The sequence below is a fragment of the Brevibacillus schisleri genome (genome assembly GCF_055685845.1).
In genome coordinates this window covers 4,601,804-4,658,216 of the sequence record NZ_JBVNDM010000001.1, presented here as the reverse complement: position 1 = coordinate 4,658,216, position 56,413 = coordinate 4,601,804, and the positions used below count along the sequence as shown (strand labels likewise).

General features: G+C 48.0%; 59 protein-coding genes and 2 pseudogenes (1 of these 61 only partly in view). 45 read left to right on the top strand and 16 right to left on the bottom strand.

The window, feature by feature from the left end:
* The first annotated feature begins 7 nt into the window (after positions 1-7).
* From ACUUHJ_RS22105 to ACUUHJ_RS22080, 6 genes are all read left to right on the top strand, one after another.
* Positions 8-928 (top strand): RluA family pseudouridine synthase, encoded by a 921-nt coding sequence (locus ACUUHJ_RS22105; RefSeq protein WP_289673842.1) that lies wholly within the window; start codon positions 8-10, stop codon positions 926-928.
* 389 nt (positions 929-1,317) lie between these two features.
* Positions 1,318-2,235 carry a fumarylacetoacetate hydrolase family protein gene (locus ACUUHJ_RS22100; protein WP_472299954.1) on the top strand — a complete coding sequence of 306 codons (918 nt, stop codon included), beginning with the start codon at positions 1,318-1,320 and terminating at the stop codon, positions 2,233-2,235.
* Positions 2,236-2,260: 25 nt separating this feature from the next.
* Positions 2,261-3,421 (top strand): homogentisate 1,2-dioxygenase, encoded by a 1,161-nt coding sequence (locus ACUUHJ_RS22095; protein WP_289673839.1) that lies wholly within the window; start codon positions 2,261-2,263, stop codon positions 3,419-3,421.
* 19 nt (positions 3,422-3,440) lie between these two features.
* Positions 3,441-4,061 carry a flavin reductase family protein gene (locus ACUUHJ_RS22090; RefSeq protein WP_289673838.1) on the top strand — a complete coding sequence of 207 codons (621 nt, stop codon included), beginning with the start codon at positions 3,441-3,443 and terminating at the stop codon, positions 4,059-4,061.
* A 116-nt stretch (positions 4,062-4,177) separates the two neighbouring features.
* Positions 4,178-4,528 carry a PspC domain-containing protein gene (locus ACUUHJ_RS22085; RefSeq protein WP_472299953.1) on the top strand — a complete coding sequence of 117 codons (351 nt, stop codon included), beginning with the start codon at positions 4,178-4,180 and terminating at the stop codon, positions 4,526-4,528.
* A gap of 149 nt (positions 4,529-4,677) precedes the next feature.
* A complete protein-coding gene (locus ACUUHJ_RS22080) occupies positions 4,678-4,857 on the top strand; it encodes a hypothetical protein (protein WP_015892331.1) in 180 nt (59 codons plus the stop codon).
* 65 nt (positions 4,858-4,922) lie between these two features.
* Here ACUUHJ_RS22080 and ACUUHJ_RS22075 read toward each other — a convergent pair whose 3' ends face one another.
* The 3 genes from ACUUHJ_RS22075 to map form a co-directional block, all read right to left on the bottom strand.
* Positions 4,923-5,519: a TetR/AcrR family transcriptional regulator gene (locus ACUUHJ_RS22075; protein ID WP_472299952.1), complete on the bottom strand. Its 597-nt coding sequence runs from the start codon at positions 5,517-5,519 to the stop codon at positions 4,923-4,925.
* A 14-nt stretch (positions 5,520-5,533) separates the two neighbouring features.
* Positions 5,534-6,559 (bottom strand): LLM class flavin-dependent oxidoreductase, encoded by a 1,026-nt coding sequence (locus ACUUHJ_RS22070; protein WP_472299951.1) that lies wholly within the window; start codon positions 6,557-6,559, stop codon positions 5,534-5,536.
* Between the two features lie 179 nt (positions 6,560-6,738).
* Complete coding sequence (gene map, locus ACUUHJ_RS22065; RefSeq protein WP_472299950.1) at positions 6,739-7,485, bottom strand: type I methionyl aminopeptidase; 747 nt, start codon at positions 7,483-7,485, stop codon at positions 6,739-6,741.
* 132 nt (positions 7,486-7,617) lie between these two features.
* On the opposite strand from map, the gene nadE reads away from it, so the two are divergent.
* From nadE to ACUUHJ_RS22050, 3 genes are all read left to right on the top strand, one after another.
* Positions 7,618-8,370, top strand: coding sequence for an NAD(+) synthase (nadE, locus tag ACUUHJ_RS22060; RefSeq protein WP_472299949.1), 753 nt, complete (start codon positions 7,618-7,620; stop codon positions 8,368-8,370).
* A gap of 3 nt (positions 8,371-8,373) precedes the next feature.
* A complete protein-coding gene (locus ACUUHJ_RS22055; protein WP_472299948.1) occupies positions 8,374-9,198 on the top strand; it encodes an MBL fold metallo-hydrolase in 825 nt (274 codons plus the stop codon).
* 64 nt (positions 9,199-9,262) lie between these two features.
* Entirely contained in the window at positions 9,263-9,484 is a 222-nt protein-coding gene (locus ACUUHJ_RS22050; RefSeq protein ID WP_016742422.1) for a hypothetical protein, read from the top strand.
* 63 nt (positions 9,485-9,547) lie between these two features.
* On the opposite strand, the gene ACUUHJ_RS22045 is transcribed toward ACUUHJ_RS22050, so the two are convergent.
* Positions 9,548-10,063 carry a DUF2062 domain-containing protein gene (locus tag ACUUHJ_RS22045; RefSeq protein ID WP_472299947.1) on the bottom strand — a complete coding sequence of 172 codons (516 nt, stop codon included), beginning with the start codon at positions 10,061-10,063 and terminating at the stop codon, positions 9,548-9,550.
* Positions 10,064-10,246: 183 nt separating this feature from the next.
* Here ACUUHJ_RS22045 and ACUUHJ_RS22040 point away from each other — a divergent pair, with 183 nt between their 5' ends.
* From ACUUHJ_RS22040 to ACUUHJ_RS22010, 7 genes are all read left to right on the top strand, one after another.
* Positions 10,247-10,876: a DedA family protein gene (locus ACUUHJ_RS22040; RefSeq protein ID WP_289673831.1), complete on the top strand. Its 630-nt coding sequence runs from the start codon at positions 10,247-10,249 to the stop codon at positions 10,874-10,876.
* Positions 10,869-11,387 (top strand): YkvA family protein, encoded by a 519-nt coding sequence (locus ACUUHJ_RS22035; RefSeq protein WP_015892322.1) that lies wholly within the window; start codon positions 10,869-10,871, stop codon positions 11,385-11,387. Before ACUUHJ_RS22040 ends, ACUUHJ_RS22035 begins: the two co-directional genes overlap by 8 nt.
* Before the next feature lie 19 nt (positions 11,388-11,406).
* A complete protein-coding gene (locus tag ACUUHJ_RS22030; RefSeq protein ID WP_015892321.1) occupies positions 11,407-12,354 on the top strand; it encodes a 3'-5' exoribonuclease YhaM family protein in 948 nt (315 codons plus the stop codon).
* Between the two features lie 123 nt (positions 12,355-12,477).
* Positions 12,478-14,040, top strand: coding sequence for a YcdB/YcdC domain-containing protein (locus tag ACUUHJ_RS22025; protein ID WP_472299946.1), 1,563 nt, complete (start codon positions 12,478-12,480; stop codon positions 14,038-14,040).
* 166 nt (positions 14,041-14,206) lie between these two features.
* Positions 14,207-15,202 carry a hypothetical protein gene (locus ACUUHJ_RS22020; protein WP_472299945.1) on the top strand — a complete coding sequence of 332 codons (996 nt, stop codon included), beginning with the start codon at positions 14,207-14,209 and terminating at the stop codon, positions 15,200-15,202.
* Complete coding sequence (locus ACUUHJ_RS22015) at positions 15,199-15,474, top strand: hypothetical protein (RefSeq protein WP_087349144.1); 276 nt, start codon at positions 15,199-15,201, stop codon at positions 15,472-15,474. Before ACUUHJ_RS22020 ends, ACUUHJ_RS22015 begins: the two co-directional genes overlap by 4 nt.
* Positions 15,475-15,555: 81 nt before the next feature.
* Positions 15,556-17,625 carry a YecA family protein gene (locus ACUUHJ_RS22010; RefSeq protein ID WP_289673828.1) on the top strand — a complete coding sequence of 690 codons (2,070 nt, stop codon included), beginning with the start codon at positions 15,556-15,558 and terminating at the stop codon, positions 17,623-17,625.
* Between the two features lie 72 nt (positions 17,626-17,697).
* Here ACUUHJ_RS22010 and ACUUHJ_RS22005 read toward each other — a convergent pair whose 3' ends face one another.
* A complete protein-coding gene (locus ACUUHJ_RS22005; protein ID WP_289673827.1) occupies positions 17,698-18,915 on the bottom strand; it encodes an MFS transporter in 1,218 nt (405 codons plus the stop codon).
* 228 nt (positions 18,916-19,143) lie between these two features.
* Between ACUUHJ_RS22005 and ACUUHJ_RS22000 the strand changes: the two genes are divergently transcribed.
* From ACUUHJ_RS22000 to ACUUHJ_RS21980, 5 genes are all read left to right on the top strand, one after another.
* Entirely contained in the window at positions 19,144-20,097 is a 954-nt protein-coding gene (locus tag ACUUHJ_RS22000; RefSeq protein WP_472299944.1) for a carbohydrate kinase family protein, read from the top strand.
* 54 nt (positions 20,098-20,151) lie between these two features.
* On the top strand, positions 20,152-20,289 hold the full coding sequence (locus tag ACUUHJ_RS21995) for a hypothetical protein (protein ID WP_007717021.1): 138 nt from the start codon (positions 20,152-20,154) through the stop codon (positions 20,287-20,289).
* 231 nt (positions 20,290-20,520) lie between these two features.
* Positions 20,521-21,957: an LCP family protein gene (locus ACUUHJ_RS21990; RefSeq protein WP_289673825.1), complete on the top strand. Its 1,437-nt coding sequence runs from the start codon at positions 20,521-20,523 to the stop codon at positions 21,955-21,957.
* A 176-nt stretch (positions 21,958-22,133) separates the two neighbouring features.
* Positions 22,134-22,448: a hypothetical protein gene (locus tag ACUUHJ_RS21985; RefSeq protein ID WP_015892313.1), complete on the top strand. Its 315-nt coding sequence runs from the start codon at positions 22,134-22,136 to the stop codon at positions 22,446-22,448.
* Between the two features lie 74 nt (positions 22,449-22,522).
* Positions 22,523-22,993, top strand: coding sequence for a hypothetical protein (locus ACUUHJ_RS21980; protein ID WP_472299943.1), 471 nt, complete (start codon positions 22,523-22,525; stop codon positions 22,991-22,993).
* A gap of 164 nt (positions 22,994-23,157) precedes the next feature.
* Here ACUUHJ_RS21980 and ACUUHJ_RS21975 read toward each other — a convergent pair.
* Positions 23,158-23,433 (bottom strand): annotated as a pseudogene (locus ACUUHJ_RS21975) (MarR family winged helix-turn-helix transcriptional regulator); the annotation flags it as partial.
* Between ACUUHJ_RS21975 and ACUUHJ_RS21970 the strand changes: the two are divergent.
* From ACUUHJ_RS21970 to ACUUHJ_RS21945, 6 genes and pseudogenes are all read left to right on the top strand, one after another.
* A pseudogene (locus ACUUHJ_RS21970) lies at positions 23,418-24,247 on the top strand (amidohydrolase family protein); the annotation flags it as partial. The pseudogenes ACUUHJ_RS21975 and ACUUHJ_RS21970 sit on opposite strands and share 16 nt — an antisense overlap.
* Positions 24,248-24,341: 94 nt before the next feature.
* On the top strand, positions 24,342-24,758 hold the full coding sequence (locus tag ACUUHJ_RS21965; RefSeq protein WP_472299942.1) for a VOC family protein: 417 nt from the start codon (positions 24,342-24,344) through the stop codon (positions 24,756-24,758).
* 517 nt (positions 24,759-25,275) lie between these two features.
* Entirely contained in the window at positions 25,276-27,279 is a 2,004-nt protein-coding gene (locus tag ACUUHJ_RS21960) for an oxidoreductase (protein WP_472299941.1), read from the top strand.
* A gap of 165 nt (positions 27,280-27,444) precedes the next feature.
* Positions 27,445-27,741, top strand: a complete 297-nt coding sequence (locus ACUUHJ_RS21955) for a hypothetical protein (RefSeq protein WP_016742437.1) — start codon at positions 27,445-27,447, stop codon at positions 27,739-27,741.
* Between the two features lie 73 nt (positions 27,742-27,814).
* Entirely contained in the window at positions 27,815-28,663 is an 849-nt protein-coding gene (locus tag ACUUHJ_RS21950; RefSeq protein ID WP_289673820.1) for a YtnP family quorum-quenching lactonase, read from the top strand.
* A 228-nt stretch (positions 28,664-28,891) separates the two neighbouring features.
* A complete protein-coding gene (locus tag ACUUHJ_RS21945) occupies positions 28,892-30,127 on the top strand; it encodes an MDR family MFS transporter (RefSeq protein ID WP_289673819.1) in 1,236 nt (411 codons plus the stop codon).
* Here the strand turns inward: ACUUHJ_RS21945 and ACUUHJ_RS21940 are convergent.
* A complete protein-coding gene (locus ACUUHJ_RS21940) occupies positions 30,119-30,907 on the bottom strand; it encodes a GDSL-type esterase/lipase family protein (RefSeq protein ID WP_087349157.1) in 789 nt (262 codons plus the stop codon). The two genes, ACUUHJ_RS21945 and ACUUHJ_RS21940, sit on opposite strands and share 9 nt — an antisense overlap.
* Before the next feature lie 129 nt (positions 30,908-31,036).
* On the opposite strand from ACUUHJ_RS21940, the gene ACUUHJ_RS21935 reads away from it, so the two are divergent.
* The 4 genes from ACUUHJ_RS21935 to ACUUHJ_RS21920 all read left to right on the top strand — a co-directional run bounded on the left by ACUUHJ_RS21935 (position 31,037) and on the right by ACUUHJ_RS21920 (position 34,984).
* Entirely contained in the window at positions 31,037-31,993 is a 957-nt protein-coding gene (locus ACUUHJ_RS21935) for an ABC transporter ATP-binding protein (RefSeq protein ID WP_472299940.1), read from the top strand.
* Positions 31,959-32,954, top strand: coding sequence for an ABC transporter permease (locus ACUUHJ_RS21930; RefSeq protein WP_472299939.1), 996 nt, complete (start codon positions 31,959-31,961; stop codon positions 32,952-32,954). Before ACUUHJ_RS21935 ends, ACUUHJ_RS21930 begins: the two co-directional genes overlap by 35 nt.
* An 88-nt stretch (positions 32,955-33,042) precedes the next feature.
* Entirely contained in the window at positions 33,043-33,483 is a 441-nt protein-coding gene (locus ACUUHJ_RS21925) for a small multi-drug export protein (protein WP_016742443.1), read from the top strand.
* A gap of 170 nt (positions 33,484-33,653) precedes the next feature.
* A protein-coding gene (locus ACUUHJ_RS21920; protein WP_472301132.1) for an IS1182 family transposase occupies positions 33,654-34,984 on the top strand; the annotation gives its coding sequence in 2 pieces (ribosomal slippage) (positions 33,654-34,194 and positions 34,194-34,984; 1,332 coding nt in all).
* 107 nt (positions 34,985-35,091) lie between these two features.
* Here the strand turns inward: ACUUHJ_RS21920 and ACUUHJ_RS21915 are convergent.
* Entirely contained in the window at positions 35,092-35,550 is a 459-nt protein-coding gene (locus ACUUHJ_RS21915) for a GNAT family N-acetyltransferase (RefSeq protein ID WP_472299938.1), read from the bottom strand.
* Between the two features lie 147 nt (positions 35,551-35,697).
* Here ACUUHJ_RS21915 and ACUUHJ_RS21910 point away from each other — a divergent pair, with 147 nt between their 5' ends.
* Positions 35,698-35,958: a DUF2573 family protein gene (locus ACUUHJ_RS21910; RefSeq protein ID WP_007716985.1), complete on the top strand. Its 261-nt coding sequence runs from the start codon at positions 35,698-35,700 to the stop codon at positions 35,956-35,958.
* A 101-nt stretch (positions 35,959-36,059) separates the two neighbouring features.
* Here the strand turns inward: ACUUHJ_RS21910 and ACUUHJ_RS21905 are convergent, their stop codons facing one another.
* The 3 genes from ACUUHJ_RS21905 to ACUUHJ_RS21895 are packed head-to-tail and all read right to left on the bottom strand — an operon-like array spanning position 36,060 to position 39,715.
* On the bottom strand, positions 36,060-37,448 hold the full coding sequence (locus ACUUHJ_RS21905; protein ID WP_472299937.1) for a hypothetical protein: 1,389 nt from the start codon (positions 37,446-37,448) through the stop codon (positions 36,060-36,062).
* The gene (locus ACUUHJ_RS21900; protein WP_007716978.1) at positions 37,429-37,998 is read right to left on the bottom strand and encodes an RNA polymerase sigma factor; all 570 of its coding nucleotides are present in this window, start codon (positions 37,996-37,998) and stop codon (positions 37,429-37,431) included. The genes ACUUHJ_RS21905 and ACUUHJ_RS21900 overlap by 20 nt, the downstream gene beginning before the upstream one ends.
* Before the next feature lie 52 nt (positions 37,999-38,050).
* A complete protein-coding gene (locus ACUUHJ_RS21895; RefSeq protein WP_472299936.1) occupies positions 38,051-39,715 on the bottom strand; it encodes a DNA repair helicase XPB in 1,665 nt (554 codons plus the stop codon).
* A 141-nt stretch (positions 39,716-39,856) separates the two neighbouring features.
* Here ACUUHJ_RS21895 and ACUUHJ_RS21890 point away from each other — a divergent pair, with 141 nt between their 5' ends.
* The 5 genes from ACUUHJ_RS21890 to ACUUHJ_RS21870 all read left to right on the top strand — a co-directional run bounded on the left by ACUUHJ_RS21890 (position 39,857) and on the right by ACUUHJ_RS21870 (position 45,212).
* Positions 39,857-41,176 carry a hemolysin family protein gene (locus ACUUHJ_RS21890; RefSeq protein WP_173625064.1) on the top strand — a complete coding sequence of 440 codons (1,320 nt, stop codon included), beginning with the start codon at positions 39,857-39,859 and terminating at the stop codon, positions 41,174-41,176.
* Positions 41,177-41,307: 131 nt separating this feature from the next.
* Complete coding sequence (locus tag ACUUHJ_RS21885; protein WP_472299935.1) at positions 41,308-42,312, top strand: ABC transporter substrate binding protein; 1,005 nt, start codon at positions 41,308-41,310, stop codon at positions 42,310-42,312.
* A gap of 90 nt (positions 42,313-42,402) precedes the next feature.
* Positions 42,403-43,458: an ABC transporter substrate-binding protein gene (locus tag ACUUHJ_RS21880; RefSeq protein WP_472299934.1), complete on the top strand. Its 1,056-nt coding sequence runs from the start codon at positions 42,403-42,405 to the stop codon at positions 43,456-43,458.
* A 28-nt stretch (positions 43,459-43,486) separates the two neighbouring features.
* Positions 43,487-44,422 (top strand): ABC transporter permease, encoded by a 936-nt coding sequence (locus ACUUHJ_RS21875; RefSeq protein ID WP_472299933.1) that lies wholly within the window; start codon positions 43,487-43,489, stop codon positions 44,420-44,422.
* A complete protein-coding gene (locus tag ACUUHJ_RS21870) occupies positions 44,415-45,212 on the top strand; it encodes an ABC transporter ATP-binding protein (protein WP_015892291.1) in 798 nt (265 codons plus the stop codon). The genes ACUUHJ_RS21875 and ACUUHJ_RS21870 overlap by 8 nt, the downstream gene beginning before the upstream one ends.
* Positions 45,213-45,222: 10 nt before the next feature.
* Here ACUUHJ_RS21870 and ACUUHJ_RS21865 read toward each other — a convergent pair whose 3' ends face one another.
* Complete coding sequence (locus ACUUHJ_RS21865; RefSeq protein WP_289673811.1) at positions 45,223-46,446, bottom strand: MDR family MFS transporter; 1,224 nt, start codon at positions 46,444-46,446, stop codon at positions 45,223-45,225.
* A gap of 134 nt (positions 46,447-46,580) precedes the next feature.
* Between ACUUHJ_RS21865 and ACUUHJ_RS21860 the strand changes: the two genes are divergently transcribed.
* From ACUUHJ_RS21860 to ACUUHJ_RS21830, 7 genes are all read left to right on the top strand, one after another.
* The gene (locus ACUUHJ_RS21860; RefSeq protein ID WP_472299932.1) at positions 46,581-48,383 is read left to right on the top strand and encodes an SgrR family transcriptional regulator; all 1,803 of its coding nucleotides are present in this window, start codon (positions 46,581-46,583) and stop codon (positions 48,381-48,383) included.
* 100 nt (positions 48,384-48,483) lie between these two features.
* Positions 48,484-48,915 carry a tellurite resistance TerB family protein gene (locus tag ACUUHJ_RS21855; protein WP_016742453.1) on the top strand — a complete coding sequence of 144 codons (432 nt, stop codon included), beginning with the start codon at positions 48,484-48,486 and terminating at the stop codon, positions 48,913-48,915.
* 133 nt (positions 48,916-49,048) lie between these two features.
* Positions 49,049-49,846, top strand: coding sequence for a 5'/3'-nucleotidase SurE (gene surE / locus ACUUHJ_RS21850; RefSeq protein WP_289673809.1), 798 nt, complete (start codon positions 49,049-49,051; stop codon positions 49,844-49,846).
* A gap of 3 nt (positions 49,847-49,849) precedes the next feature.
* On the top strand, positions 49,850-50,890 hold the full coding sequence (locus tag ACUUHJ_RS21845; RefSeq protein WP_472299931.1) for a hypothetical protein: 1,041 nt from the start codon (positions 49,850-49,852) through the stop codon (positions 50,888-50,890).
* A 149-nt stretch (positions 50,891-51,039) separates the two neighbouring features.
* Positions 51,040-51,522 carry a hypothetical protein gene (locus ACUUHJ_RS21840; protein ID WP_016742456.1) on the top strand — a complete coding sequence of 161 codons (483 nt, stop codon included), beginning with the start codon at positions 51,040-51,042 and terminating at the stop codon, positions 51,520-51,522.
* Positions 51,523-51,584: 62 nt separating this feature from the next.
* Positions 51,585-52,181: an RNA 2',3'-cyclic phosphodiesterase gene (gene thpR, locus ACUUHJ_RS21835; protein WP_472299930.1), complete on the top strand. Its 597-nt coding sequence runs from the start codon at positions 51,585-51,587 to the stop codon at positions 52,179-52,181.
* A 49-nt stretch (positions 52,182-52,230) separates the two neighbouring features.
* On the top strand, positions 52,231-52,899 hold the full coding sequence (locus tag ACUUHJ_RS21830; RefSeq protein WP_173612303.1) for a hypothetical protein: 669 nt from the start codon (positions 52,231-52,233) through the stop codon (positions 52,897-52,899).
* Positions 52,900-52,964: 65 nt separating this feature from the next.
* Here the strand turns inward: ACUUHJ_RS21830 and ACUUHJ_RS21825 are convergent, their stop codons facing one another.
* A complete protein-coding gene (locus ACUUHJ_RS21825; protein ID WP_354142448.1) occupies positions 52,965-53,444 on the bottom strand; it encodes a chemotaxis protein CheW in 480 nt (159 codons plus the stop codon).
* A 142-nt stretch (positions 53,445-53,586) separates the two neighbouring features.
* Positions 53,587-54,108: an ADP-heptose synthase gene (locus ACUUHJ_RS21820; protein ID WP_289673804.1), complete on the bottom strand. Its 522-nt coding sequence runs from the start codon at positions 54,106-54,108 to the stop codon at positions 53,587-53,589.
* A gap of 86 nt (positions 54,109-54,194) precedes the next feature.
* Between ACUUHJ_RS21820 and ACUUHJ_RS21815 the strand changes: the two genes are divergently transcribed.
* Positions 54,195-54,875 carry a TerC family protein gene (locus tag ACUUHJ_RS21815; protein WP_289678128.1) on the top strand — a complete coding sequence of 227 codons (681 nt, stop codon included), beginning with the start codon at positions 54,195-54,197 and terminating at the stop codon, positions 54,873-54,875.
* A 41-nt stretch (positions 54,876-54,916) separates the two neighbouring features.
* Here the strand turns inward: ACUUHJ_RS21815 and ACUUHJ_RS21810 are convergent, their stop codons facing one another.
* Positions 54,917-56,005, bottom strand: coding sequence for an HD-GYP domain-containing protein (locus ACUUHJ_RS21810; RefSeq protein WP_289673803.1), 1,089 nt, complete (start codon positions 56,003-56,005; stop codon positions 54,917-54,919).
* 153 nt (positions 56,006-56,158) lie between these two features.
* Positions 56,159-56,413, bottom strand: partial view of a MerR family transcriptional regulator gene (locus ACUUHJ_RS21805; protein WP_289673802.1) — the end only. Its footprint extends 363 nt past the window's final position; 255 of the gene's 618 nt are visible here — the last part of the coding sequence; its start codon lies off the right edge, out of view — the gene reads right to left on this strand; its stop codon occupies positions 56,159-56,161.

Here is a 56,413-nt window from a genome sequence, read left to right as displayed (position 1 = left end):
AGACAACATGCTAGAAGAATTAATTAGCTTCACGGTTGATGAGGCAGATGCAGGACAAGCCGTGCGAGAAGTCCTGCAAAAGCGGTATGGTGTATCGCGGCGTTTGCTCATTCGTGCCAAGTTTAAAGGCTCCATTACACGGAATGGCGTTCTCGTATTTGTAAACGAAAAATTGCAAGCCGGTGATAAAATAGCAGTCATGGTTGAAGAAGAAGCAGAAGAGACTGTTGCTCCAGAGGACATGCCGCTCTCCATTCGTTACGAGGACGAAGATTTGATGGTCATCGCAAAGCCAGCGGGATTGGTCGTTCATCCGACAGGAAATCATCCCAGTGGTACTTTGGCAAACGGGATGATCGCTTATTGGAAAAAGCGTGGCGAGAACAGAAAGTTCCGGGCGGTGAACCGTTTGGATAAGGATACATCGGGCTTGATGATCGTAGCGAAAAATCAATGGGCGCATGAACAATTCAGCCGCATGCAGCAGATCAGGACGTTGCAGCGGACTTATCGGGCTATCGTCCAAGGAATCGTGGAGTCAGACGAAGGTACAATTAATGCGCCGATTGGCCTTGCGGAAAATTCGTTTATCACCAGACAGGTAAGGCCAGATGGGCAGACAGCTGTTACCCATTATCGTGTGCTTGCCCGAGGGGAAGGCATGAGTTTTGTCGAGGTGAAGCTAGAGACGGGGCGTACTCATCAGATTCGCGTACATATGAGCAGTGAAGGGCACCCACTTGCCGGAGATGATCTGTACGGAGGAGAACGGGAGCATATCGGCAGACAAGCTTTGCACGCATGGGGGCTATCCTTTGTCCACCCGCGTAGCGGTCTTGCGATGAGCTGGGAAGAGCCGCTGCCAAATGATATGGAGCAGCTAGCCCAGCAATTTTTTCCCGATTATCCGAGCAAGGAAATGATTTAAGCGAAGAATTTCGTCATTTCCCTCTGGAAAGCTGTAAGCGTTTTCGATATGATAGAAGAAATTCGTTACAAACTTTGGAAACACAACAGTGAATAGCTGGCTGTCTGCGGGGGAAAATCCCGAAAAGATTTTTTTCAGTAGCAGACTAGACCCAGCTTGCGCCTGATGCCTGTTTCGGATCGTTTTGACAAAGAGGGCTTCCCTTTTTATTTGTCATGCACCGGAATTGCTTTGGGGGTGAGCTGGGTTTTCTTATAATATCGGAAAGCATAAACCTCTTCGGGTTTCTTCCCGATATTACGTAAAACATTCCGCTATTACGGGGTCGCTCATCCTTGAGCAAGCATCGATATAGGTTTTCTTATTGCCCAAGAGAAGGAGAGGGTTTCATGAAGCTGGTTTCTTATCGAGAAAGGGAAAGGGATGCTTGGCGAGCGGGGCTCTTGCACGAAGGAAAAGTCAAAGATATTGCACATGCTTGTCCGGGGGCGCCGAGTACAGTGCTAGGTTTGCTCGAGGAGTGGGCGAATTGGTTACCCGTTCTCCAAACCGCACATGAGGCAGAGGATGGCTGGGATTTGGAGCAAGTCGAGCTAGGCTCGCCACTTCCACGTCCTTCCAGCTTTCGTGACTTTTACGCCTTCGAGGCCCATGTGATGACAGCGCGAGCCAAACGCGGACTTCCGATGGTTCCCGAATGGTATCACTTTCCCGTCTTTTATTTTTCGAATGCAGCAGCTTTTTCAGGGACGCAAGCGAATATTCGCAGACCCAAAGCAACCAAGTGGCTGGACTATGAGCTGGAAATTGCCTGCGTGATTGGAAAAGCAGGAGTAAACATCCCAGTAGAACGAGCGGAAGAGCACATCGCAGGATATTGTATCTTAAACGACTGGAGCGCCCGGGATATACAGCGGGAGGAGGTCAAGGTCGGCTTAGGACCTGCCAAGGGTAAAGACTTCGCAACGTCCATGGGACCGTGGCTGGTTACACCGGAGGAGCTAGCGGATGTACGCCTCACAGGCGAAAAGGGCAGCCGCTACGATCTAGAGATGGTGGCACGCATCAATGGTAGAGAGTATTCGAAAGGAAACTTCAAAGACATTCACTATACATTCGCTGAAATGATTGCCCGTGCCTCGGAGGATTGCTCCTTGTATCCCGGAGATGTTATTGGGTCGGGGACAGTAGGGACTGGCTGCATTTTGGAGCTGGGGACAGAGCAGTATGCTTGGCTTGCGCCAGGTGATGTAGTGGAGCTAGAGGTGGAACGCCTCGGTGTGCTTCGCAATACGATTTGTGAATAGGGATGAAAAAAGGAGGAAGGAACGTATGGCTTTTTATCATCGAATGGGGGAAGTTCCACAAAAGCGGCATACGACGTTTTACAAGCCGGATGGGGGACTGTACCGCGAGCAAGTAATGGGAACCAAAGGGTTTTCTGGGATTCAATCCATTCTGTATCACCACAATCCGCCTACCCAAGTGAGGGAGACGCGCAAATATGCAGACGTCCGTTTGGAATATGTGGAGCAGGTTGATTTAAAGCATCAGCATTTTAAAACATTTGATGTTCAGCCGGGTGGGGACCCGATTTTTGGACGTCGCTACATGCTGGGGAATAACGATGTCGTCATGGCAGTCTGCGCACCGACAGAGCCGATGGATTACTTTTATCGCAATGCGGATGGGGATGAAGTCGTTTTTGTCCATCAAGGCGAGGGAGAGCTGCAAACGATTTTCGGCACACTCACTTACAAGCCGGGTGACTATCTCGTCATTCCGATCGGCACGACCTATCGGATTGTACCTTCAGAACAGAGCCGTTTCCTCGTCATCGAATCCCAGAATGAGATCGTGCCACCAAAGCGTTATCGCAACGAGCACGGTCAATTGTTGGAACATTCACCGTTTTGCGAACGTGATATTCGTTTGCCAGAAAAATTGGAGACGCATGTGGAAAGCGGAGACTTCGAGGTGCGCGTCAAACGCCAATCCGTGGTCTACAGCTACTTCTTTGACTTCCATCCGTTTGATGTCGTGGGCTGGGACGGTTATTTGTATCCCTATGCACTGAGTGTTCATGATTTTGAACCAATTACCGGGCGCATTCACCAACCGCCACCTGTCCATCAAACTTTTGCTGGTCAAAACTTTGTCATCTGCTCGTTCGTTCCGCGGATGTACGACTATCATCCGCAAGCGATCCCTGCGCCTTACTACCACAGTAATGTAGAAAGTGACGAGGTGTTATACTACGTAGATGGTAATTTTATGAGCAGAAAAGGTATTTACGAGGGTTCGATCACCTTACATCCAATGGGGATTCCTCATGGACCGCATCCAGGCAAGGTAGAGGCAAGCATTGGGAAAAAAGAAACGCAGGAGCTAGCTGTCATGCTGGACACATTCAACCCGCTTCACGTTACAAAGCAAGCGTTGGAAATGGAAGATGAGGCATACATGTCAAGCTGGTTGCCACCGAAGGAATAGGAAGAGGTGCAAAAACGCAATGGAAATCGCTATTCACGAGATTGAACGGCAGGAGAAATACAAGCTTTTGATCGGATGTATCGTCCCGAGGCCGATCGCTTGGGTCACCTCGTTAGGGGAGGGAATGATCGTCAATGCCGCTCCTTTCAGCTATTTTAATGTCGCCAGCATTGAACCGATGATGGTTTCGGTTGCCGTCATGCGTAAGCCGGGAAGTGTCCCAAAAGATACGGCACGAAACATCATCCAAACGGGAGAATTCGTAGTCAATATGGTGGACGTACACAATGTAGATGCGGTCAATCAGACTTCTGCCGATTATCCGCCGGAGATCAGTGAAGTAGAGGCAGTGGGGCTGGAAGTCGCACCATCCGTTTGTGTCAAGGTGCCAAGACTGCGTGCATCCCGCATTCATTTTGAGTGCAAGCTGCATCAGATTGTGGAATTAGGTAGTCCGACGACTTCGGATTTGATTATCGGGGAAGTGGTGCATGTACATGTAGCGGATGAGCTGTATCATGCAGGACGGATTGATGCTACAGCATTTGCACCCGTTAGCAGATTAGCGGGCCATACGTATGCGACTCTGGGTGAACAGTTTGATCGTCCCCGCCCCGTTTATGAGCCACCTGTCAAATGATTGATCTCCGTCCAGCGACGGAGGACAAATCCCTCTACGGACCATTTTACCGGAATCGCCTATCGGGTATCCTGTAGATACAAGGCAAGCGGATACTGTAGAGAGGGTGGAAAGCAATGATGGAAAGACGACTATACCGTTCGCATCAGGATAAACGGTTATTTGGAGTTTGTGGTGGGATTGCGCAATTTTTGCGCATTGACTCTACGTTGGTACGTATAGGAGTTGTCGTTCTCACTGTTTTTACAGGAGTACCGATTTTGCTTTATTTGCTGATGGCGATGATCATGCCAAAAGAACCGCATTGGTCATACGCTTCTGACGGTTTCCCGATGCATGATGTGCCATATAGTGGACATGCACGCATGAACGATTTGGATCAGGAAATTGACCGTCTGGAGAAGCGTGCTTTGGTACAGGAAGTGTATCGTCTACGCGAAGAGTTGGGCAAATACAAAGGACTTTAAAGCAAATAAGAGACTTCCAGGGTATTACGCTCACGGGAAGTCTCTTTTCACTTTTACCTAATTTTGATCCCACAAAAAAATGGTCAGCAACTTCTGGAGATCGCTGCATAACATGTAAGGTGGAAAACCTACATAGGGAGGGAAAAGCAGTGTATCTCGGCGTGTTCGATTTGAATCAGCGTTTGGAGCAAACCCGCAAAATCCTGCGGGAAAAGCAACATCTGAAAAAACTGATTGAAGAAGACATCCATGACTTGGAACAAGACGTCAAAGAATTAGAAGCAATGACGTCGAAACAAGACAAGTATGCTACCAGCGCTCAGCGCTAAAACAGCTGTATGATCGAAAAAAAGAGGAAGTGGCAACTGCCAGAAGAGGGCAGGGAGCCACTTTTTTAATTGTGAAGCGCTTGGTCCAAAACTTTTTCTACGATGGCAGGAACCATGCGGATCGCTGCACTATCGGTTCCGTATGTCTGGCTATCCGCGTAAGTACCTTCCATCAACAAGATAAGCGTATAGGCCAGCTCGCATGGATGAGCAGCGCCAAGGGCTGTCGTGCGTTCCAAAAAAGCGTCGCGGATACGTTTCTGATGGGAGCAAACCAACTCGCGAACGGGATGAACCGGATCAGGAAACTCGACAGCTACATTGATAAAGCAACAGCCGCGAAATTGCTCGTTGGACGCGCGCGCAGCCAGGTCAGCAAAAAACTGAATGAGTTGCTCTCGTGGATGATTGGGATGTTTGGCGATGCTCTCTTCCCACTCTTGCCAAAAAACGTCTTGCTTGCGCTTCATGTAGGCGAGAATCAGGTCTGTTTTCGAGGAAAACTGCCGATAGACGCTCATCTTATTCATTCCAGCACGCTCGACAATAGCGTCTACACTGACGGCATGAATCCCTTCTTGATAAAACAATTCTTCAGCAGCGTTCAGGATGATCTCTTGTGCTTTTTCACGAGGAACACGAGGCCGCTTTGCTTCCGTCATATACTATCCCCCATTTAGGACTTCCAGACGTCGGCGACAATTTCAAAAGAGCGCACACGATCGGCATGGTGGTACATTTGGGTCGTAATCATGAGCTCATCTGCTCCTGTAGCATCGAGCAACTCTTGTAGTTTGCTTTTTACAGTGGCAGGGCTACCAATAATGGAGGAACGCAGCTGTGCTTGGACCGACAGTTTTTCGAATTCGCTCCATAGCTCATCCATATTGTCCACAGGTGGTTGGATTGGCTTGAGATCACCGCGGACGAGATTTAAGAATGCCTGGTAATGGGAGGTGGCTAGTCGATTCGCGAGCTCATCCGTATCGGCTGCCATCACGTTGACGCCAACCATGGCATATGGCTGATCCAGCACTTCCGATGGACGGAAACAATGCCGATACGTCTGTAAGGCAGGCAAGGTGAAGTTCGGTGAAAAATGCCCGGCAAAAGCAAACGGCAATCCGAGCATGCCTGCTAGTCGCGCTGAGAAATCGCTGGAGCCAAGCAACCAGATCGGGATGTTCAGACCTTCGCCAGGGATAGCGCGGATGGCAGATGCCGACTCGCTTGTTCGTGGACGAAGATATTCACGCAACTCCTCCAATAACTCCGGGAAATCCTCTCCACCAATCCGCAAATCGCGGCGCAGCGCACGTGCTGTTCGTTGGTCCGCCCCAGGTGCGCGTCCTAGACCTAAGTCGATCCGGCCTGGATAGAGGGACTCCAGTGTCCCGAATTGCTCGGCGATCACGAGTGGAGCATGGTTGGGCAGCATAATGCCGCCTGAACCTACACGGATTTTGCTGGTGCCGCCGGCAATGTAACCAATGAGAACGGAAGTAGCAGAGCTGGCTACGCTGGGCATTGCGTGGTGTTCGGCGAGCCAATAACGTGTAAAGCCCCATTTTTCAACCTGTTGCGCCAGATTGAGACTGTTTTTATACGATTCAGCAGCGGTGCTACCCTCCGTAATGGGTGCTAAATCGAGAACGGATAATGGAATCTCTCGAAGTGGCTTAGACGAGATTGTATCGGACATGGGTTGGAACCCTCCTTGTGCTTAGCGGTTGCTGGTCGGATAACTTTGTTACTGAGTAGTAACAAAACGTACTTGCATCATACGGAGCGGCAGAAGGGATGTCAACACTTGGATGTGCGACCAAGCACATTGGGAGAAAAAGAAAAAGCCCTGACAATGCAAGGGCTCTTCGTACTTCCTTATTGTTTTGTTAAGATAACAGGTCCATTCGCGGTGATAGCGAGGGTGTGCTCGTATTGAGCGGACAGCTTCCCATCGCGTGTACGTGCTGTCCAACCATCTTCATCGACCTTCGCATGATACGTCCCGATGTTCAGCATAGGCTCAATGGTAATAACCATGCCTTCTTTGAGGCGTTGTCCTCTGCCAGGAGGGCCAAAGTGAGGAACGAACGGCTCCTCATGCATTTCCTGACCGATACCATGTCCGGTAAAATCGCGCACGACGGAGTAGCCTTGTTCTTGCGCATACGTTTGGATGGCGTGGGAAATGTCACCGATCCGATTGCCTACGACAGCTTGCTCAATACCGAGATACAGCGATTTTTCAGTGACTTCCAGCAGTCTTTTCGCTTCCGGGGACACAGTTCCCACTTCATAAGACCAAGCGGAGTCAGCCAGCCAACCATTTTTTCGAACAACCATGTCGATTGTGACGATATCGCCATCACGCAGAGGCTCTTTTTTCGGGAAGCCATGGCAGATGACATCATTGACTGAACCACATGTGGCATAAGGATATCCATGAAACCCTTTTTGCTCAGGGGTCGCGCCATTTTTAGCCAAAAATTCTTCTACGAATTGATCAATCTCCCAGGTAGAAATGCCTGGACGAATCATCTTGGCAATCTCACGATGACAAGCAGCCAAAATCTTGCCTGCTGCATGCATGAGTTCAATTTCTTCAGGTGTCTTGAGGATAATCATCGACTCTCTCCTTCTCCTCGTTAGTCAAGAACTCTTTATAGTATATAGTGTAGTGCCGTTCTGCGCCAATTGCCACACTGAAAACGGCATGGTAGGATGAGGGAGAAATAATCAACCTTGGGGGTAGGTAGCGTGGACAAGTTTCAAGAACATCTGGCGAACTACCAGATTCATGTAAAAGAAGACGTGGAAAAACGTATTGCCTTTATTCGTGAGCAAATTGATGGAAATGGCCTCGGCGGTGCAGTCGTCGGTATTTCTGGTGGAATTGACAGTGCCGTTACAGCAGCGTTGTGTGTGCGTGCTTTAGGCTCTGAACGCGTCATTGGCGTTTGGTTGCCTGCATACTCGCAAACCGTTCATGAAACAGATTCCAAGCAACTTGCTGAAGTGATTGGAATGAATATGCACACGGTAGATGTAGGGGCAGCCTACGACGCTTTGGTTCCTGCTATCGAAGGTGTACTTGGGCTTGATGACAAAACAAAGGGAAATACGAAGGCTCGCTTGCGCATGACAGTGCTGTATGCCATCGCTAACCAAAAAGGATACTTGGTAGCGGATACGTGCAACCGCAGCGAGATTCATGTTGGTTATATGACAAAAGGCGGAGACGGTCTTGCTGACTTTAACCCAGTAGCTAGCCTGACGAAGCATGAGATGCGAATTCTTGCTGCTGAGCTCGGGGTGCCTGGAGAGATCATCACGAAGCCGCCTTCTGCTGATTTGTGGGAAGGGCAGACGGATGAACAGGAGATGGGCTTCACTTATGAGGATCTGGATCGTTTGCTGATTACAGGAGAAACTCGACCGGAAGCCAAAGAACGTATTGATTACCTGCATCGAATCTCTGAGCATAAGCGCAACATTATGCCAGGTATATAAAATATGGCAGAGACCTACAGGCTGTTTACAAGTTGTCTGTGGCAAACGACAAGTACGGTCGTCTCAACCGAGCAACGTATTTACTTGTTTGATCCGGCCTATTTTCCCCATGAGGTAGAGGCGATTGCTGATTATGTGCAGCGTGAGAGGAATGGGAGAGAGCTTATTCTCGTCCTGACACACGGTGATTGGGATCATGTAGTCGGAATCGGCAAATTTCCGGATGCCACAGTCATTGCACAAAAGGAAATTCTGACCGATGGACGGATCGAGGCTATGCTGAACAAGGCGAAAAAGTTTGACGGGTCGTATTACGTGGTCAGATCGTATGAAGTAGGAATGCCGAAGTTCACGAAGCTTGTGGAGGATGCACAAGAGTGGCAGGAAGTCTTTTTCCTGCCTGTACCAGGGCATACACCCGATCAGATGGCGACCTTGTTCCGGGAGCAGAAGTTGCTTGTTGTCGGTGACATGCTATCCAATTTAGAGTTCCCGTTTATCGATGACAGCAGTACCTATTTGGAGAGTCTGGAAAAGATCGAACGGTTGGTTCTTCAAGGAGAAGTAGAAGAAATCATTCCTGGACACGGCGTACCTGCAAAAGGACGCGAGGAAATCCTGCATCGAATTGAACGGGATCGCCAGTACTTATTGGATGCACGCGCCGTTGTTTTTGAGGGTATCGCTAATAACGTAGGGGAAGACATACTGGGAGAAAAGTTTTCCAAATTGACGTATGATGGTGTTTCGATCGATGAACATCTCCGTTCATCCCATGACCAAAACCGGGATCAACTATGCAAGGAAGCTATTTCGCGGAAAGGTTGATTATTCCACGGTTTTATAAGATAATAGGGGTTACGCAAATCTTTCTAGGAAAGAGGTGGAACAGATGTCTACAACTGAATTGATGCTGAGAACAAGTCTGGAAGGACGTGTGAAGCGTACGTTGCAAACGTACTTCCGTCGCCCTAACGACGTGTTGATCAAGGAAAGCCTCGGAGCAAACGGTTTGTCCCCAGAGCAAGTGGAAGTAACCGTGAAGCTCTTGAATGAAGACAAAACTGTTGCCGAAATCATGGAGCATCTGCACGATCAAGGCTACTTTGCATAACATTGCGAGCAAAAAAGACCGGACTGACAGCGAATGTCGGACCGGTCTTTTTCGTTCGAGCAATTAAGGGGGAGGACTTTCCTCAGGTAATGAGCGTCGTAATTTCTTGCGACGATATAATTGAAGGCCCGATAAAACGAGAAAGTAGCTCGAGAACGCGACAATCAGCCCCATGATGGCACTTCCTGTAAAATAGACAAGTCCTTTTTCTTTCACCCAGACAAGCCATGGCATTCCAGACTCGTGATGGTTCAAATGTCCTTGTAACGGTTTGCCAATCAACACGTATCCAATATTGTAATTGAAAAGAATGAAGAGCGGTAAGATGAGCTTTCCGATGACAAACGCAACCAACCCAGCGGGAAAACTGGCGCGAAACAGCTTGCAGAATGGGAAAAGCACCAGAAACGCGATGCCAAAGGTAGGCAGGGTAATAAACTCGATGAAGATTCCGAGCGAAAATCCGCGGGCGACGAAAGCTGGAGCCCCTTTCATTCTCAGCACCTTGTAGTATTCGAATTTTAGCTTTCGATATGCTTTTTTCCACATCCGTGCTATCCCTCGTTTGTTCCAAGTCATTTGTCAGCATAATCCCCTAAGGGTATGGCGAATGGTGAGGCTGGATTCGTTTTTTTTGTTGATGTTGTAGAGTATCTCCAAGTTGGTAAAAATTAATAGTTGCCAGATGAGCTCTTATTTGTGAATGCGCCTTTCTTTTGGCATAATGGAAGAGGGTAGCTTGCTGGAAAAGTGGTGACATTAGTGGAAGGTGTAATGGGAACCTTCGGTGATTATATTGCGCAATATGGGTATGGCGCCTTGTTTGGATTGTTCTTTCTAGGAATTTTGGGGATGCCCTTGCCAGAAGAAACGCTGCTTGTTTTTTCAGGATTCCTTGTTTCAACGGGGAAATTGGAATATTGGCCTACTTTTTTTGTCTGCTTTCTCGGTTCCGTTACAGCGATGACGGCAGCATACTGGATCGGCAGAACGCTAGGCTACACTTTTCTCGAGCGATATGGGAAACGATTGGGGATGGGCTATACCGTTTACAAAAAAACAGAAGAGTGGTTTAATCGCGTCGGAAAATGGGCGCTTCCGCTGGGCTATTTTATCCCTGGTGTCCGTCAGTTTACGGCCTATTTTGCCGGGATCACGCGATTGCCATTTCCGACTTTCATGCTCTATACCTATTTGGGTGGGCTGTTTTGGAGCTTGCTTTTTGTGACGCTTGGCTGGCAATTAGGAGAACGTTGGGATGAGCTGTTTGATTTGATTGCCCGTAACCTTGCGATCTTCTTTATCGCTTTGCTGGCATTGATCGCAGCTTGGTCGTATTTCAGACACAAGGCGAATGTAAAAAAGCAATTACGGAGGGATCAGAATGAGTGAAGAAAACCGTAACGAAAATCTACTGCCTGTGGTTCGCAAGCCAACGGAACTGGTTCCTGTCGTATTACCGGAAAAACACCAGCGTTTTTATGATAAATTGCGTGAGAAAATCGAAACGTTCATTAGAGACAAGGGAATCAATGATTCTGTAGCCAACTTTATATTGCTTGCACCAGATTTGTTTGTTCTCTTGGCCCGTCTTATGCTAGACAAGCGCGTAGGAGTTCAATCAAAAGCGTTAGCGGGTGTAGCGGTTGCCTACTTTATTACCCCGATCGATTTTATTCCGGAGGCACTAGTTGGCGGATTCGGACTAGTGGATGACGTTATTTTGGCTGTTTATGCTTTGCGCAAGATTTTGGTGGATATCGATGAATCGATTGTACGTGAGCATTGGAATGGCGAAGAAGACCTTTTGGCTGTCATTACGAAGGTGGTTCGATCAGCGGATGATTTAGTCGGCAAGAAAATAGTGAAAAAGCTGGAAGAAACCCTGTTCCGAAAAAAATAAGCTAGGATGGGACATATAGATGAAATATTTATTGGATTATCAAGAGGGAGAGCGTGTTGTCGCTTTTTGCCTGATAAAAAGCAAGGAAGCGGGCGTAGCGAGTAATCAGAGTGAATATTTGAATCTGGAGCTGGGAGATCGCTCCGGTACGATCATGGCAAAGCTGTGGGATGTCAATGCGGAAATGAAGGAATGGATTAACGTCAAATCTGTTGTGAAGATTGATGCTGCTGTCCAAATGTACCGTGGCAAAAAGCAACTGGTGATTCAACGAATCAGACCGGCTGCGGCATCAGACGAAGTTCAGATGGAGTCGCTCATTCCGATCTCGCCCGTTCCAGTGGACGAACTGTGGACAAAGCTGACCCATGCAGTCGACAGCCTGCAGAGTGCCACACTCAAGGCCATTATTCAAGAGGCGCTGGCAACAGAGGAGATTCACGATCGCCTTCGCCATTATCCGGCTGGCGTTCGCATGCACCACAACTATTATCACGGTTTGCTGGAGCATATTGTCTCTTTGTTGACGGCGGCGCAGAGTCTCTTGCCACTGTATCCACAAGTAGACAGGGATGTACTGATTGCGACTTGTATCTTGCACGATATCGGAAAGCTGTACGAGCTATCTGATCCCATCGCTCCGGATTACACCACGCCAGGCCAGTTAATTGGTCACTTGGTCATGGGAGTTGAGATGGTAAGCGGCATTTGCCGTAAGCTAGATATTTCTTTAGGGGACGCAGAGGTTCTGCACTTGAAGCATTGCATTTTGAGTCATCATGGAGAGGTAGAGAACGGCTGGGGCAGTGCTGTATCTGGAAAAACGCCAACAGCTGTCATGTTCCATTACCTGGACCAGATCGACAGCAAAATGAACGCTTTGAGCCAAACACTAGCGGACATGCCGGAAGAAGAGGAATGGGCGTACGCTGGCGTGCTTAGACGAAAAGTCTGGCGCGGATATTAATCGATAGAACAAAAAGCCAACTGCTAAGCAAAACGAAGCAGTTGGCTTTTTTTAGATAAATCAGAAACGTTTTTGCAAGATGCTCGTCTTACCAGTAATGTCTTGTAATGAGGAGGTATTCCTGTGAAAAAGCGAAACAGAGCTGCCATGTTTGTGCTGGCAGTCAGCATGATCACGACACCAGTGGCACTACTGCATCCGTTGTCTTCTTATGCGTATGATGGCAAATCGAATCTGGAGCCTATTCAGTTGCCAGAAGACATCGTCCACTTGTTAACGGAATTGAAAGAGGACTACGTGCCTCTCATGAAAGGTCTTCATGTGGACTCTTACGGAGGGACAAGCAATTCGGGGTATGTCATTCATCTTTCGGATCGAAAGAGTGTCATAACCACGAATACGACGCTCACTATCTCCACAAATGCAAAGGGAGATATGACCAGTTTTGTCCTGCATGATGTGAATCGGGACAAAACAACCAAACTCAATCAAAAGGAAGCCTATCAAAGGGCTGTGGACTTTATTCGGAATTACATAGCAGTTGACCATGTTATTTCCCCGCAAGCGATGCTTTCTTACGATCGTGCATCTGAGCTGGATCATCTGGCGGTTGTCAGTGTCTACCCACAGTTGAACAACACATGGGTGGACAAAGAGACAGCACGGGTCATGGTTGACGCAAAGGGGCAGGTTGTCCATTTTCAGCAAGAAAAGCTAAAGCTTCCTACCGCAGAAGAGGTAGCGGACCCAAGCAAGGCTGTACCGCTTGAAAAGGCAATGAAGGAGTGGCAAGACAAGGTATCCTTGGAATTGGTCTACGATGAGTCAGCGGGTAAGCTCGTTTACGTGCCTGACCAATTCCCAACGATAGATGCTCTGACTGGTGAAGAAGTTTCGTCTGTGTATAAAACAACGAATGAGACGATGAAAATCAAAGGAACAGCAGACATGGGCGTCTGGCGAGATACGAAAAAAATGGAGCAGATGCTCGAAAAGGATTTTGGCTTGAGGTTGAATCAACGCACGTACAAAAATGTAAAAGAGGACAAAAAGTACAAAAACAGCGACATTGATCGCCATGAATGGAATGCGAACTCGTATCAAAGCGCGTGGGTTACGCTCGACCGTAAAACAAAATCACCCATTGAATTCAAGCTGGATGGTCCCGTAGAAAAGGAGCTTGAGAAGCCGCTCACGCATGGTGAGGCAAAAGACATCGCCGTACAATTTGTGGAAAAATACTTATTGTCCAAAGAACAATCCTTCGCCGTAAAGGAGACGAGTCTTGTAGAAAATCTTCCGGGTTGGGCAGATCAAAATCTGGTGCGGCCAATTAGCAGCTTTGCCTTTCATCCTGAGATTGACGGTATCCCTACCAAGAGACCACTGTTCTACCTGGAAGTTGATGCGAAGAAGGGCAATGTAGTCCTCGCGCAAGTAAATGAACTGCCGTCTATGCCAGCTACCATCAGTAAAGACGGTATTATCAAGGATGAGAAAGCAAAGACTGCGTATGTCAAAGAAGCAAATCTACGCTTGGCATACTGGTATCCGAGGGTAGGGACGCATTCAGCGAAACTGCCGCAGCTGGCTTATTTAGCGACAACGAATACCAAGTCTTTGCAGATCGATGCCGCAACGGGTGCGGTGGAGGAAACCTGGCTGGAATGGAAAGCTACCCAATAACCGATACCCGATATGGTGTAGAAGCCATGTCGGGTTTTCCTTTTCATCATTATCGGAATTCATAAACACTTCAAGGCAGGTAGGATTTTTTTTCTTTTTGTAGAATAACTTCTTGATTCCCATTTGATTTGGCAAACAATGCCGATCACGAGAAGGAGAAAGTGCAATGAAACGGCCAACTTATACCCTACCAAGTATTGTAAAAAAGGTATTCCGGCCCGGTGAGCGCTCCCTTCCACGTACGGAGATCTGCTCCCGGATGGAAGCGAATGAGCTGAATGCTTTTTTGGAGCTGGACTGCGAGACAGTACTGGATAAAGTGTTGAAAATGGAGCAGTCTCCAGTGCGCGTTGGAAGCTCAGAGGCGATCGTAGAGGTCACTCACCAGCCACATCAAGTGTACGACTTGGCTCATCGCTATTTGCGCGATAGCCAAGCGCCAAAAAAGCTTGAGCAAATCGTCGCAGAGCTGCGTCGACAAACGCAGTTTGGCTGGAATCAGATTCTTCGTATGCTGCAATTGGAACGCGATCCTCGCTTTGTGCAATATCAAGGCGATAGCAGATGGTTTTTGGCAGAGTGGACTTTGGGCAATGACCAAGTGTATGCGTTTTGCCGCGACAATGGTATTACACAGGTAGCTGCTCGCACATTAGTCCATTTTCTGGAGCAGGAAGTTGGAATTGCTTCAGATGCTGCTTTTCTCCCTGCGCAAGATGACCGCTTCCGCATTGACGGTGATACCATGTACATCATTGCTCGTAGCGAAGATTCCAAGGAAGAGCAGGCGGCCCTCGAGGTTGCTGTTGCTGCCCCTTCTGTATCGATAGGAAACAGCGAGTCCGTCTCAGAAGAAATTGCATCGGAAGAACCAGCGAATCCCTTACACCAGGTGGAAAAACAACAAGAACAACTATTTACCAAGGAGGAAGCTACTATGTCTACCATTACCAACCAGCAAGTTCTTGAGGAAGTACAAAAACTGATGCAAGAAGCTATTAGCCGCTTGGAGACAAGAAACCAAGAAATGTCCCAAGAAGTTGTCGCTCATTTTCAACAAAGCAATATGCAAGCTATAGAAGTGCTGATGAAAGAGAAACATAAGCATGAGCAGATCGTACTTGGCATTCAACAGGTACTGGCGACCAGTGAACAACAATGAGTAAACTTGAGGCTACGATCCGGTTAGAGCAGAGATTTGCCATCCTGCGCGATGTTATCGCGGGCTATCGGATTCGCCTTCAAGAAATGGAGAAGGAAGTAGTGGAGCTTTTTGCCACGAACCAACTCTCTGCTATTTCAGCATGCATGGGCGAGAAGCAGCGCATCGTCAGGTTGATGAATCGACTGGAACAATTTATTGTCCAATGGGAAACCAACAACACGGATGTGGGTATCGCACATGAACCAAAGCGAGAACACTTGAACACATGACGAATAATGCGGTAAAATAGGGGGATTGTGCATGATTCCCCGCGCATGCCGCGTGGGATGGAAAGGAGATCCAAACCCTCTATGTCGGTAGGAAGAAACGAACTGTGCCCTTGCGGGAGCGGAAAAAAATACAAAAAATGCTGTGGGGTAGTCACTCCTATTACGGAACTGCGTAGCCGCCACGAGCAAAAGCTGCAAAAAGAATACGCTGGCTGGGTCGAAAGATTGAACCATTTTGTCGGCGCAAATGTAACCAGCGAGACGATTCAAGAAGCGCGGAATCGTTTTGCGGAAGAAGTCGGCTTGAACCAGGAGAGTGTGGCACGTCCTGAATGGGCAGCGCATTTCTTCAACTGGTGTGTATTGGACGTCAAAACAGGTGGAAGCACGCTGCTTGAGAACTATATCAAACAGCATGGACGTCGGATGGAGCCCGATCTTCGCCGTGCGTTTGCTGGACTGAACCTGAATGTTTATGAAATCGTGGAAGTGGATCGTGATGTCATCACAGTTCAACAACCGATTTCGGAAGAAAAACACTATCTGCTTCGTGCCAATACGTTGAATGTTGTCCCTGGACAATTGATCGTAGGGCGCCTGCTGAATCTCGGTCTGCGTGATATGCTCTTCTCTGGCAGCATCATCTTGCAGCCACATGTCAAGGAAAGTCTGCTCGAGTGGTTACACCAGCATCCAGAAGTAGCAGCAGCGAAGGCAGATACGAGCAAGAGAAGCTATACGACAGAACTGTATCACTTCATCGTTCAATTTGGTGAAGCGGCAAGCGAGTCAGAAGCGCCGAAGCAAGAGTCGCTTCTGCGTCGTACTTATGCGATGCCAGATCGTAAACAGCTGTTGAAAGTAATCGAGTCAAACCCTGCATTTGAGCTGAAGAAGCGGGATGGTGCTCGTGAGACATGGGTATATGCGACACGCAAGGAAGAGCATTTGTTCCCGAATTTGAAGGATGCCTTGCTGGAGCTTTATGAAGTGCAGGCAGAAGTGATTTTGCAGGATGACAGTCTGATTCTGGAAGGGTTCGCAACGCAGTTGGACGAAGTCGCTGAGATTTTACTGCTGCTTGCATTTGAGAACGAAGAGGAGATTCGCGTTCTTACTTCGACGGGCTCTCGTTTGTCCAAAGGAACTCTGTTTATCACGAGTCAGCCTACTTTGCCACCAAAAGTGTTGCAGTGGGCAGTCCAAACCTATTTTGCTGAAAAATGGCTGGTTACTTCCCATGAACAGCTCGATGATTTGGCTCCACTTTTGGTTGCGGCTACTGAAAACGAGGAGCTGCATGATAAACTCCACAAGCTGATGGAGCAAATGGAACAGGATCATAAAATCGGACAAGGCTTGGCTCGCTTTATCCGAATGGACATGCTTCGTCCGCGCCTCTCGTTGTCAAATGACAGCCTGCATGTGCATAACCTGTTGCGCCGTCCGCTGATCGAGGGATTGCCGGAGAGTGTGTACACCGTACATCCTGACAGACTTGCGGACATCAATCGCTTCGTACAAGAGATGACCGATGGCAAGTCAGAAGCAACCGTCAAAAAGTACGATGAGGTCATGAACAATTTCCGTTCATTCGTCAGAGGAGCGTTTGGCCCATCTTTCACATGGGAGCAGTTGCGCAGAGAGGACCTAGTTTACTTCCTCGTCCACGATATTTTCACGCGCACGGACGCAACGACCAAAACGTTGGCAACCAATCTGATGTCTGTTTTGACGGCGTTCTTCAAGTGGCTGGATAAGCAAGGACCATACGCGCTTTATCCTGTCATGCAGCCATTGTTTGCCGAGTTGAAGGAAACATTGCCGGAATCCTATCGCTTGCGTGGTGTGCTGGAAAAAGAAGCGACTCAAAATCTTTACAGCAACCCGATGGCGATCAAAGATATCACGGAAGAATCCATGCTCGTGCAAGAGATCACTTCATCTGGTTGTACGGCAAAACGTGCGAATGGCGAGACAATCAAGCTGTCTATTGGTGCTGAATTGGGTGCGATGCTGGCAGCAGATTGGATGATCCATGGCGTGTTCGGTCAAGGTGAGGACGGTACTTGGAGACTGTATGGTACGCCTGAAGTGTATCCGCCAGTCATTGCCCAAGTGCTGGGCGCACCAACAGGTGTATTGGTTTAGATCCCTTAACATGAAAAAAACCCGAGGAGTCGTGTCCTCGGGTTTTTTGTTTTGATTTTTTATTGGTCTAGATTAGTGAGCCCATTCCCGGAGTGTCTTGTCTTTCGGCAGCAAAAAGCCCATAAATCCGATCAACGGGAGGAACGAGCATAACAGAATGACAAAGCTCAGACTGTAGAGGTCGGCGAGATAGCCGAATACGAGAGCGCCCATACCGCCCATTCCAAAGGCAAGCCCGATAATCAGTCCGGATACGGTACCGATTTTGCCAGGCAATAGCTCCTGCGCATATACGACTGTGACGGAGAAGCTGGAAAGCATGATAAAGCCGCTGATCACGAGCAATGGAAAGGCCCAAAATCCGGAGACGTAAGGCGTCAGTAATGTCAGTGGAAGTGAACCGAGTGTGGAAAAGATGAGCAAGTTCCTTTTTCCGAATCGGTCAGACAGCGGTCCGCCAAAAAATGTCCCAATCGCTCCTGCGAAAAGAAAACCAAAAATGACGAGCTGGGCATTGGCGTATTCCATATCTTTCACATACATCAAATAAAACTGGTAAAAGCTTTGGTAGCCAGCATTCATCCAGGAACGCACACTGACGATGACAATCAGGAGGCCTAAGGCAATCAGCCGCTTGTTCAGATTCGTATACGTAACAGGTGCGGCAGTAGCCTTTTTCAAACGCTGTTGCCCACGATACCAGAGAGCAACATAGAGCAAGATGCCGCTAGCTAATAGCGCGGGCAGCAGAAACCAGGCGGCTCCTGGCTGTCCCAGGTTCGCAAAGACCAGGATGGTCATCAAGGGAGCGAGTGCTTGCCCAGCATTTCCCCCCACTTGAAAAATGGATTGCCCCAGCCCTCTGCGAGGACCTGATGCCAAGTGGGCGAAGCGTGAGGCTTCTGGGTGGAAGATGGCTGAACCAATCCCAACACAGGCAACTGCTGCGAGAACAAAATAGTAATTGCCGGAGAAAGCGAGTGCGAGCATCCCCAATCCCGATACGATCAAAGCAAGTGGTGGCAATAAAGGGATCGATTTGCGATCGGAGTAGTAACCGACAAAGGGTTGCAAAACAGATGAAGTAAGATTCATGACGAGCAAAATCATTCCGACTTGTGTAAACGTCAATGCTAGATTCTTCTCCACAATAGGGAGCAGTGCAGGGATGACCGCTTGCAAACTGTCGTTTAACAGATGCGCAATGCTAATGGCAAATAGCATGCGATAGACAGTCGGTGCCGAAGTCCCTGCGGGTGTTGAGTGAATGGGTGTCGACGAGGCACTCATGTCAGTTCATCCCCAACCTTTCTTTCGTAACTTACTTTTTCGTTTTTTCAATGTAGCACGGATTCTACAGAACGTCATCCATGAATACTAGGAATATGATGGTCGAAAATAAAGGGTTTGATCTGTCAGGAAGTTTTTAAAAAGGTAGGTAAAAAGGGAGACGCTGTCGAAAAAAGAGAAAAGCACAATGGACTAGACCATGAGCAGAACGCTAGGGGGAATGCTGGAATGCTGGAAGGTATAACAGAATACTGGCTATGCGTGGGAGGAGCCAATGTTGACGTGCAGGGAGTCACCTCTGCCAGACTGTTGCCTGGAACAAGTAATCCGGGTGAAGTGCATCAAGAGGCAGGCGGCGTAGCTCGAAACGTGGCGGAAAATCTGGGATGGCTAGGAGAAGAAGTGCAGCTGTTTGCTCTGGTAGGAGAAGACGCAGACGGCGAGTGGCTAAGACAGGTCACTGCAAATAGTGGAGTAGCTACTCATGGCATGTTGCGAATCGCAGGGAAATCGACTGGGCGCTACTTGGCTATTCGTGATCGTGACGGTGAATTGTACACGGCTGTTGCAGATATGGAACTAAATGAAGAGTGGCCAGCCGAGATTATCCAGCAAGGTCTCAAACGCTTGCCACAGGCCGCAGGTTTGTTTCTGGATGCCAATCTTCCCGTCGAGGTTATGCGGGCATTCTTGACGGAAGCCAGAAGACTCAACAAAAAGATCGTCGTAGACCCTGTTTCTGTGAAAAAAGCAGAAAAATGGAAAGGGATGCTTGAAGGCGTTCATATACTTGTCACGAGCATTGATGAACTGGAAGTGTTAGGTGGACAAACCCTTCATTCTTATAATGATGTGGAAGAATGCGCGAAAAAATTAGTGGCAGAAGGTATTCATCAGGTCATGGTCATTTGTGGGGAAGCAGGGCTGTGGCTGTGCACCGCACAGGAGGAAAAATGGCTTGCTGCACCAATTATGCCGATCCGAGAGTCCGCGGGGGATGCGTTTGCTGCGGGTATCATTTATGCGCAAAACAAAGCGTTGTCCCTTGTGGAACAGGCTGCTTTCGGCGTTGCTCTGGCCGAGATGAGAACGAAGGGAAACGGACGATATGATATCGATGTCCTTTTGGCACGAAAAGATTACTATGCCACAAAAGAAAGACAGATCCTCAGCAGAGAATGAAAATACATAGCTTGACATACACTACCCGTTAGTTACAGAGGAGGAGTGTATGTCATGGAAAAGAAATCGAATGATGTGAACGGAAAACAAGAGAGCCATGTTCGGCAGGGCGGAGATTCGCACCGCTCCAAAAACAAGCGTCCGGAGGGTCCTGTACAAGGATTTAGTCAGGCACCACGCGGCTTGCAATAAGCCAAAAATGATATGTGCAACTAAAGTCCCCCCTTATCGACAAAAAGATGGGGGACTTTTCGTTTAAAGGAACATTTTTCTACAAATGCAGACAACGATATGGTACAATACCTCAATCAGAGTATTGCCAACTGAAGAAAATAGTGGTGCATATTGTCGAGTGGCACAATTCAAAATCGTGCCTCCCTTTACTTTGTCAAAAAGCGTGCGCGAACAAGGAGACTGATTCATATGCCAGATACTGTTGTGAAAACACGCGCTTCAGCTTCTCGAAAGAAACAGCCGAGCCGTAATCGAAAAATACGTAAACTCGTGGTATCCATCACATTGATGACCTTGCTGCTGGTTGGCGGTGTGGCTGGAGCGATTTATTGGAAAATTGAAGACACTCTGACGGAAGTAACGAACCCTGCAAACAACGGATTTACTTCGCCAGTATCCCAAAATACCGATCCCGTTTACTACTCGGATAAGCCAATGTCGTTCGTATTGCTTGGTTCTGATTCCCGTCCTGAAACAGGTTCCATGAATACAGACGTAATGATCGTGGCAGTTGCCAACCCGAAGACGAAGAAGGTTACCATGGTATCGATTCCGCGGGACACACGCGTCAAGATCCCGGGCTATCGCGACTACCATAAGATCAATTCTGTCTATGCCAATGGCGAAGCTGAACGCAGACAAGCAGAGCGCAATAACCGGACGGTTACTGAAGACGGTATTTCCTTAACGAAGAAAACGTTGAATGAAATACTGGGTATTCCGATTGAGCATTTTGTAGCCATTGATTTCGATGGTTTCAAAGCCGTCATTGACGAATTAGGTGGTGTAGAAGTCAATGTGGATCGCAGACTGGTATACGATGATCCGACTGATAATACACACATCAATCTCCAGCCAGGACTTCAAAAATTGAATGGTGAGCAAGCACTTGGTTATGTACGACATCGTCACGACAATCGTGGAACGAAGTACTATTCCAGTGACTTCGACCGCAACCGTCGTCAACAAGAAGTCATCAAGGCAGTCGTGGACAAAACAGCCTCCCTTGAAGGCTTGACAAAGATATTTAATGTCATGGACGTAGGCGCCAAGAATATACATACCGATCTTTCCAAGGATCAGATCAAAGGCTTGGCCTACGATTTCAAAGGATTTAATTCCTCTACGGTGACTGCATTGGATAATGGGGCATATTGGAGCGGAGGATATACGTATCTCGAAAAAGAAAAGCTCGAGACTGTTCGCAATTCCTTGCAATCAGAGATGGGAGTGACAGGGAGCGTCGTAGCGTCGCTCAACAATTCCCCGATACTCGGTACTGGTGAAGCGGTTGCGACTAGCAACAAGAAGAGCGTCAAGAAGAAAACGACAGAATCAGCAGCGTCAACGAAACATAAAACGGGGGCTCCGAAAGAACAAGAGCCGACGAATCCGACCGACGATCAAGACGGTATGGCAAATGAAGGCGCAATGCCGCCACCTGATGTCGTAAACGCAGAAGGGCAAGGTCAGTCGACAGATCAAGGTCAGGGAGCACAGAAGCCTGCGACTGATGCAACGCAAACTGTACCAGGTAATAACGCTACTCCACCGCCGGATATCATCCCGCCGACCAGTCAGGATGCTGGTCCCACAACTACAGATGGTTCAAGCACGAACTCCTAACGAGTACGAAAAACACCCGTTCATCACGAGCGGGTGTTTTTTATTTGTCGATTCATCATAAATTTTTAAAAATTCGTTTATGGAAAAGGTTTAGAAAACACCAATTTCGTGGTACAATAATAATATGCTGATAAGACAGATTAATCAGATAATTATTACTGACTGGAGGGATTTCTATGACGATTTTCTTGGTGAACCTGTTCTTGGTGATTGCTTTTGTGTACCTGATCAGCCGCCAACAAAATGAAGAGTTTGTGTACGATGAAGATTTTTTCCTCCAGAACCCTTCAGCTTTGGAAGAATATCAGCAGATGCCGATTGATTTCCAGCACGCCTTTTTCCGCAAGCATAAAGAGTGGATTAAGGAAAAATATATGCGCGGAGAAAGCTACATTTTAGGCTACTGTCCAAACAAAGAAGTACGTCGTGCGTGGCTGTCCGAATTCATGAATCAAAAAAATATCAACAATACACCGACCCCTTCCTCGTGAAGGGGTTTTTCGCATCTGTAGGACTCGTGCTATACTGCTACGAGAGAATATGGTGAAACAGGAGGGAAAAGTACGTGCTACAATTTATGGTGGAAAAACTAAATCAGCAGTTACATACGCATGGAATGATTTCGGATATCGTCTTGCGCTCGGATCATTCGTTGCTGGAAGAATCGGAAGGGCAAGAGGTTCTGATCACGTTTTCCGAGGCGGAGGACGAGAAGCAACCAACGGCTACCATCCATCTGTTTACACTTGCGGAAGAGGACAGCTGTGAAATTGAAGTGGAAATTGACTATCCGTATAGCTTGCAAGATGAGGAGATTCAACAGCTATGGACGCAAGCAAGAAGCTTGGTAGCGGAGTGCTCGTTGACAGAAAAGCGCCGCTTTGTGGAGCCTGGTAGGCAGACAGGAGCGAATGTCGTGCTGGATTATCACTTTGTCGTGCAAATGCCGCGAACAGAAGCGGAGGAATTGGCATTTACAGAAACCATCGCGAAATTTTCTGCGGATTTGGGGATACTTGTCAAACTCGGCACATAAAAAATAGCTTGTCCATGCAAAAAGCTCAGGCTTAATCTTATCAAGACCTAAATTGAAAAAACAATAAATGGCGGACATATAGTATACATGTATAGTATGTGTTCGCCATTCTTGTCATTCAACTATCGTCTCCAAGCGACCTTCGATGCGGAGTCCAACCGCAATTATAAGCGTTCATTAATTCTAATCAACAATTCCTTCAAGGTTTGCTTCTCCTCTTCGGTAAGGACTTGAGTGATTTCGTCTTCCACCTTTTGGAAGGAGTCATTAAAGTCTTCAATCCATTCAACGGCTTTTGGTAAAACATAAATATTTTTTTGCCGTTCATTATTGGCTGGGATTTTACGCTCGATAAATCCTCTTTGCTCAAGATCTTGAAGCATACTTGTAATGCTAGCCCCGCGCAGATGAAACCGATCAGCAAGATCCCGCTGAATTACCGCAAGTGACGACGGTGGAAGAGGCGATTAAACATGTGCATACGCAAGTGGAAAATGGAGCTACTATATTAAGATCATGATTGAAGAAGGAACGGTCATGGGTGCACCTGGCCTGCCTGTACTAAGCGACGAGATTCTGAAAACAGCCGTGACAGAAGCCCACAAGTTCGATAAGTTGGTCATCGCCCGCGTCTTGACGGCTCGTTCATCGCAAGAAGCCATCAATTTTGGAGTCGACGGTTTGTGCCACTTGTTTATCGACAGACCCGCGTACACGTCCGAGCTAGTGAAATCTATAGCGAGTTCAGGCGCTTTTGTTACACCGTGCTTGGTATTGAATTCATCTATGATTGGAAATCCGGCATCGGAATTGGCGAATGATCCGCGAGTTCATTCCAATTTAAGTCCGGATTGGATCGATACCTTGAACTCCAGTTTCAATACGTTTCCACAAGGCAATATGGAGAACAGCTTTCAGAATGTGATGGACCTACACCGTGCCGGAGTTGATATTCTGGTAGGTACGGATGTCGCTCCGGCTCCCATTCCGAGTCTTGGCGGCCTTGCTCATGGAGCCAGCGTCCATCATGAAATGCAATTGCTGGTGAAGGCCGGGTTCACTCCGATAGAAGCGCAAGCGCTTCGGTCGGCTACCTCGAAACCAGCCCGTTGCTTTGGTCTTATCGATCGCGGCCGTATTGCCGAGGGTGCGCGCGCTGACCTTATACTCGTAAACGGTGATCCGATAACCAACATCTCGGATACCTTGTCCATTAAAGCCGTATGGTTCAAAGGTGTACAGATACTAAACTAATCAAAACACTTTTGTGGCAGGGCACTCTTCGAGGTAGATGTCCAGTGAAGGCAAAAATGAACACAAACTAATTTGACGAAGAGGTGTTTTGAAAATGGCATTAACGTCCGAATTCACGAGCTTCAACCTGCCTGTAAAAAACGTAGAACAATCGAAAACGTTCTTCACCGGACTCGGATTCGAGCTCAACCCGCAATTCCCCGAGAACGAGAATTCGGTAGCCATCGTGATCGGCGACAACCTGCAGGTCATGCTGATTAATCAAGCATTCTTTAATACGCTCACGGAGAAGGAATCCGTCGATACGAGCAAGTATGCGCAGATGACGATCGCATTGGCCTTCGAGAGCCGGGAAAAGGTCGATGAAATCGTGAATACTGCGGTCTCCTTGGGCGGGAAATTGCACGCTGAACCTGAAGATCATGGGTTCATGTATCATTGGGGCTTCGTGGACTTGGACGGCCATCTGTGGGCCATTAACTACATGAACATGGATGCGGCACAAGGTTAAGGCTAACGGAGAGCACGCTCGTACTAGGGTTCAAAAAGAAGACGCCGGGCATCTTCCCCGGCGTCTTCTTCGCGATGATTAGTTTTGTTCGGTATAGGCTTTGAAATTGTCCATGATCGCTTGCCAGCCTGCTCGCTGGAACTCGACGGGATTGGAGCTTTCCGCCTCGAACGTTTCAATGACCTTCGTCTCATTCCCTTGATTTGACTAAAGCAATATCCACTCTTCTTCCGTCTTCCATGGAAACACTAAGAAAACTTTATTATTCAGTTTAGATCCGTGGATGGCTTCATTCTGACGTATAGTCTAAAACTTTATTATCTTTGTACAGTAGAGTGCCCTGCTGTTCGTCCTTGTAATGAAAACTCCTGCCCCGCCCGTTACTTCAATGGCTCCCAAGTTATTTGTTCTGACGTCACCCGCTTTTAATAGTGAGGAAGAAGGAATATAAAGAGAAGAGAGAGAATCGTATAGATAATAAAATGAATGAGCATTCATTCGTTAGGGGGCGTTTAACGTGGAACTTTCAAAAGTATGGGAACCGATCCAAATTGGGTCGATGACGTTGCCAAATCGGATTATGATGGGGTCCATGCACGTTGGATTTGAAAAGCTGCAAGATGGTGTAGCGCGGCTTGCTACTTTTTACGCAGAGCGTGCGAATGGAGAGGCTGGTCTGATCGTGACAGGAGGGGCTGCCGTACATCCAGAGGGCGGCATGGGCGACGAGTATTGCAATGTATACCAAGACGAGGATATCGAGAAATTGCGCCTGATCACGAAAGAGGTTCATCAAGCCAATGGGAAAATTGCGTTGCAGCTGTTCCATGCCGGGCGTTATGCGTACAAGGAAGCGACAGGATTAGACCCGGTAGCACCATCGCCATTGCAGGCGCCGATTAACCGTTGGAAGCCGAGAGAGTTACGCGCTGAGGAAATCGAAGCGACGATCCAGTGCTTTGCTGATGGAGCCGTCCGCGCCAAAAAAGCTGGGTTTGATGCTGTAGAAATTATGGGCTCGGAAGGATACTTGATCAATCAATTTTTGTCCCCTGTGACCAATAAGCGAGAAGATGAGTGGGGTGGGGACTTTTTACGCAGAGCGCGTTTCGGTATAGAGGTGGCTAAGCGTGTCCGCCAAGCAGTGGGACCGGATTATCCGATCATCTTCCGGATGTCGGGATTGGACTTGATGCCAGATAGTACGACGATGGAAGAGACATTGCAATTTGCCAAAATGCTGGAGGAGGCAGGAGTTGATGCTCTCAATGTCGGAATTGGCTGGCATGAATCACAAGTACCGACGATTGGCATGATGGTGCCGCGTGGAGCATATGTATGGGTGGCGCAGCAAGTTAAGCAGATCGTGAACATCCCGGTTATCGCCAGCAATCGAATTAACGACATGCGTCAGGCTGAAACGATTTTGTACGAAGAATGCAGTGATATGGTTTCAATGGCCCGACCATTTTTAGCGGACCCGTATATCGTTCAAAAAAGTAAAGAAGGGCGTTTTGATGAAGTAAACACATGTATTGCATGCAATCAAGCCTGTCTCGACCATATTTTTGATGGGAAGGTAGCCTCTTGTCTGGTCAATCCACTTGTAGGCAGGGAAGCAGAGTGGCGGTTGGTTCCGGCGGAAAACGGCAAAAAGGTAGCTGTAATCGGTGCGGGACCTGCTGGCTTGGAGGCAGCTCGCGTGCTGGCAGAGCGAGGGCATCAGGTGGTCATCATGGAGGCCAAAAAACAGATCGGTGGACAATTAAACTACGCCAGACAGGTGCCAGGTAAAGAGGAGTTTAATGAAACGCTTCGCTATTATCAGACAGAGCTCGCGCGTCTTGGTGTCGAAATCAGGCTGGGAACACTGGCAGAGGCAGAGGCATTAATAGAAGAAGGTTTTGCAGAAGTTGTCGTGGCAACGGGAGTCATTCCGCGGCGTCCAGAGATTCCAGGTGTGGAGCTCGGACATGTGAAGGGATATGATGCGGTATTTGAAAAGCGCGCCAAGGTAGGTAGTCAAGTGGTCATTGTCGGTGCGGGAGGAATCGCGTGTGATTTGTCCCATTTACTGATGCACGACGAAACGATCTCACCGAAGGCAGCGGAGTACTTGCAGGAGTACAGGATTCTGGACGGAAGAGCTGTACAACAGCTGCAACAAAGAAAACGAAAAATCAGCATGCTGCGGCGTGGGAAGCATGTCGGATCGGGCTTGGGCAAAACGACGCGCTGGGCAGTTCTCGCCAACCTGAAGCGACGTGGCGTAGAGATGCTGACACAAATTGAATACAGCCGAATTGCAGAAGAAGGGGTATATTTCATTCAGAACGGGGAGGAACGCATGATACCTGCTGATACGGTCATTGTAGCGGCTGGAGCGACCTCCAACAATTCACTATACCACGCATTGCTTAATCGGCTACCTGTACACCTCATAGGTGGGGCTAAAGAAGCGGGAGAGCTCGATGCCAAGCGAGCTATTTTGGAGGGCGCGACTGTCGGAAGAGCGATTTAAGGTGCTGAAAAGATTTTCTATTTCGAAAACAAGAGGAATCGGCTATGATTAAGAAAAGTATGTCGTCTTTTTAGAAGTTTTGTCGAATCGCTTTTCAACCGCCGCTAATTTTTGCAAAATGAAGCTATACTGTTCAAATTCATTTGATTGGGGGCTCTCGCCTTGATGAACCATAATGGCATTCTCTTAGGGAAACGTTACTTCCTGTACTCGTTAGCACCGCTAGTAGAGGTGGAGGGATGGACGTTTACGATAGCCCCGGGGTTTAAGTTGATCGCGGGCGGGAGTGCCAATCCGTTACAGACATTAATCAGCGTTTACCGAGAGAATGAAAAGGTAGCGCAACTCGTGCTTCATCATAGACGTAGTGATTCAGATGTCACTGTGCAGGCTGTATCGAGTGATCTCCTGTTAGAAATCGCCCCGGCGACTAGAACTGTCAGTGTAGCAGAAAAGCTGTAGGCACCCTGAACGGGGTGCTTTTCGCTTTCGAACTTCAATCATCATTCCGAGCAATCGAGGAGGCGTCAGGATCATGGTAGGGAACGAATGGCAGGTAGGTCAGTTTCAATTGTCTTGGCTGAGAGGTGGACTCACGAAGCTGGACGGGGGCGCAATGTTTGGAGTGGTGCCCAAGCCGCTTTGGAGCAAAAGATACCCATCCAATGATCTCAATCAAATCCCTTTGCGTGCTGACCCGATTCTGGTACAGGCTCATGGCAAGCGTATTTTGATTGAATCGGGTATGGGAAATGATCGGTTAACGGAAAAACAGAAGCGCAATTTTGGCTTGGAGGAAGAGTCTCAAGTGGTGGACTCACTCGTTGCGAAAGGGTTGACTCCTGCCGATATTGATATTGTCATCATGACACATATGCACTACGATCATGCCAACGGACTTGTCTCTATACGTGATGGACAACTTGTTTCTACATTTCCACAAGCCGTCATCTACGTGCAGGAGCAGGAGTGGGCGGAGATGAGAGAGCCGAATGTTCGCTCGAAGAATACATATTGGGAAGAAAACTGGCGTCCGATTGAGAAGCAGGTGAAGACGTACGGAGCTTCGCACGAAGTTGTGCCGGGAATCACGCTTCATCATACAGGAGGCCACAGCCAGGGACATGCGATCGTCCGGATGGAGACAGAGGGGCAGCTGCTTTTGCATCTGGCGGACATTATGCCTACACACGCTCACCAAAATCCATTATGGGTGATGGCCTACGACGACTATCCGATGACCTCCATCTATGCAAAAGAAGAATGGATCATCAACGGGATCAAGCAAGGCGCTTGGTTCACGTTTTATCACGATAGCGTTTACCGCGCGGTGAAATGGAACGAACAGGGAGAAATGATTGATCGAATAGAAGTGATTTTGTAAAAAGGATTGGCAAAGACCGTCAGTGTTTTCTGGCGGTCTTTTGTGTTGTCTACGAGAAATGTGTCCAACCCTATCGAAATTTTGATTACTCTCATAGAAAAGTTTCATAATCAAAAAATTTTGAATGCTCATTGACGAACGACGAATGCCTCTCTACAATGGGAACATCACAGAGCATCTGTTCTGGCAGAGGTGGGAGTGCATAACAGTGGTGGGGAGAGAGAGAAAATGAGCTGGATCAAGATGCGTTTACAGGAGTTTCACCCGATCGTCTGGTCATTAGTCGTCGGGACCGTGTTCGTTAGGGCCGCCAGCTCGATGAGCATGCCGTTTTTGTTTTTATACTTGTCCAATCAAACAGATATGAGCTTGGCAATGATCGGATTGACGATTGGAGCAGGACCGCTCGCGGGTACAATCGGAGGCTTCTTTGCGGGAGCATGGTCGGACAGAATAGGGCGCAGGCGAGTCATGCTAGGCGCGTTGTACGTGTGGACGCTCGTGTTTGTCGGGTTTGCGCTTAGTAAAGATCCTTGGGTTCTCCTATTTCTCAATATAGCAGGGGGACTCTGTCGATCCTTCTACGAACCGGTCTCACAGGCGTTGATGGCAGATGTAACGCCTCAAGAGAAGAGGCTTCGTGTATTCGGTATTCGCTACATGGCGATTAATGTTGGGGTAGCGGTAGGGCCTATCGCAGGGGTAGTACTGGCTAAAAGCTCTGTCGCTCTGCCTTTCCTGGTGACTGCACTGATTTATCTGATTTATGTGATTAGCCTGCAAGGATTATTGAACAAGTTCGGCATTAAACAAATTGAAGGTCAAAAGAAAGAAGTCGTTACATTCAGCCGTGCATTCCGTGTAGTCGTGAATGACAAAGCGTTTCGCTTGTACATGCTCGCTGGTGTTTTAGGAGCGATTGGCTACTCGCAGATGTCTTCTACGCTGGCCAAATTCGCAGAAATGACGGTCGTGAATGGAACAGAGCTGTTTGCCATCCTGATGACCGTCAATGCGATCGTCGTTGTCGTGATGCAGCTTCCGTTGACGACTTGGGCAGAAAAAAAGACGCCTCTCACCGCAATATTGGTGGGAAACGTCATGTATGCGGTTGGTGACGTGGGTTATGCCTTTGCCAATTCGTGGCTGATTTTCATTGTGGCGATGGTATTTTTCACGATTGGCGAAATCCTTACATTTACCGCAGGGGACGTCCTGATCGACCGAATGGCCCCAGAGAATATGCGGGGCAGCTATTACGGTGCGAAAAGCTTCAGCAACCTTGGCCAGTTCATCGGTCCGTGGATGGGTGGATTGCTGTTAGCACATTACGGAGGTACGACCTTGTTCCTGGTGGTAGCAGCGACTTCGATGATGAGCAGTGCCTTCCAATGGGCGGGTGCTCGCGCCTTTGAGGCAACCCGAGGCAAATCCGTTAATGAAGCAAGGGTTGAATCACTCTAACGCTTGCAAGATACGATCTGCCATTCGTTTATAGCCATCAGCATTCGGGTGGAAGTGATCTGTATACAAGTAGTTTTGTTCCTTACGCAAGAACAAGTCGTAGGTCGGCACCACGAAAACTTGTGGGTACCGTGAGGCGATTTGGGATGCATGATTGTTCCAGTCGAGCACAGGCCCGATGGTGTCGACGGCTGCTTCCGTATTGCCAAAAGGATTGTACAGGGAAGTGTAAACGATTGTAGCCGTCTTGTTGACGCTGCGAATCTGTTTGAGAATCTCTTCATAGTTGACCGCGAGCTTATTAAGAGCCGTGGTCACTTTTTCTTTTTCAATGGTATACAGCCCGCCTGTCTGCCTGAACAAGTCGTTGCCGCCAATGGTAAAAAGAATCAGATCGGCTTCAGCGAGCAGCTTCTTCACTTGCTCCTGGGACATTTGCTTGAGCAGCTCAGATGATTCCTGTCCATTAATCGCGAGGTTTGTGAACGTAATCGAATGGCCCGATTTTTTCTCCAATGCTTGGCGAACGAGTCCGACATAGCCTTGGCCGTTTGCGTCTCCGGCACCGCGCGTGAGAGAATCCCCTAGTGCGACTACTTTGTGGACACCCTTTTCTGGTAAAGGTGAGGGTGGCTGCTCTTTTTGCACAGGTGGGCTTGCTGTTGACGGTGCTAACTGCTGTGGATTCATCGCGAGGACAAACCCTGTCGCAAATAAGAGAAAGGAGAGTAAAGACAAGAGACCTGCCGTGCGCCAAAGTAATTGGCCAGATGTGCGCATCAGGTATCCTCCTATTCGTTGTAAAGTGTATGGTCATGGTATAATGTGGATGGACATCTTATGACAGTGTATCATAAACACAACGCCATCGTCAGTTGACGAGGGGAGACTCAGATAGGAGGGCGTACATTGGCCGAAACGGTCCTCTCAGTAAAAGGATTGCAAAAAGCGATTGGCAAAAAGCCGATCATTCATGATATTACGTTTGACGTTTTCGCCGGAGAGGTATTTGGATTTCTCGGGCCGAATGGCGCAGGCAAAACCACCACAATCCGCATGCTCGTTGGATTGGCAAAAGCCGATGGGGGAGATATTCGCATCGGAGGCATCTCCCTTCAAGAACAGTTTCCACAAGCGATTGCGCAGGTTGGTTGTATCGTCGAAAACCCGGAGCTGTATAAGTTTTTGACGGGTAGAGAGAATCTGGAGCAGTTTGCGAGAATGAGCGGCGGTATAACGCCTGAGCGTATTGAGGAAATCGTCCGCTTCGTTGATTTGGAGCGGGCGATTGATGATAAGGTAAAAACGTACTCACTCGGAATGAGGCAGCGCCTGGGGATCGCGCAGGCACTTTTGCACCGGCCGAAAATATTGATCCTGGACGAACCGACGAACGGCTTGGACCCAGCGGGGATCCGTGAGTTGCGCCAGTTTATTCGCAAGCTTGCCGAGGAAGAAGGGCTCGCGGTTTTCATTTCGAGTCATCTTCTCAGTGAAATCGAGATGATGTGCGACCGGGTGGCGATTATCAGCCAAGGGAAGGTCATTTCTGTTGGATTAGTCAAAGAACTAATGGAGCAGTTTGCTGATCAGGTGGATTGGACAATCCCGTCTTCCCATATACAAAAGGCTGAGCAAATCCTGCGAACTCTACCAGCAGTGACAGAGGTGTGGGTGGTCAGTGAGCGCCTGAAATCACGGATGGAAGTAGAAAAAGTGAGCGAGGCTAACCTAGCTTTGGTCAATGGCGGCATACCTGTGATGGGAATAGCGACGAAGACGGTTACACTGGAAGACCTGTTCCTTACATTGACGGGAGGAGGGGGAAGTCATGGAGCAGAACATGGTGGGGCTCGTACAGAATGAAACCATAAAATTGCTGCGCAGGCGCCGTTTTCTCGTCGTCGTGCTGATCTTGGCGATTCTGATCCCGATTTTTACATACGCACAGTACCGTTCGGTTATTACTGCACAAGAGCGAATGGGGACAACCGACTGGCGTCCGCTATTAACCCAACAAATCGTCGATATGCAAAACAGGCTGGCATCAAGCCGTCTTCCCGAGGAGTGGCGGGATTTTATCAAGGTCAGGATCGCGCAACAGCAATACTATTTGGATCATGACATTAACCCGATGGCACCGGGGGGGCCTACTTTCGCCCGTGGCTTTATGGACCAAGCCATTTCAATGTTTTTGCCGATGATTATCGTCGTACTCGCGGTTGACCTTGTATCTTCTGAGTTTAGCGAGGGGACGGTCAAGCTACTATTAACGCGACCTGTGAGGCGGTGGAAGGTACTGACCAGCAAATACATCACCCTTCTGCTGTTTACCTCTCTCACGGTTCTTACGACACTGATTCTTGCTTATTTGCTCTCTGGGGTCGTGTTTGGCTATTCCGGTTGGGATCTTCCTATTTTGACTGGCTTTGAAGTATCGGGAGGAGAGCTCGAGACATCTGGGGCTTTCATGCTGCCGCAATGGCAATTTTTGCTGATGCAATATGGTCTAGGCTGGTTCGTCTGCATCGTGGTTGCTACGGTAACGCTTATGGTCTCTGTTTTGGTTCGGAGTGCGGCTGCGGGGATGGGAATTATGATGGCAGCGTTAATTAGCGGAACGATCCTGACGCAGATGGCATCCTCCTGGGAATCGTCCAAATACTTGTTCGTGGTAAACTTGCAGCTGACGGATTATCTCAATGGAACACTGCCTCCGATAAAGGGGATGACGTTGCCGTTCTCGTTGACCGTGTTGAGTGTATGGGCGATCGTAGCACTGATTATTGCGTACGCGGCCTTTATCCGTAGAGATGTCACATCCTAATTTGACTTTTTTCGTTACTTTTATCCAAGTCTGCTCGTCTTTACCATGACGAAAGAAAAAGACAGCGAGAGGGGAAAGGCGAAACAGAATGGATGTATTATGGAAAGCAGGCTCGGTGACACTATCTGGCATGTTTGAGCTGTGGGCAGCAATCCCTGTAGGCTTTATGTTGCAGCTACCACCGGTTCTGATCGGAATCTTTAGTGCGGTGGGTGCGATTATCAGCGCAGGTGCTGTTATTTTCGTGGGAGGTTCATTGCGCAATTGGCTTTTAAAGCGTGTAGAGAATCGGAGCAAGCGTCAGGGGCGCATGTGGCAGATTTGGGATAAATACGGAGTGGTCGGCCTAGGTCTGGCTTCGCCGCTTTTAACGGGAGCCCCATTGGGAGCTGCTATTGGTATCTCGCTGGGAGCCCCTACGAAAAAGCTCATGCTGTGGATGTCGGTGGGCATTATTATCTGGAGTGCGCTATTGACAGCAGGAGTGGCTTTTGGTCTTTTGCAATTCATGGTACCAGAAACAAAATAGCTATATGCATGAAAACCGCCAATTTTGGCGGTCAGGCTGTCGAGAAAGTCGACAGCCATTTTTATTTCACTTAGTTTTAATACGACACCGCGTTAATTTGTTATAATTCTTATAATTACATTTTATAGTAGGTGATAATTGTGCTTACCTCCAATGATAAAAATCCGCAAATGCATTACGAATTTGTGTGCCTTGATGAATTGGTCCCAGAAGACCATTTATTAAGAGTCATCCAGAAACATATAGATTTCTCCTTCATCCGGGAAAAAGTACGTCAATATTATTGCGAGGATAACGGTAGACCTTCCATTGATCCTATTGTTTTATTTAAAATGATTTTCATTGGATACCTTTACGGTATCCGCTCAGAGAGGCAGCTCGAAAAAGAAATCCAGACTAATATCGCCTATCGTTGGTTTCTTGGCCTTTCTTTAACAGATCGAGTTCCAGATCACACAACAATCAGTTGGAATCGTCGAACCCGTTTTAAAAATACAAATGTTTTTCAGGAGATTTTTGATGAAATTGTTCGCTTGGCGATTCAGCATCGAATGGTCGCTGGACGTGTATTGATAAGTGATTCTACGCATCTTAAAGCAAATGCGAATAAACGAAAATTTAAGAAGCATGTCATCGAGAAAACGAGTCGTGCCTATCTCAAAGATTTAGAGGTAGCAATTAATGAAGACCGTGAGGTACATGGAAAAAAGGATTGAAGCCTAGAGAGGGTGTGAAGGAAGAAAAGGAAATCAAGGTGAGTACCACTGATCCGGAAAGTGGCTACATGGTTCGAGACAGCAAGCCCGAAGGCTTTTTCTATCTCGATCACCGGACTGTCGATCATAAGTACAATATTATTACCGATGTCCATGTCACTGCTGGCAATGTCCATGATTCCGTTCCTTACATAGATAGGCTGAATCTCCAAATCGAGAAGTTTGGGTTTCAGGATACAATTGAAGCTATTGCATTAGATGCTGGTTATTTAACTACTCCAATCTGCAAGGCACTTCACGATATAAATGTATTTGCTGTCATCGGTCATCGTGCCTTTACACCTGTTAAAGGTCTTTTTGCTAAATGGCGCTTTAAATATGATCTGGAGTGCGATGTGTACACATGTCCTCAAAAACATACGCTTACTTATTCGACTACCGATCGAAACGGATACAGGATGTATAAGTCCAATAAAGAAATATGTAAAACTTGTCCAAGGCTTTCTGAGTGTACCCGATCTAAAAATCACCAAAAGGTGATAAGCAGGCACGTTTGGGAAGAGAGTAAGGAATGGGTTCGACAGAACCGTTTAAGTAAATCGGGGAAATATTTATATAGATTAAGATACCAAACCATAGAGCGAAGCTTTGCAGATGCTAAAGAACTGCATGGGCTTCGCTATTGTAGGTTACGCGGACGCGAAAATGTCCAAGAGCAAGTATTGATGACAGCAACAGTACAAAACATTAAAAGGATAGCACTACACCTAGCGAAAGCAAGTTAGGTGCAGGCTATCCTTTTTTCAGCACTTCGTGCTGGAACAATACCAAAAGAAATCCCCCAAAAGGGGGTTTCTCTTCAGTCTGACCGCCAATTTTGGCGGTTTTTTGTTCATAATGAGAGTCTGTAAACAATCTCTCCATCGTATACGTCGCCAGTTTCTTCAAAACCGGATTGATTGTATAAATGTCTTGCACCTGCATTGTCCGGGCATACGGTCAAGTTCACAAATCGGCTTTGCGGGAAACGGTTCCGTACTGTATCTACGATCGCTGAGAGAGCCGCTCTGCCATATCCTTTGCCTTGGTACTGGTGATCAATCAAAAAACCATTGAACCAGTAACACCAATCTGTGGAGGCGTCATAAGTAATCATGACAAACCCAACCATTTCATCAGCGTCATACAAACAGAATGGTTCATAGGCGCAGTTGTCACCGTCAGGACGGATATGAACCTTCGCCAACGAAACGGCAACTGAGGGGACAAAGCGCTGCTGCTCATCCTGCACCTGCAAGCGTAATGCATCCTGCCAGTTATCTCTGGTTGTTGGAACGAATCGAATAGTCATGTCTTTGATAAGTCTTCACCTCGATCATCATCATAGCTTAAGCGTAACCGATCCCACCTGAAAAATCTTCCTTTTCCGCGTGGGCGTTTTTTCGTAAAATAAACCAAGGATACAAATAGAAAAGTTCCTGAAAGTGAGGTAACTGACATGGACGAGAAAAAAGAAGCGTTGGTCCCTGAACTGGAGGATCTAGTTCATAAATTTACAGAGCTGTTGACAGGGGAAGCGACTCCTGAGCGCGTAGAAATGGTAAAAGTATGGTGCCTGTACACAACAATGGCAAAAGCGATGCCGCCGCTGATTCAGCATTGGGGAAGCGAGCCTGAGCATATGGAAGCACGGAATCAAATTCGGGAAATTATCGAGCAAATCAAGCAGTGGAATCAGGAGAAAAATCAAAAGCACTAAAGATAAGAAAAAACGCTGTCTCTTGTTGAAAGAGAGCAGCGTTTTTTTACTTCAATCAAAACGCTAACCAGCGTGGAGGCATCAAGTTTCCTTGGTCAGTTTTACGGATTCCACGTGATATGCTTGGCAGCATCCATTAATTCATGTAAGGTGACACCGTGTGCCGTCATTACGACATACAACGATTGATTGTCGGATTTAGCGTTAAAATGAGCCGCGTGCTGGGCTGTTGATGCTTTTGAATCCGTTTGATCAAATGAAACAGCGATGGCTTGCTCTCCGTTGACCGCGAACAACTGAGTAGCCGTGAAAGTACCTGGGATAGAGAGGCTACGCTTGCCTTCTGTATTACGCACAACATCTACGCGAATCCAGTCGTTGTTCCGCTTGTAATCTGAAGTTAAGCGAGTCACCTTCTGGCTGGTTTCGGATTCGTATTGGATCGATACTGTACTCATCGAGAACCCATTCGGTGCTTGCGACAGGGAAGGTACGGGCATATCTGATGCTTGTACAGCGGTGTTCAAATCAGTGAAGGAGGATAGTGTAATGGGCTGCTTCGCTGCCGCTGGCAACGCTGGACCCACTAATGCGTTCTCAGTTGTACCCCCATCAGCCGTGTCTGGTTCCGCTTGGGAAGCGATCCCAAAGGTCATAGGATTCTCAGCAGCAGCGCCATTGGCTTCCTTAGCGGCTATATGGTTACCAGTATTTGCTGACTCCGCTGGAACTTCTGATTTCGCTTTAGCCGCTTGATCAACTGAGTTCCCCTGTAATCCCCGAGATGCCACGCTGTTCTGCCCGTCTTTATTTACCGTATGTGGCTCTGGTGTGGCTACTTTTTCCTCTGGTTTCACCATCGCAATCGCATTGTTCGATTGGGGAGGTGATGCAGGAGGTGTTTCTTTTGCAGGTGTAGTCGGAGCGACCTGCGATTGTGTAGCAGCAGACTCAGGATTGCTCTCTGCCTTTTTCATCGCAGGGGTGTCGGCAGCTGCTGGTTGAGAAGCGATTGCAGGTGCTGGAGCTTGTGTTGCCGATTTTGATTCCGCTTCGTCGAACGCAACTATGTTCTTGTTGATCTGATTGTCTTGTATGGCAGCCATTTGATTACTATTCGGTGCCAGTTGTTGGTAGCCGACGAAACCAACTGCGAGCAAGACAGCCGCTGCGCTAACCCAGGCGTATGAAGGGAAGCCTTTGGTCCAACGCTTGTTTGGTTTTGAAATCACTGTGCTCGTTTGTTGCTCTGAAGATGCAGTAGCGGCGTGAGGGGGTACACCTTTTCCGGCGGTCTGGTAGATTGCTTGCATGATTTTGTCTTCCAGGTTCGCTTGAGGTAGTGGAACCTCCTTCAAGAACTGCACCTCCTCTTCTGTTGTCATTTGCGTTTCTATCCAAGCGATGCATTCGTCACAGGTTTCAATATGTGAGTGCGAATCGCTATCTGTGTCATCTAGCCATGCCTTTCTAAATGCCTGGCAGTTCATGTACGAGCCCCCCTTCCTTGCGGGATAACAATTTTGCGAGTTCCTGACGAGCACGCAAGTAACGGACACGAGCTGTAGATTCGGCGATGCCGAGAAGTGTAGCTATCTTTTCAAACGGATATTCGTGCGTACAGCGAAGGACGATCACTTCTCGATAAGAATCTGACAGTAAGGCAAAGGCTTCCTGAATTTCTCGACGTTGCTCTTTTGTCATGAGCGATTCCTGAGGGGATTCGTCCCGTGTATTGGATGGCACATAGGCCAATTGTTCATCCGAGTCATGATACTTTCGGCGACGCAAGAAGTCGATGCTCTTATTTCGGGCGAGCGTATGTAACCAAGAAGAAAACTGGCTGTCTCCACGGAATGTCGACAATTTTTCATACGCTTTTACAAATACTTCTTGAGTAAGATCCTCTGCATCAGAGCGATTGTTTACCATTTTGTAAATGAAAACATAGATCATATGCTGATATCGCTGAATGAGGTCGCGATACGCTTCGATGTCGCCTTGAAGAATCCGCTGAATGATTTCGGCGTCGGATTGCATTGAATCTTTGGCCTCCCTTCCCTCTATGAGACGCTGGTTATTCGTAAACGTTTCAGACCAGCGTTTCGATTTCTATAATATCGTATGGATAGCCCTGTTCGACAAGAAAAAGCTGGCGATGGAGCGAAAACTCTTGCTCTCTCGTGTCTCGTGTTACCAATGTATAAAAATGGGCAGTGTTGTCGTCTGTTTTGGGCCTTAAGATACGTCCCAGGCGCTGTGCCTCTTCTTGTCTGGAACCATACGTCCCGGAGATTTGGATCGCGACGTTGGCATCCGGCAAATCAACCGCAAAGTTGGCCACCTTGGATACGATCAGGCGTGTAATTTCCCCTTTTTTAAACTGCGTGTACAAAAGCTCACGTTCTTTGTCCGGTACTTTTCCTGTAATGAGTGGCAGTTGGAGGGCCGTCGCCATCTGCTCAAGCTGATCGATATATTGCCCAATGATCAAAACGCGATCGTGGGCGTGCCTCTCCAATAGCTCGCGGACGACCTCCAGTTTTTTGGGATTTTCCGCTGCAATGCGAAACTTTTGGCGAGCGGTTGCATGTGCGTAAGCCTCCCGCCACTTCGGCTCAAAGGGGAGTCGAATTTCTCGGCAATGCGCCTCTGCGATCCAGCCTTGCTCTTCCATGACTTTCCACGGAACCTCATACTTTTTTGGACCAATCAGCGTGAAAACATCTTCCTCCCGCCCGTCTTCCCGAACAAGAGTAGCCGTCAGCCCAAGTCTGCGAGTGGCTTGAATCCCAGAAGTTACACGAAAGATGGGTGCAGGCAACAAATGCACCTCATCGTAAATAATAAGCCCCCAGTCGCGCTCTGAAAAGAGTTTCAGATGAGGAAAATCATCTTCGGCGGTGGGGCGGTATGTAAGAATTTGATAAGTTGCCACAGTTATAGGCTTGACTTCTTTGTTGTCACCAGTGTATTCCCCGACCATATTTGGATCAAGTCCTGTTTTGTCCAAGAGCTCAGCGATCCACTGGCGAACCGATGTCGTATTCGTGGTTAATATGAGGGTGGCTGTTTGCAACTGGCAAATGGCACCGAGTCCAATGATTGTTTTTCCAGCACCACAGGGGAGGACGAGAACGCCGCTGCCCCCAGTCACAGCGCCTCCGGAATAGAAGGCATCTACAGCTTCTTTTTGATAAGAACGCAAAGAGAATGCTCTGCCTCGGGATGTCGTTTCCTGTAAGCTAACTGCACAGGATTCGCCTTCTGTATAGCCCGCCAAATCTTGAACAGGAAACCCGAGCTTGATCAGCTCTTGTTTGATTAGTCCGCGCGCATAGCTTTTGATGACGAATTCATTCTCAAAAAGAGCAGCGATTGATTTATAACTGGTTACCTCTGTTAAAAGAAGTGGGTCTTCACTCATTAATACGAGTTGATCACCAATGCGTTCCAAACGAAACAAGCCGTATTTTCGCATCGTATCTTCAATTTCTTTGACGATGGTTGGCGGGACACCGTACTTGCTGTAGTTGCCAAGCACGTCTGTTACCTCTTGTGATGTAAGACCGGATGCAGCTGCATTCCAAAGCGATAAAGGGGTGATCCGATAGGTATGTATGTATTCTGGGTTCTTGATTAGCTCAGTAAAACCACTGATAGCTTGTCTGGCCTCGTGAAAGAAAGGATGCTGTGTTTCCAACAATATCGTCCGATCGCTTTGAACGATCAAGGGCAGGTCTGGACGGTAGGACAATAGACTCACCTCGTTGCAAAAGGCATAGGAATCAGCACTATGGTATCACAATCTCAAAAAGAAAGAAAAACGAACAGGTAACATTTTGGCTATGATGGGAAACAATATCCCAAAGCATGGACGGAAAGGATGGCGGGGAGCATGGCAATTTGGGGTAGCTTGTTTAATTTGATCTTGGTCATGATCCTCGTACTCCTGAACGGGTTCTTTGTTGCGACTGAATTCGCGATCGTAAAGGTAAGGGAATCGCGCATTGCACAGCTCGCAGCAGAAGGAAACAAGCGCGCTGTTGACGTCGAGAGAGTCCTGCACAATTTGGATGCCTACCTCTCCGCGTGCCAACTTGGGATTACGCTGGCTTCATTAGGACTCGGTTGGTTGGGAGAGCCTGCTATCGCGCATCTCTTGCATCCAGTTTTTCGTTACTTCCATTTAAATGAAACGGTTGTGACCAGTATTTCCTTTATTATCGCTTTTTCGTTGATTACGTTTTTGCATATCGTGCTGGGGGAGCTGGCTCCGAAGACATTGGCTATTCAATACTCCGAAAAGGTGGTACTGGCAGTAGCCAAGCCGATCCAACTCTTTTACAAAATTATGTATCCCTTTATTCAAATGCTGAACTGGTCCGCGAGTCATTTTCTTGGGCTTTTTCATATATCGTTGGAGCCGCATCAGGAAGCACATACAGAAGAAGAGATACGCATTCTTGTCAATGAAAGTCATAAAAGCGGCTTGATTGATCAAACCGAGCTGATGCTGGTTGATAATATTTTTGATTTCTCGGAGACGATGGCGAGAGAAATCATGGTTCCGCGTACAGATATGGTTGTCTTGAACCTGCGAGATCCTTTTGACGAGAACGTCAAGCATGTCCAAAACGGACGATTTACCCGCTATCCAGTAGTGGATGGTGACAAGGACCATGTTGTCGGTAGTTTACATATCAAGGATATGCTGACGGGGCTTCTGGAAGGAGAGAGCCATGATCTTCAGACCTTCATGCGCCCGATTTTGACGGTACCGGAGACGATCTCGATCAGCCGGTTGCTGACCATGCTGCAAAAACAACGAGGGCAAATGGCGATTATCATTGATGAGTATGGGGGCACTGCCGGGCTGGTGACCCTCGAAGATATAATGGAAGAAATTGTTGGAGACATCCAGGACGAGTTTGACGATGAACGCCCAGAAGTAGAACGTAGTGACGGCATGCTGTCATTGGACGGGCGTATGTTATTGGAAGAAGCGGGCGATTATCTGGACATCGAATTGGAGTCGAGCGATGTGGATACGCTTGCTGGCTGGATTTACATGCAGATCGACCATCCGCCGCGCGTGGGGGATCGGGTAAAAGAAGGAAAGTACGAATTTATCGTGGGAGAGGTCGATCATTACAGAATCACCAGGGTCTATGTAAAGAAAGTCGGCAAAGCAGAGGAAGAAATCAGTTCCACGTAAGGGAAGAAAGGGGGCTTCTCAATGCGTAATATAATTGCTATAATGGGACACAAGTTGCATAGATGGCAATGAGCCTAATTGCTTAGGGTGATTAGAGCAGCTGAGAGTAGAGACTAGAGGAGGAAGTACAGATGAGACGAGCAGTCAGTATGGTACTGACCGCATTGCTGGCGTTTTCTTTGGCAGCATGTGGCAACGAAACAGGTGGGAAAACAGAGACAGCAGCAACGACAGGCCAAGGGCCAACAGTGAAGCTGGGGCTGACGCAATTCGTGGAGCACCCTGCGCTTGATGCCATTCATAAAGGAATTTTAGATGGTCTGAAGGATGCTGGCTACGAAGAGGGCAAGAACTTGGAGGTAGACTCCCAGAACGCCCATGGTGACATGAACAATACCGTCTCGATCGCACAGAAGTATGCCGGAGATAAAAAGGATCTTGTCGTAGCGATTGCGACGCCATCCGCTCAGGCTGCAGCAAAGGCGATTGCTGATAAACCTGTTATTTTCAGTTCCGTAACAGACCCGATCTCGGCTCAACTGGTTGGCAGTCTGGAGAAGCCAGACAAAAACGTGACCGGGACGTCCGATAAAGTATCCATGGAACAACAATTGAAGCTGGTGAAAACCTTCCTGCCTGAGCTGAAAAAGCTGGGCGTGATCTATACAACCTCCGAAATTAACTCAGAGGTACAGGTCAAGGAATTGGAAGACGCAGCGCAAAAACAAGGCGTAGAAATCATCAAGGCGGGCATTTCGCAGCTGTCTGAAGTACAGCTGGCGGCTCAAAGTCTTGCTAGTAAAGCAGATGCCATTATTATCCCAATTGACAACACCGTCGTATCTTCCTTTGAAGCGGTGCTCGGAGCAGCAGAGGAAAACAAAATTCCTGTATTTGCTTCTGATACCGATACAGTGAAACGTGGAGCGGTTGCTACTTACGGGATTGATTACTACCAAATCGGTAAACAAACTGGCGATATGGCTGCTCGTATCTTAAAAGGGCAGAGTGTTGCTGATACTCCTGTAGAGATTTCGAAACAAGCTGATTTGTATATTAATGAAACAGCTGCTGCAAAGTTTGGGCTCACTATTACTGAGGCACTCAAACAACAGGCGAAAGAAATCATCAAGTAAAAAGAGAGCATCATGCTCTCTTTTTATTCTTTTAAAACCGTTTTATCCATGTTAAACTGTAGAAAAAATTCACGAGGGGGAATTCACTAAATGTTCAAACAAAAAAAGAGTGTTAAAATTTTTCAGAGTTTTTTATTTCCTTTATTGCTTTTGTCTGTTACCGCTTGTGGACAGCAAAGCACTACCCCTGCAAACAATCCTACACCAGCTCCTGCAACCACGACGGCACCTGCCCCGTCTACTGAAACCAAGCAGCTGACAATTGGAATTGCCCAATTCGTTGAACACCCTGCTTTGGATGCAGCAAGAGAGGGCTTTATCAGCCAACTGGCTAAAAACGGTTACGAAAAAGACAAGCAAGTAAAAATCGATGTGCAATCCGCTCAAGCGAGCATGGATACAGCCATTCAGATTGCCCAAAAATTCGAGGCTGACAAAGTAGATTTGGTGCTGGCCATTGCGACTCCAACGGCACAGGCTGCCGCACAAACCAGTAAAGAAATTCCGATCCTGTTTACTGCGGTAACCGATCCTGTAGAAGCTGGTCTGGTTGCAGCAATGGACAAGCCGGGGGCGAACGTAACCGGCACATCGGATATGAATCCAGTTGAAGAGCAATTGAAGCTGATCAAAGAAATGAAAGCTGATGCGAAATCTGTTGGAATCATTTATAGTTCTGGCGAAGTTAACTCCAAAGTACAGGTAGATGCGGCAAAAGCCGTAGCTGGCAAGCTTGGTTTAGAAATTAAAGAAGCAGCGATTACAAGCGCGACAGAAGTGAAGCAAGCAGCTGAGTCCATGGTGGGCAAAGTAGATGCTTTCTACGTACCAACTGACAACATGGTCGTATCTTCGATTGCAGCTGTGATCGGAGTCGCTGAAGCACAAAAAATTCCGGTCATCGCTGGTGAAGAAAACTCTGTGAAGAGCGGAGCGATTGCCACTTACGGGATCGACTACACGAAGCTGGGCGAGCAAACAGCTGATATGGCAACAAAAATCCTGAAGGGTGAAGCGAAGCCGGCTGATATGGCTGTAGAAGTGCAAGCAGACATGAAGCTCGTATTGAATAAGAAAGCAGCGGAAAAAATGGGTGTGACGATTCCGCAAGCCATGCTCGACCGTGCTGGACAAGTGATCGAGTAATAAATGCAGTAATTGGAGGATTTCTTCTATGAATCAACTGGCAATAATGGGAGCCATTGAGCAAGGGTTACTATTTGGTATCTTGGCTCTCGGTGTATATCTGACCTTCCGAGTTCTAAACGTTCCTGACTTGACCGTAGATGGTAGTTTTGCCTTGGGAGGCGCAATCGCAGCCAAATTCATTATCGATGGCACCAATCCGTTTTTGGCCACCCTGCTGGCTTTCATTGTAGGTGCATTAGCAGGAGCTTTTACGGGCGTCTTGCATACCAAAGGAAAGATTAACGCACTTTTGGCGGGGATCTTGACGATGATCGCCTTGTACTCGATCAATTTGCGTGTCATGGGAAAAGCGAATCTGCCTCTTTTGCGGGAAGATACTTTGTTCACTTATGTGAAAGATATGAGCATTCCAAACCTGGCTGTAGGTGGAGTTACTTTACTGTCTGGTGTAGCAATCGTCTTTATCGTAGGTGTTCTGGTGCTGAAGCTGATCATTGACTGGTTCCTGCATACGGATATGGGGCTGGATTTGCGTGCGACAGGTGACAACTCGAAGATGATCCGCAGCTTTGGGGTAAACACGGATTCGACAACGATTATCGGTTTGGCTCTTTCCAATGGCTTGGTAGCTTTAGCTGGTGCGTGGGTAGCCCAATACCAAGGCTTTGCGGATGTAGGAATGGGGATCGGGATGATCGTCATCGGTCTCGCTTCCGTTATTGTCGGGGAAGTTTTGTTTGGCAGCTCTTCGATTTTCCGAGTGACGCTTGCTGTCATTCTCGGCTCGATTGTGTACCGCTTGGTCATTGCGCTGGCTCTTGATGCAGGACTCAATCCTTCTGACATGAAGCTGATTACGGCCCTGATTGTTATCATTGCCCTGACTGTTCCAACTGTGGCAAAAGGCATCTGGAAAAAGCAAGCGGTACGCTCGGCAAGGGGAGGAAGCAGCGATGCTTAAAATTACAAACGTCAACAAAGTATTCAACGCGGGAACTGTGAATGAAAAGATCGCGCTTCGAAACGTCAATCTGCACGTGAAGAAAGGAGAGTTCATCACCGTAATCGGAAGTAATGGTGCCGGTAAATCGACGATGATGAACATGATCTCCGGCGGATTGACGCCAGATAACGGAAGCATTCAGATTGACGGGAAAGATGTTACACGCCTGGCGGAGCACCAGCGTGCAGGTCTGATCGGCCGTGTGTTTCAGGACCCAATGGCAGGTACAGCGCCGAACATGACGATTGAGGAAAATCTGGCAATCGCTTTGGGACGGGGAAAGCGTCGTACACTTGGATTTGGGGTGAATAACCAGAAGCGAGAGCAGTTCCGCGAGCAGCTCAAGCAACTGGATCAAGGGCTGGAAAACCGTTTGAAGACCAAAGTTGGTTTTCTCTCAGGAGGACAGCGTCAAGCACTGAGCCTGTTGATGGCTACCTTCACGGAGCCGAAGATTTTGCTCCTCGATGAGCATACAGCAGCGCTTGACCCGAAACGGGCCCAGTTGATTGTAGATTTAACGGAAAAAATCGTGGAGCGCTATAAACTAACGACAATCATGGTCACGCATAATATGGAACAAGCGTTGAACATGGGGAATCGTCTGTTGATGCTCCACGATGGGGGAATCATTCTCGACATTCCGGATGAGAAAAAACGGACGATGAAGCCACAGGATCTGCTTCGGGCATTCGAAACAGCCCGCGGTGGAGAAAGCTTCAGCGAAGATCGCTTCTTGTTAACTTAATCGGATCGAATCAGCCTTCCTGTTCAAGCGGGGAGGCTTTTTCGTTGGTGGAAAGATATACGTACATGAATCCGGCACCGATTAAAAGGATGCCTGCGACAATGGTAAAAAGGATCGTGCCACCATAATGTAGCAAGACAAGGCTGCCCAAGTACGGTCCGCACATGCGGGAAATATCCCAGTGTGTTCCTGTGATCGCGAAGTACCTTCCGCGCATCGTGACAGGTGATATCCGGGTGACGAAGGCCATCAATTGCGTCAGCCCAATACTCTCTCCGATGACGAGCAACACTTGCAAGGCGAGAAGGGCAGGTACGTTGTCGATGAAGGCGTAACCCAAGGATACGATGAGAAAACAAATGTACGCGCCACTAATCAACAGGCGAGCAGGCAAGTGCTGGGTCCATTTGACGAGTATATACTCGAACAGGAGCAGTAGGCCCCCTTTTACCGCAATGAGCAAGGCGAGTGTTTGCAAATAGTTGGGCAGCGTGTATTTCAGATGAAGCTGGAGATTTGTTTCGGTTTGCGCGTAAAACAGACTGATCGGCAAAGCCAGCAGCATAATGGCAAGGGCTGGTCGATAAGCATGCCAGGAGCTGCGTGAACGTACGGTTGCTGCTTCTTCGACGGGAGCCTCCGGCAGCGGAGTTTGCGGGATTTTCCACCAAACGGCAAGAGCATAGATCAATAGCGAGATCGCAGTAAACAAAAACGCCATAGCAGGATCATACTTATAAATGATGACTCCAACTAAAGGGCCCAATGCGGCCCCGATACTGCTAGAAGTACTGAGAAGGGCAAAGGCACCAGCCATTTGTGTAGAGGAAATCGTATCAGCGAGATGCGCGCGGCTGACAGGGATAAACAGGGAACGGCCAGCACCATTGATGATGTACAGGATCGCAAAGCCCGTCATGGAGTCGGCCCAAGCCATTCCCAACATAGCGAAGCCTTGCAGGATTAGGGCGAGTAGCATGATTGTTTTTCGGCGATAGCGATCCGTGATGCCACCAGCAAATAGCGTCAGCAAAATCTCGGAGAAGGGCTGCAAACCAATGACGAGCATGGTCATGGTGACAGAGCCGCCGATGTTCTCGCTCAAGTACAATACGAGAAACGGAGCGATCATGGCGCTGGATAGTGAAGTGAGCGTTTCGCCGAACAAGCGGACCCAGAGGAGTGCCGGATATGCAGCAACGAATCGACTAAGTGCATGAGGAATGAGTGACATAAGATAGTCCTTTCTTTCGGCTTTTCCCGGTTAGTGGGTGTTTTTAGAATTGTAAGGTAGCAAAGACCAGAGAAAAAGCGTACGATTAGGCGAATAGCTTTTTCATGTTTTATGGGCGAATTGGTGGTGGCAAGATGCAACTCGTTGAACAATACATGCGTTTATGTGCGGGGCGGCCGAATGAAACGATCGGGCATCCGCTTGACATATCGTTAGCTGAAGTTGCTTCGATTTTATTTTGTACGTTGCGGAATGCGACCTTGACCTTGAAAAAAATGCAAAGCCAGGGATGGGTAGTTTGGCAGCCGGGGAGAGGTCGAGGAAATCGATCCGTTCTGACATGCTTGCTAGTGCCCGAAGACCTGATCATGAGCGTAGCCAAGGAACTCGTACAAAAAGGGGAAATTCGTGCTGCACGGGATATGGTCGACGAATATGGGGGAAATTTGCCTGTTTTGGGTGAAAAATTTTCACGATGGATGAATAGTCAGTTTGGACATCGTGTGAAGCGGGAAAAGGGAAGTAAGGGCAGAGTCGATACCTTGCGTTTGTTTTACAGTCGACCATTCGCAGGGCTTGATCCGATTCATATTCTCCTGCGCTCCGAGTCACATATGGTCAAGCAGCTATTTGATTCTCTCGTCCAGTTTGATCCAGTCACGAAACAGATTGAGCCCGCTATCGCTTTTTATTGGGAGGCTAGTGAAGAAGGAAAGCAGTGGACTTTTTACTTGCGGAAAGGTGTCTTATTCCATCATGGCCGTCCACTTATTGCCGATGATGTGCGCTTTTCCTTCCTTCGCTTGATGAAGCATTCCTATAAACATCGCTGGCTAGCCGCTTCAATCAAGTCGATTACTGTCAAAGATGACTACGTATTAACGATTGCTTTGCATATGCCGGATGAACTGTTTTTACAAGCACTGAGCAAGGAATACATGGCAATAGTCCCCGCTGATTACGTTCTGGAGATGGGGGAGCAGTTTGCACAAATGCCAGTAGGAACGGGGCCGTTTCGTGTAGTCCGCAACGACGATTCCATGCTCGTGCTGGAAGCGTTCACACCTTATTTTGGGGGAAGGCCGTTCTTGGACCGAATTGAAATCTGGTGCGTACCTGGCATGGCAGCAGAAGCGCAGGCAGATGAGAGCTTGTTATCTGTCACGGCTTTGGATGATCATCGGGATACGAGCTTTCTGGCATGGAGTGACGTTGGCAGATTGGAAGATTGTTTTCAATACGTCAGCTTGAATGGAGCAAAGAATGGCCCGCTGTCACATCGTGAATTTCGGAGTCTCGTGGTGGCTATCATTTGTGGACAAGCCTTGAGACAAGAGCTACAGGGAACGAGGGAGCATGCAGTCATCTGGGGGAAAACGGATTCGTTCCAAGAACAAAAAAAGGTGCCGGGTTCACAGGAGTTGGTTCGTATTTTCAAAGAGAGCGGGTATCAGGGAGAGGCGCTGTCGCTCTATACGTATCCAGATTCCGATCATATAGAAGATGCTCAGTGGATTCAGAAAACGTGCAAGGCATACGGAATTGCCATAGAGATCAGGTATGCATCCCCGGAGGAGCTTGCCTCGCCTTCGTTATTACAAGAGGCTGATTTCGTTGTGGATAGTGCGAATGTAGATGAAAGGGCGGAGCTGTCTTTACGAGAATTTCTACACGCTGGTGCGTTGAGTATTTCTCATCATTTAGATCCGCATGGAAAGGAAGAGATCGCGTATTGGATGAATCGTCTGTCGTGCGCCCGAACAGCACAAGAGCGACAAGCTTGCGTAGACAGCATCATGCATACGCTTGCGGCTTGCAACACGTTTGTCCCGCTGTATTCGAATCGGGTAGAAATGCTTGCACATCCGCGGTTATCGGGTGTAAGCCTGGATGCCTATGGTTGGATTGATTTCAGGCGCATTTTTGTGAGGGAATAGCATAAATTTGTCACATAATGATGTGAAACCGCTTTCGCTTTTCATCGTATTATTATATGTAGATATCTATTATGCTCATAAAGTTCTTTGAGGAGGAACTATGCCGGTGTATACCAAAATCGAAAAGGACAAACACATTTTGTTTGCGTCTATTCGCTTGATGATCTGCGTCGGGCACGCCGACGGTTATATAGGAAACAAAGAAATAGATCGTATTCATGAAATCGTAAATTCGGAGCATTTTACATTGAAAGAACGACAAATTTTAATGGATGATTTGGACTATCCGAAGCGTCCGGAAGTCATCGTGGAAGACCTGGTAGCCATGACCCAGGCTGAAAAGCTCGTGATGATGCGCAAGCTCTACCACATGGCATTGATCGATCGGAAGCTATCTGCGTCAGAGACAAAAGAGATTGCCCGCATCGCTTGCTTGATCGGAATCTCGGAGGAAAAGCAGCGTCAGGTAGAAGAGTGGATTCGCGAAGGGATTGCTTGGCGCGAACGTTGGAAAGATATTGTAGAAGAATAGCCGGGGCCCCAATATGATTGGGGTCCTTTCGTTTTAGGAGGAAGCTTGGCGCAGCCTCTTTTTCTACAGTACAATAAGAAAAATACGTCCCAGCAAGTGGCAACGCTATGGATATGAAGGAGGAGACCCTATTTTGCGGATCTTGGTTACGAATGATGATGGCATTGATGCTCTTGGTATCAAACGCTTGGTAGAAGCTTTGCTCACTCTAGAAGGAGCGGAAGTCTCTATAGTAGCACCGGTTGAAGAGAAAAGCGGGGTTGGACACGGAATCACTTATCGGAGTGCACTCTCGCCTGAACAGCGTAATTTTTACGGAATGCCGGTGAAAGCGTGGGCGGTCAATGGTAACCCTGCAGACTGTGTAAAAGCTGCTTACCATCTCCTGTTTGAACATGGGAAAAAACCGGATATCGTATTCTCGGGGATTAACGTCGGAACGAATCTCGGACGTGATATTTATTACTCCGGTACGTGCAGCGGTGCCAGGGAGGCGGTAATTTTGGGTGTTCCTGGTGTTGCCCTGTCCTATGATAACTGGTTCGATCAAGACAACTACGGCGAGGTAGTCGAGATGATTCGTCCACTTGTAAAAGAGTTCAGCGATCGTGCTGTCAAAGGGGAACTGGCGTCAGAGGTATTCTGGAATATCAATATCCCGCATGTACCGCTGGCTGAGGTGAAAGGAATGGTTCCGGCCACTTTGTCCATGAACCACTATGAAGACAAATATAGTGAAGAAGCAGAAGGCTATTATTTAGCCCGCGAGTATCCTCAGGTCATGCCCCTGGCGGAGCCGCTGGACTATGATTTGCTCAAGCATGGCTATATTGCGATTACCCCCGTCCACATTGACGCGACAGACCGGACTCTCTTAAAACAGATGGACAATTGGGCATTGCTAAAAGCTTGGGGAAAACAGGGGGAATAACGCATGAACGACCATTTTTTTCCTCCGCTAACCCCCGATGATACCCTGTGCTCTCCAGACGAGTCAACGCAGGGAGAGGTACTCGATCCCGTTGTTTATCACGATTTGTACAAGTTGGCAGAAGAAGAGGGACTTCCTTATTTTGTCCGTCTTAGTGGCACTGGCGAAGTGGAGCTGTATTTGGTGTTCGAATCGGTGGATGCTTTCAGCGAGCAGACGAGAGATGCCGTTTCGCTCGAATTCAAGACGTATCAAAATAAACTGCTCGCGGTCATTTGGACACTTTCGGACCCGCTGAATCCGCTTGGTTTTCCCTTGACGTTCGACATAGCGCGTGCTGATGAGCGAAGCATGGCCTTGAGAATGATCGAGCAGCCGTATACTTCTTTACACTACTTGGCTTACGCGGATCGTGAACTTACCCATATCTATTCCGAGTCGGTTTCTTTTTCCCTAGCGGAAGTAGCTCGGACACGTGAGATGATTCAGGCGCTCTATGAGGGGACTCCCGATACACTCCCGGAAGAGGTGCAGGTGCGTGAGGAAGAGACCGAAAGCATCTCGGCGATGAGCCTGCCTGCATCCGTTTTTACGGAATCGGGGATGGCCTTCGTATTGCGTTACAAGCATATGAGAGATGTCCATGGTGAAGAAGGAGCGCAACATTTATTGATGAGTACTGTGCAGCAAGCAGTATGGGTCATGCGCAGGCACGCCCGCAGCGAGGTCCGGGATACGTCTTTTACCGTATGGGCTGCGGAAGAGGGCGATTACGCAATGATTGTGCTGACGCCAAGTCTCTCGCATTTATTCGAGGTCGTTCATATGTCAGAGGATGAAGCGAATCCGTTCTCGCGCTTTTTGATGACCTTGCCGGAGTACGTACAGACGCAGGACGCTTCTCCTTTACAGTTGGGTGCCTATCCACTACTGCGTTATGAGAGCGGTCGCCTCTTTCATTTGGAGCTGGATGAAGAGGTGCAGAAGCATCTCGCGCAGGTGTTTGCGAAAGCGTTTCCAGGAATGCCTGTCCCTTACCTGTAATTGTTGAGAGATTGTGAAAAAGGACTCTCTCCGGAATTTTTTTGTCTTCGATGAAATATGGGTAAATAAGTCATTTTTCAACAAAGGATACGACAAGCGCGAATCCGAATTAGGTAAGACAGACATTCCATTGGGGAGAGGTGACGACGATGTACGCTGTTGAACCCAATTTGTTCCAGGCTGTTTCTGAATGCGCCCACCGTTTTCAAGGGGAGATAGAGCAACTGGCACAACGTCATGCACTTACGATCGAAGGAGGGCTTCCTGCGTTAGAGCTGCAGGTCCATCCGCAGTTTCAGGCCTTGCTCGAGTACAATCTGTGGGGAGAAGCCGGTTTAGTTGTTATCCATGGGAAATTACATAAGCGCGATCACGTTTGGACAGATTCGTTTTCTGTCATGATGAAGTTCTCCTTGACGCATGATCCGAAAATCGATATCGAAGGAAAGAAGCAGCGCATTGAAGAGTTTTTATTTGGGGAAGGAGAGTACTTCTGGAATATCCCTCCCGCTGGGCATGTGGGTCATAGTGAGCTGACCCTGCGCTTTACCTACCAGCCTGGAACGAACCGTCTTGCCGAATATGTCAGGAGTATTTTGGGAATTGTAACGGGAAAGATGATGGCTGCCTAACGCAGCATGAAAGAGAATGGCTCTCCGTCACAGGAGGGCTATTTTTTCGAAGGAGGACAGAAATGCGCTTATTCATCGCATTGGATATTCCAGCTGAGGCTGCCGCTTATATTGCCGATGTTCAAAAACGGTTGAAGCAAGATGTGACGGCGGACAGGTGGCAGTCTCTCGCTAATTTGCATTTGACTCTGCATTTTCTTGGAGAAGTGGATGAGTCACTCGTACCCGCTATCTGCGAGGACATGGATATTGTCAGCGCGATCATCCAGCCAATGACCCTGCGTGTTGGCAGCTTTGGGGTTTTTCCGAATGCCCTGCATCCACGTGTGCTCTGGCTGGGACTGCGCGGTCAACTTTCCCCTCTCAAGCAGCTCCATTTGTTGCTGGGCAGACGGTTCGAATTGCACGAAGGCTTGTCCTACGATCGGAAGCAGTACCGGCCACATATTACGCTGGCGCGAGGTCCGCATCGCAGTGGGAATGAGCTTGCCCTCTTGGATTGGAATGAACGCTATTTAGCGCAGGAGCCGCCACAATGGAAGGCGCGGCATTTCCACTTGTATCGTTCCGAGCTCTCGCCAGAGGGTGCGGTACATACGATTATCCACACGAGCACGTTTGATAAAGATCACAGCAAAAAACAAGCGTTGCCTGAATAGACTAAGAAGAAAGGATCAGGGAAGCCTTCCAGAAAGCGGTGGAAAACGGATGGGTGAGTTCACGACCGGCATTCTTTATCCACGCAAATACGAACCGAAAGTACTGATTGCCTTATCCAAGACAGAGCAGCCATACTTCCACAGAAACGTCAACAGCGACTGGAATGCATTTTTCCTGCAGGATGAGTGGCTGGAAACCTCCACGACGCTTGATTTTTTGCTGAGACTGTCCAAGCAATTCGTTCCCCTCCTCTGGTTTCATGACGCTGAGGACAACGGTTGGGGCTTTCGCTTGTTCGATGCAGGCTTCGAGGTTGCGTCCGCGACAATCAGCTACTCGCTCGATGTGGAAATGGCGGAAGCCGAGTTCGGCAGGCTTTATCCAGAGATTGACCTGCAGGAGGGAATTGTAGACAGCGAGGACGTTCGGCAAAAGTATGAAGACATACTGGAGAGGGTAGTGCGTTCGGAGTTGTATCGGCGAGAGGTAGGTAAAGGGATCACACGTATCAAGCCGCAGTCATTCAGTCGGATCGTGGGTCCCAAGCAGATTCAGCAGTTACGTTCCCTTTTTGATTTGCAGTTGTTGACGAACGTCGATGACGACACAGGGGCTTCACTGTTGTACGACTCGGTTGACCTGTTCAAAGAAATTTTAGGGATAGAAGAGATGGTGTGGGTGAACTTCGCGTATTTAGCAAGCGGAGGCAGAGAGTAGGAAATAACGAATAAAGAGGACAAAAGCCCAGTGCATCTTCTTCGCACTGGGCTTTACACTGTTCGTTACTTCTTTTTCCACTGTCCAAAAATTTCATCCACATCAAGCAGCATGATCAGCTTGTCGTTCATTCGGGCAATGCCTTGCAAATATTTGCCCTCTACACCAGCGATAATGGGTGGTGCAGGCTCGATCAAGCTCTGCGGAATATTCATGACCTCAGAGACCGCATCCACGATAATTCCGATGTTCAACCCATCCATCTGCAAGTCGACAAAGCGAGTGTCATCCGTTTCTTCCATAGGTTCCAAATCAAACATTTTCCGCAAGTTGATGATCGGTAAGATCCGTCCACGCAGATCAATGACTCCCTCGACATAAAGTGGAGATTTTGGAAAACGTGTAATGGGCAACGGCTTGATGATCTCACGTACGAGCGAAATCGATAGGCCGTAATATTCATTCCCCATTTTAAACAAAATCTGTTGGTCAATAGCTGCTTCTGCTTCCCAATCCGAACCATTGCTTCTTTTTGTCATTTCTATCATACATGATTCCTCCCCGAACCGCTTTCCATGTCTTTACCCATATTGTACCATGGGCAAACCTACTCAGGACGTTTTTTTGTCTCAGGCAATGACGTAGAACAGACCGACCAGCGTCAGGCTCGTCGGTCTGTTTTCTTGATCATGGTTCACGAAGATCGTTCAATGAAATTCCTTGCTCGAGCGCAAAATCAAAATCATCCACATCGTAAAATTGAACAGGCACGATATATTCCAATATTCGATCCTGATAATCAGGCTGGTCTGTGAGAAGTGGGGCCTCAAATTTCATGGCCGTCAACAATAGCTGTGTCTCTACGGGATCAAATATTTCCCCCCACATGGCGTTGTCCTCTACTTTTACGACCGTCAGGGTCACGCCGTTCGGAAAAGAAAAGGGAACCTTGGACCATGGGGCTACCAGTCCTTTTTCCATTCGCTTGCGGTTGAATGGATCGGCAAAAAATTGGCTCATTTCTTTCATAATCCGCCGGACATACTGATCATCAGCAGAGTAGGGCATGATAGGTTCAGGACTCTGGATAAATTCGTCCAATTCATAGATTGTCGACGCGGGTATCAGATATTCTACTGGTTGCGATGGGACCATCAACTCCCCGTAGATAGCCAACATGATCGCTTCTATAACGAATTGTTTCGACATTTCGACAACCCTCCTCGTTACCATCATACAAAAAATCAGGGGCACCGTACAAGGGTGGCGAGTAGGGCTCAAAAAGTTTGGGGAGGCTGCATCCTTTGTTCGAATCTGCTTTTTTTTCGTCGCTGCTACTCATCATTACCATCAACCTCGTATTAAGTGGAGATAATGCTGTGGTTATTGCCATCGCATGCAGGAAGCTCCCTGTTGAACAACGAAAACAAGCCATTTTGTGGGGAACGTTTCTTGCTATCATCGTACGTGTGATTGCTACGATTCTTGCTGTTTATTTGCTAAAAATCCCGTATTTGTACCTGATTGGCGGAATTATTCTGCTATGGATCAGCTACAACCTGTTGCGCGAGGATGAGCGAGAGGAAGCAATCAACTCGAGTGAAGACTTGATTCAAGCGGTCAAGACGATTGTTGTGGCGGATGTGATGATGGGACTGGATAATGTACTCGCTATTGCGGGAGCAGCGCAAGGAGACATCGTCCTTATCGTGCTGGGCCTCTTGATCAGTGTGCCTCTCATGGTTTTTGGTAGCCAGCTTATTTTAGGGGCAATGGAGCGCTTTGTATGGCTTGTTTATGTTGGTTCAGGTGTCCTGGCAGTCACAGCGGCGAATATGATTCTCATGGAAAATACGCTGCGTGAGTGGATCGCAGGAAGGGGTTGGCTCGAATATGTGATCAAAATTGGGTTGGTCGCTCTCGTAGTAATAGCGGGATATTTGCAACGTACGAAAACGACACGTACCCAAGCATGAAAAAACTGAGATGAATAAGGAATCTCAGCTTTGTGGTGGGCCTATAAGGTTTTGACGATCGTCACGCTCATCCATTCTTTATCATAGAGATCGATTTCATAGGTGCTGGCTACTTCAGAGCCATCTTCATTAGTAAGAATACGGATTGTAGGTCGATTTACAGCCAATGGATTTACTTTGGAAACGACCCCGGTTTGTCCTGTACTCAACAATACAGTAGAGGCAACTGGATAAATAGCGACGTGCTGCAAAAACAGCTTGAGCAGGTCAAGGTCGAAATAGGTGTTTCCTGTAGCGAACAAGTACTCGGTAGCATCACTCGGCGAGTAGCTTTTCCGAAATGGACGCGGGGAAACTAAGGCATCGTAAACATCAGCGATTGCCACGATTCGTGCATACTCGTGAATGTTTTTCTCACTGAGCTGACGGGGATATCCTGTTCCGTTGTATCTCTCGTGATGCTGGAGCGCACAGTGGGCGGAGACGACCGAGATATTATGTTGATTCCGCAAAATATTAAAGCCTTCTTCGGTATGGTATTGGACACGTTGGCGTTCTTCTGCGCTTAATTCGGTAGGCATGGTCCAGAGCTCCTTAGGAACCTGTGTCATGCCGATGTCGAACAAAAGCGCACCAATTCCCAATTCCATCATCTGCTGCTGGTTGTAGCCCTTGGCCATCCCTACCACACCAGACAGAACGGCGACATTGACAGCGTGGTGAAAAAGGTAACCATCCAGCACGTGAAGACTGGACAGGTTGACTAAGATGTCTTTGCGACTGCTCAAGTCTTGGAAGATTTCTCGAAAAACCTTTTGAAAACTGCTTCCGAAATCAGGAGCGGACGTACGGCGCTTGATTTGCGGCTGGTCCATGAGGGTGGTCATCGTTTTGTACACGGCATCCACGGCTTCTTTACGCGTCTCATCGCGGATTACATCTTCCGGCATGATATCTTCTGTGTGCTTGTCTTGAATGTAGAGGGTATCAATTCCCAATTGAACAAGGCGTTCAATGTAACGGGGAGTTAGTTGTACCCCGATCCCCAACAGAACGTTCCCATTTTCTTGGAAAATGCTCTTGGCGATGACATCGCCCGGCTTTACCGAAGTAATATGCAATTTTCTCACAACGAAAGCCCCAGTCCTTTTTTGTGGAATGTAAATAGTCCTGATTTTCCGTCAGTTCATGTAGTACCATTTTATCACAGTAGAACATGGGGAGACTAGCGCTGTCCAGGTACTTCTCTTAATTGTCATTTTTTTCCTTATGGAAATACACGATTATTGCTCGGCTGCGCGATTTGAACGTGTAAACCAGCGGAATGGATTGAGTGACCAGCGAGGCTCATAGCGGGCATAGCGCTCCTTACGACGAGTCAAGCGTTGTTGCATAAGATCCAGTTCAAAAGTAACGCGACGCATTTCCAAGCGGAGGGACTCTTGCATTTCTTCTATGTCCACAATCTTTTGCAGAATGGTCGACTGCATATGATTCATAGAGGAGAGTTGAGTGAGCTCCTGCTGAAATTGGACGAG

Bases quoted from the DNA above. Each gene is read 5' to 3' on its own strand.
- ACUUHJ_RS22105 (WP_289673842.1), top strand. From the start codon at position 8: ATGCTAGAAGAATTAATTAGCTTCACGGTTGATGAGGCAGATGCAGGA.
- ACUUHJ_RS22100 (WP_472299954.1), top strand. From the start codon at position 1,318: ATGAAGCTGGTTTCTTATCGAGAAAGGGAAAGGGATGCTTGGCGAGCG.
- ACUUHJ_RS22095 (WP_289673839.1), top strand. From the start codon at position 2,261: ATGGCTTTTTATCATCGAATGGGGGAAGTTCCACAAAAGCGGCATACG.
- ACUUHJ_RS22090 (WP_289673838.1), top strand. From the start codon at position 3,441: ATGGAAATCGCTATTCACGAGATTGAACGGCAGGAGAAATACAAGCTT.
- ACUUHJ_RS22085 (WP_472299953.1), top strand. From the start codon at position 4,178: ATGATGGAAAGACGACTATACCGTTCGCATCAGGATAAACGGTTATTT.
- ACUUHJ_RS22075 (WP_472299952.1), bottom strand. From the start codon at position 5,519: ATGACGGAAGCAAAGCGGCCTCGTGTTCCTCGTGAAAAAGCACAAGAG.
- ACUUHJ_RS22070 (WP_472299951.1), bottom strand. From the start codon at position 6,559: ATGTCCGATACAATCTCGTCTAAGCCACTTCGAGAGATTCCATTATCC.
- map (WP_472299950.1), bottom strand. From the start codon at position 7,485: ATGATTATCCTCAAGACACCTGAAGAAATTGAACTCATGCATGCAGCA.
- ACUUHJ_RS22055 (WP_472299948.1), top strand. From the start codon at position 8,374: ATGGCAGAGACCTACAGGCTGTTTACAAGTTGTCTGTGGCAAACGACA.
- ACUUHJ_RS22050 (WP_016742422.1), top strand. From the start codon at position 9,263: ATGTCTACAACTGAATTGATGCTGAGAACAAGTCTGGAAGGACGTGTG.
- ACUUHJ_RS22045 (WP_472299947.1), bottom strand. From the start codon at position 10,063: ATGACTTGGAACAAACGAGGGATAGCACGGATGTGGAAAAAAGCATAT.
- ACUUHJ_RS22035 (WP_015892322.1), top strand. From the start codon at position 10,869: ATGAGTGAAGAAAACCGTAACGAAAATCTACTGCCTGTGGTTCGCAAG.
- ACUUHJ_RS22030 (WP_015892321.1), top strand. From the start codon at position 11,407: ATGAAATATTTATTGGATTATCAAGAGGGAGAGCGTGTTGTCGCTTTT.
- ACUUHJ_RS22020 (WP_472299945.1), top strand. From the start codon at position 14,207: ATGAAACGGCCAACTTATACCCTACCAAGTATTGTAAAAAAGGTATTC.
- ACUUHJ_RS22015 (WP_087349144.1), top strand. From the start codon at position 15,199: ATGAGTAAACTTGAGGCTACGATCCGGTTAGAGCAGAGATTTGCCATC.
- ACUUHJ_RS22010 (WP_289673828.1), top strand. From the start codon at position 15,556: ATGTCGGTAGGAAGAAACGAACTGTGCCCTTGCGGGAGCGGAAAAAAA.
- ACUUHJ_RS22005 (WP_289673827.1), bottom strand. From the start codon at position 18,915: ATGAGTGCCTCGTCGACACCCATTCACTCAACACCCGCAGGGACTTCG.
- ACUUHJ_RS22000 (WP_472299944.1), top strand. From the start codon at position 19,144: ATGCTGGAAGGTATAACAGAATACTGGCTATGCGTGGGAGGAGCCAAT.
- ACUUHJ_RS21995 (WP_007717021.1), top strand. From the start codon at position 20,152: ATGGAAAAGAAATCGAATGATGTGAACGGAAAACAAGAGAGCCATGTT.
- ACUUHJ_RS21990 (WP_289673825.1), top strand. From the start codon at position 20,521: ATGCCAGATACTGTTGTGAAAACACGCGCTTCAGCTTCTCGAAAGAAA.
- ACUUHJ_RS21985 (WP_015892313.1), top strand. From the start codon at position 22,134: ATGACGATTTTCTTGGTGAACCTGTTCTTGGTGATTGCTTTTGTGTAC.
- ACUUHJ_RS21965 (WP_472299942.1), top strand. From the start codon at position 24,342: ATGGCATTAACGTCCGAATTCACGAGCTTCAACCTGCCTGTAAAAAAC.
- ACUUHJ_RS21955 (WP_016742437.1), top strand. From the start codon at position 27,445: ATGAACCATAATGGCATTCTCTTAGGGAAACGTTACTTCCTGTACTCG.
- ACUUHJ_RS21950 (WP_289673820.1), top strand. From the start codon at position 27,815: ATGGTAGGGAACGAATGGCAGGTAGGTCAGTTTCAATTGTCTTGGCTG.
- ACUUHJ_RS21945 (WP_289673819.1), top strand. From the start codon at position 28,892: ATGAGCTGGATCAAGATGCGTTTACAGGAGTTTCACCCGATCGTCTGG.
- ACUUHJ_RS21940 (WP_087349157.1), bottom strand. From the start codon at position 30,907: ATGCGCACATCTGGCCAATTACTTTGGCGCACGGCAGGTCTCTTGTCT.
- ACUUHJ_RS21930 (WP_472299939.1), top strand. From the start codon at position 31,959: ATGGAGCAGAACATGGTGGGGCTCGTACAGAATGAAACCATAAAATTG.
- ACUUHJ_RS21925 (WP_016742443.1), top strand. From the start codon at position 33,043: ATGGATGTATTATGGAAAGCAGGCTCGGTGACACTATCTGGCATGTTT.
- ACUUHJ_RS21915 (WP_472299938.1), bottom strand. From the start codon at position 35,550: ATGACTATTCGATTCGTTCCAACAACCAGAGATAACTGGCAGGATGCA.
- ACUUHJ_RS21910 (WP_007716985.1), top strand. From the start codon at position 35,698: ATGGACGAGAAAAAAGAAGCGTTGGTCCCTGAACTGGAGGATCTAGTT.
- ACUUHJ_RS21905 (WP_472299937.1), bottom strand. From the start codon at position 37,448: ATGAACTGCCAGGCATTTAGAAAGGCATGGCTAGATGACACAGATAGC.
- ACUUHJ_RS21900 (WP_007716978.1), bottom strand. From the start codon at position 37,998: ATGCAATCCGACGCCGAAATCATTCAGCGGATTCTTCAAGGCGACATC.
- ACUUHJ_RS21890 (WP_173625064.1), top strand. From the start codon at position 39,857: ATGGCAATTTGGGGTAGCTTGTTTAATTTGATCTTGGTCATGATCCTC.
- ACUUHJ_RS21885 (WP_472299935.1), top strand. From the start codon at position 41,308: ATGAGACGAGCAGTCAGTATGGTACTGACCGCATTGCTGGCGTTTTCT.
- ACUUHJ_RS21880 (WP_472299934.1), top strand. From the start codon at position 42,403: ATGTTCAAACAAAAAAAGAGTGTTAAAATTTTTCAGAGTTTTTTATTT.
- ACUUHJ_RS21875 (WP_472299933.1), top strand. From the start codon at position 43,487: ATGAATCAACTGGCAATAATGGGAGCCATTGAGCAAGGGTTACTATTT.
- ACUUHJ_RS21870 (WP_015892291.1), top strand. From the start codon at position 44,415: ATGCTTAAAATTACAAACGTCAACAAAGTATTCAACGCGGGAACTGTG.
- ACUUHJ_RS21865 (WP_289673811.1), bottom strand. From the start codon at position 46,446: ATGTCACTCATTCCTCATGCACTTAGTCGATTCGTTGCTGCATATCCG.
- ACUUHJ_RS21860 (WP_472299932.1), top strand. From the start codon at position 46,581: ATGCAACTCGTTGAACAATACATGCGTTTATGTGCGGGGCGGCCGAAT.
- ACUUHJ_RS21855 (WP_016742453.1), top strand. From the start codon at position 48,484: ATGCCGGTGTATACCAAAATCGAAAAGGACAAACACATTTTGTTTGCG.
- ACUUHJ_RS21845 (WP_472299931.1), top strand. From the start codon at position 49,850: ATGAACGACCATTTTTTTCCTCCGCTAACCCCCGATGATACCCTGTGC.
- ACUUHJ_RS21840 (WP_016742456.1), top strand. From the start codon at position 51,040: ATGTACGCTGTTGAACCCAATTTGTTCCAGGCTGTTTCTGAATGCGCC.
- thpR (WP_472299930.1), top strand. From the start codon at position 51,585: ATGCGCTTATTCATCGCATTGGATATTCCAGCTGAGGCTGCCGCTTAT.
- ACUUHJ_RS21830 (WP_173612303.1), top strand. From the start codon at position 52,231: ATGGGTGAGTTCACGACCGGCATTCTTTATCCACGCAAATACGAACCG.
- ACUUHJ_RS21820 (WP_289673804.1), bottom strand. From the start codon at position 54,108: ATGTCGAAACAATTCGTTATAGAAGCGATCATGTTGGCTATCTACGGG.